At 46.4% G+C, this 57,671-nt stretch carries 40 protein-coding genes (1 of these 40 only partly in view); 5 read left to right on the plus strand and 35 right to left on the minus strand.

From position 1 onward, the window contains the following. The 18 genes from ABIE50_RS23825 to ABIE50_RS23910 all read right to left on the minus strand — a co-directional run. A protein-coding gene (locus tag ABIE50_RS23825; protein ID WP_209858956.1) for a glycosyltransferase family 4 protein crosses the window boundary here: on the minus strand, window positions 1–923 show its 5' portion. The gene continues 250 nt to the left of window position 1, outside the view; the window shows 923 of its 1,173 coding nt (coding positions 1–923); its start codon is at window positions 921–923; its stop codon lies beyond the left edge, outside the window. An 11-nt stretch (window positions 924–934) separates the two neighbouring features. After that, window positions 935–2,080: a right-handed parallel beta-helix repeat-containing protein gene (locus ABIE50_RS23830; RefSeq protein ID WP_209858954.1), complete on the minus strand. Its 1,146-nt coding sequence runs from the start codon at window positions 2,078–2,080 to the stop codon at window positions 935–937. 44 nt (window positions 2,081–2,124) lie between these two features. Next, complete coding sequence (locus ABIE50_RS23835; protein ID WP_209858952.1) at window positions 2,125–3,225, minus strand: glycosyltransferase; 1,101 nt, start codon at window positions 3,223–3,225, stop codon at window positions 2,125–2,127. Between the two features lie 4 nt (window positions 3,226–3,229). Then, entirely contained in the window at window positions 3,230–4,294 is a 1,065-nt protein-coding gene (locus ABIE50_RS23840; protein WP_209858950.1) for a glycosyltransferase, read from the minus strand. 17 nt (window positions 4,295–4,311) lie between these two features. After that, complete coding sequence (locus tag ABIE50_RS23845; RefSeq protein ID WP_209858948.1) at window positions 4,312–5,562, minus strand: O-antigen ligase family protein; 1,251 nt, start codon at window positions 5,560–5,562, stop codon at window positions 4,312–4,314. Next, window positions 5,559–6,602, minus strand: a complete 1,044-nt coding sequence (locus ABIE50_RS23850) for an ATP-grasp domain-containing protein (protein ID WP_209858946.1) — start codon at window positions 6,600–6,602, stop codon at window positions 5,559–5,561. The genes ABIE50_RS23845 and ABIE50_RS23850 overlap by 4 nt, the downstream gene beginning before the upstream one ends. After that, a complete protein-coding gene (locus ABIE50_RS23855; protein WP_209858944.1) occupies window positions 6,599–7,819 on the minus strand; it encodes an oligosaccharide flippase family protein in 1,221 nt (406 codons plus the stop codon). The genes ABIE50_RS23850 and ABIE50_RS23855 overlap by 4 nt, the downstream gene beginning before the upstream one ends. A 2-nt stretch (window positions 7,820–7,821) precedes the next feature. After that, the gene (locus ABIE50_RS23860; RefSeq protein WP_209858942.1) at window positions 7,822–8,415 is read right to left on the minus strand and encodes an acyltransferase; all 594 of its coding nucleotides are present in this window, start codon (window positions 8,413–8,415) and stop codon (window positions 7,822–7,824) included. A 27-nt stretch (window positions 8,416–8,442) separates the two neighbouring features. After that, window positions 8,443–8,985: a serine O-acetyltransferase gene (locus tag ABIE50_RS23865; protein ID WP_209858940.1), complete on the minus strand. Its 543-nt coding sequence runs from the start codon at window positions 8,983–8,985 to the stop codon at window positions 8,443–8,445. Next, window positions 8,985–9,983 carry an SDR family oxidoreductase gene (locus ABIE50_RS23870; protein WP_209858938.1) on the minus strand — a complete coding sequence of 333 codons (999 nt, stop codon included), beginning with the start codon at window positions 9,981–9,983 and terminating at the stop codon, window positions 8,985–8,987. Before ABIE50_RS23870 ends, ABIE50_RS23865 begins: the two co-directional genes overlap by 1 nt. Before the next feature lie 16 nt (window positions 9,984–9,999). Next, window positions 10,000–11,286: a nucleotide sugar dehydrogenase gene (locus ABIE50_RS23875; RefSeq protein WP_209858936.1), complete on the minus strand. Its 1,287-nt coding sequence runs from the start codon at window positions 11,284–11,286 to the stop codon at window positions 10,000–10,002. A gap of 40 nt (window positions 11,287–11,326) precedes the next feature. Continuing rightward, window positions 11,327–13,705: a GumC family protein gene (locus tag ABIE50_RS23880; protein WP_209858934.1), complete on the minus strand. Its 2,379-nt coding sequence runs from the start codon at window positions 13,703–13,705 to the stop codon at window positions 11,327–11,329. A 33-nt stretch (window positions 13,706–13,738) separates the two neighbouring features. Continuing rightward, window positions 13,739–14,428 carry a polysaccharide biosynthesis/export family protein gene (locus ABIE50_RS23885; RefSeq protein WP_354028150.1) on the minus strand — a complete coding sequence of 230 codons (690 nt, stop codon included), beginning with the start codon at window positions 14,426–14,428 and terminating at the stop codon, window positions 13,739–13,741. Window positions 14,429–14,627: 199 nt separating this feature from the next. Further along, entirely contained in the window at window positions 14,628–16,355 is a 1,728-nt protein-coding gene (locus ABIE50_RS23890; RefSeq protein ID WP_354028151.1) for a polysaccharide biosynthesis protein, read from the minus strand. A gap of 1,026 nt (window positions 16,356–17,381) precedes the next feature. Continuing rightward, window positions 17,382–17,954 carry a LutC/YkgG family protein gene (locus ABIE50_RS23895; protein ID WP_209858930.1) on the minus strand — a complete coding sequence of 191 codons (573 nt, stop codon included), beginning with the start codon at window positions 17,952–17,954 and terminating at the stop codon, window positions 17,382–17,384. Beyond that, a complete protein-coding gene (locus ABIE50_RS23900; RefSeq protein ID WP_209858927.1) occupies window positions 17,951–19,327 on the minus strand; it encodes a lactate utilization protein B in 1,377 nt (458 codons plus the stop codon). The genes ABIE50_RS23895 and ABIE50_RS23900 overlap by 4 nt, the downstream gene beginning before the upstream one ends. Then, a complete protein-coding gene (locus tag ABIE50_RS23905; RefSeq protein ID WP_209858925.1) occupies window positions 19,308–20,063 on the minus strand; it encodes a (Fe-S)-binding protein in 756 nt (251 codons plus the stop codon). Before ABIE50_RS23905 ends, ABIE50_RS23900 begins: the two co-directional genes overlap by 20 nt. 595 nt (window positions 20,064–20,658) lie before the next feature. Next, window positions 20,659–22,998 carry a helix-turn-helix domain-containing protein gene (locus tag ABIE50_RS23910; protein WP_354028152.1) on the minus strand — a complete coding sequence of 780 codons (2,340 nt, stop codon included), beginning with the start codon at window positions 22,996–22,998 and terminating at the stop codon, window positions 20,659–20,661. A 26-nt stretch (window positions 22,999–23,024) separates the two neighbouring features. Here ABIE50_RS23910 and ABIE50_RS23915 point away from each other — a divergent pair, with 26 nt between their 5' ends. After that, complete coding sequence (locus ABIE50_RS23915; protein ID WP_209858923.1) at window positions 23,025–23,978, plus strand: nitrilase family protein; 954 nt, start codon at window positions 23,025–23,027, stop codon at window positions 23,976–23,978. A 287-nt stretch (window positions 23,979–24,265) separates the two neighbouring features. Further along, the gene (locus tag ABIE50_RS23920) at window positions 24,266–24,727 is read left to right on the plus strand and encodes a hypothetical protein (RefSeq protein ID WP_209858921.1); all 462 of its coding nucleotides are present in this window, start codon (window positions 24,266–24,268) and stop codon (window positions 24,725–24,727) included. A 118-nt stretch (window positions 24,728–24,845) separates the two neighbouring features. On the opposite strand, the gene ABIE50_RS23925 is transcribed toward ABIE50_RS23920, so the two are convergent. Continuing rightward, window positions 24,846–25,037 carry a cold-shock protein gene (locus ABIE50_RS23925; RefSeq protein WP_079472790.1) on the minus strand — a complete coding sequence of 64 codons (192 nt, stop codon included), beginning with the start codon at window positions 25,035–25,037 and terminating at the stop codon, window positions 24,846–24,848. A 260-nt stretch (window positions 25,038–25,297) separates the two neighbouring features. Between ABIE50_RS23925 and ABIE50_RS23930 the strand changes: the two genes are divergently transcribed. After that, a complete protein-coding gene (locus ABIE50_RS23930) occupies window positions 25,298–26,581 on the plus strand; it encodes an MFS transporter (protein ID WP_209858919.1) in 1,284 nt (427 codons plus the stop codon). Here the strand turns inward: ABIE50_RS23930 and rpiA are convergent. From rpiA to ABIE50_RS23955, 5 genes are read right to left on the minus strand one after another with little or no spacing between them, the layout of a single operon-like run. After that, complete coding sequence (gene rpiA / locus ABIE50_RS23935) at window positions 26,547–27,248, minus strand: ribose-5-phosphate isomerase RpiA (RefSeq protein ID WP_209858917.1); 702 nt, start codon at window positions 27,246–27,248, stop codon at window positions 26,547–26,549. The genes ABIE50_RS23930 and rpiA overlap by 35 nt on opposite strands. Window positions 27,249–27,275: 27 nt before the next feature. Beyond that, window positions 27,276–28,520: an NAD(P)/FAD-dependent oxidoreductase gene (locus tag ABIE50_RS23940; RefSeq protein WP_209858915.1), complete on the minus strand. Its 1,245-nt coding sequence runs from the start codon at window positions 28,518–28,520 to the stop codon at window positions 27,276–27,278. A gap of 11 nt (window positions 28,521–28,531) precedes the next feature. After that, entirely contained in the window at window positions 28,532–29,533 is a 1,002-nt protein-coding gene (locus ABIE50_RS23945; protein ID WP_209858907.1) for a 4-hydroxyproline epimerase, read from the minus strand. Window positions 29,534–29,543: 10 nt separating this feature from the next. Continuing rightward, the gene (locus ABIE50_RS23950; protein WP_209858905.1) at window positions 29,544–31,133 is read right to left on the minus strand and encodes an aldehyde dehydrogenase (NADP(+)); all 1,590 of its coding nucleotides are present in this window, start codon (window positions 31,131–31,133) and stop codon (window positions 29,544–29,546) included. Beyond that, a complete protein-coding gene (locus ABIE50_RS23955) occupies window positions 31,130–32,053 on the minus strand; it encodes a dihydrodipicolinate synthase family protein (RefSeq protein WP_209858903.1) in 924 nt (307 codons plus the stop codon). Before ABIE50_RS23955 ends, ABIE50_RS23950 begins: the two co-directional genes overlap by 4 nt. Window positions 32,054–32,257: 204 nt before the next feature. On the opposite strand from ABIE50_RS23955, the gene ABIE50_RS23960 reads away from it, so the two are divergent. Continuing rightward, window positions 32,258–33,877 carry a M28 family metallopeptidase gene (locus tag ABIE50_RS23960; RefSeq protein WP_354028153.1) on the plus strand — a complete coding sequence of 540 codons (1,620 nt, stop codon included), beginning with the start codon at window positions 32,258–32,260 and terminating at the stop codon, window positions 33,875–33,877. 29 nt (window positions 33,878–33,906) lie between these two features. Beyond that, window positions 33,907–34,668, plus strand: a complete 762-nt coding sequence (locus ABIE50_RS23965; protein ID WP_209858902.1) for a M90 family metallopeptidase — start codon at window positions 33,907–33,909, stop codon at window positions 34,666–34,668. Between the two features lie 86 nt (window positions 34,669–34,754). Here the strand turns inward: ABIE50_RS23965 and ABIE50_RS23970 are convergent, their stop codons facing one another. From ABIE50_RS23970 to ABIE50_RS24020, 11 genes are all read right to left on the minus strand, one after another. Further along, window positions 34,755–35,255, minus strand: a complete 501-nt coding sequence (locus ABIE50_RS23970) for a hypothetical protein (RefSeq protein WP_209858900.1) — start codon at window positions 35,253–35,255, stop codon at window positions 34,755–34,757. A 9-nt stretch (window positions 35,256–35,264) separates the two neighbouring features. Beyond that, window positions 35,265–39,713 carry a DUF6443 domain-containing protein gene (locus tag ABIE50_RS23975; RefSeq protein WP_354028154.1) on the minus strand — a complete coding sequence of 1,483 codons (4,449 nt, stop codon included), beginning with the start codon at window positions 39,711–39,713 and terminating at the stop codon, window positions 35,265–35,267. 144 nt (window positions 39,714–39,857) lie between these two features. Continuing rightward, on the minus strand, window positions 39,858–42,914 hold the full coding sequence (locus ABIE50_RS23980; RefSeq protein ID WP_209858896.1) for an RHS repeat domain-containing protein: 3,057 nt from the start codon (window positions 42,912–42,914) through the stop codon (window positions 39,858–39,860). 256 nt (window positions 42,915–43,170) lie between these two features. Next, entirely contained in the window at window positions 43,171–44,589 is a 1,419-nt protein-coding gene (locus tag ABIE50_RS23985; RefSeq protein WP_354028155.1) for a hypothetical protein, read from the minus strand. A 15-nt stretch (window positions 44,590–44,604) separates the two neighbouring features. Beyond that, complete coding sequence (locus ABIE50_RS23990; protein ID WP_209858888.1) at window positions 44,605–45,663, minus strand: hypothetical protein; 1,059 nt, start codon at window positions 45,661–45,663, stop codon at window positions 44,605–44,607. A 194-nt stretch (window positions 45,664–45,857) separates the two neighbouring features. Continuing rightward, window positions 45,858–49,214, minus strand: coding sequence for a 3-keto-alpha-glucoside-1,2-lyase-like domain-containing protein (locus ABIE50_RS23995; protein ID WP_209858886.1), 3,357 nt, complete (start codon window positions 49,212–49,214; stop codon window positions 45,858–45,860). A 19-nt stretch (window positions 49,215–49,233) separates the two neighbouring features. Continuing rightward, window positions 49,234–50,511: a Gfo/Idh/MocA family oxidoreductase gene (locus ABIE50_RS24000; protein WP_142688091.1), complete on the minus strand. Its 1,278-nt coding sequence runs from the start codon at window positions 50,509–50,511 to the stop codon at window positions 49,234–49,236. A 164-nt stretch (window positions 50,512–50,675) separates the two neighbouring features. Beyond that, window positions 50,676–52,274: a RagB/SusD family nutrient uptake outer membrane protein gene (locus ABIE50_RS24005; protein WP_209858885.1), complete on the minus strand. Its 1,599-nt coding sequence runs from the start codon at window positions 52,272–52,274 to the stop codon at window positions 50,676–50,678. A 17-nt stretch (window positions 52,275–52,291) separates the two neighbouring features. After that, window positions 52,292–55,564, minus strand: a complete 3,273-nt coding sequence (locus tag ABIE50_RS24010) for a TonB-dependent receptor (RefSeq protein ID WP_209858883.1) — start codon at window positions 55,562–55,564, stop codon at window positions 52,292–52,294. Between the two features lie 121 nt (window positions 55,565–55,685). Then, the gene (locus tag ABIE50_RS24015) at window positions 55,686–56,807 is read right to left on the minus strand and encodes a FecR domain-containing protein (protein ID WP_209858881.1); all 1,122 of its coding nucleotides are present in this window, start codon (window positions 56,805–56,807) and stop codon (window positions 55,686–55,688) included. A gap of 66 nt (window positions 56,808–56,873) precedes the next feature. Then, the gene (locus tag ABIE50_RS24020; protein WP_209858879.1) at window positions 56,874–57,497 is read right to left on the minus strand and encodes an RNA polymerase sigma factor; all 624 of its coding nucleotides are present in this window, start codon (window positions 57,495–57,497) and stop codon (window positions 56,874–56,876) included. Window positions 57,498–57,671: the final 174 nt, after the last annotated feature.

Below are 57,671 nucleotides of genomic sequence, written 5' to 3' on the forward strand. Positions count from 1 at the left end.
CCAAACGCGCAGGCCTGCATCAGTGACTGCGGAAATCCTTCCCGGTAACTGGGAAAAACAAAAATATCTGCGGCGGCAAGGTACGGACGTATATCATCCTGATGCCCGGTAGCAATGATGCCGGGTAAAGTGCTGATTAATGCCGTCGTTCTTTCTTCGAGTGGATTCAGAGATTCAGTTGGTCCCACCAGTACGAGCTTCAGGTTTACATATCTTTCACTGAGTATTTTGAAGGCAGCGACCAGTTCATTAATTCCTTTATAAAAAGCAAGCCGACCTACAAAACAAAGCAGGAGATCGCTTTTCTCCACATGATGCTTTTCCCTGAACAGGCCCGCTGCTTCCATTACGGCGGGCGTTCTGCTGAAGTAGCTAAGGTCGATGCCGTTACTGCTCCCTTTTCCGAGTACTTTTACTTTACGTTTGTCAGTTAACAAGTTATTCTCAATAATATACTCCTGAAGGCCTATGGAGTTAGGCAATACCCAGTCGGCGAAGCGGTAAGTCCATTTTTCCACCAGTATAAGTAACTTTTTCTTAATCCCCTGGCTTTCCATCAACGGTAAACCAGCTACTGTATGTATTTTCAATGGTACCCGGCAAATAAAGGCAGCCAGCATTCCTATGGTACCTGCTTTAGGTGAATGTGAATGAACAATATCAGGTCTGATTTTTCTGATAAGCTTCACCATATGATAAAGAGCCTTCAGGTCATGCAGGGGGTTCAAAGATCTTGACAGAGGAACATGATAATGGGAGGCACCTTCATTTTTCTCCAGTACTTCCACTTCCGGCCCCGTTGCACTGGCCATATAAACCTCCATTCCTTTTTCCTTCATATACCTGATCTGCCCGCGTAACAGCAGGTGCAAAGAATGCGGAATAGTAGATACGCGCAGCAATTTCAGCTTTCTGTTCTCCATTGTTATTATGATTAGTCTATTTCCAGGTTTTTCTTGTTCCCATGTTGCAACTTGATCTTCTGGACTTCATTTCTGCTCCCTTTCTTTTCCACCGTAATATTTGTGAACTTGCTCACCGGAGCAAAATCATATGTTTTGTAACCTTTGAAGGGGGTAGCATTATTCTTCCAGACAGGATCCGTTACCTGGATACTGCCGCGAAGCGGCAAGGTTCCCTTTTTATATACATCTTTTGATCCTCCCAGCCAGAAAGCTGTTGCAGAGCCATCATCCAGATGATTATTAATAGAAATATTCACGCCTCTGGCACTGGTGCTAGGCAGTCTGTCGAGCCCTATGACAATACCGTACTTGCCGTTATTGAAAGTTACCGGATGGTCCATCAATATGTTATCGACCAACGCGCTGCTATCGTTCGGCTCCACGTCAATACCGGACATAGGCGGAGTTCCATTGGTATTTGACACCACGGGGTGGATCAGCTTTAACCCGTTGACTGCAATAACGCTGATACCATTCCTTCGATTATTATCCAGTACCGCATTATTAATAGTAATATTGAACGGTATCTTCTTCGTGGTGGGAGATTGCCCGATATAGATACCATCCCCCCAACAGGAAGAAATCACCGGGTGAAAAACAGTGATATTGGCCGCCCCCCTGATACTTATTCCCATGCCCCATTCTCCCCCCGCATCCAGATGATTTTTCCTGTCTCCAATCAGAACTGGACAATAGACCTTTACATTTTCCACATCATGAATAGCCATCATGAAAAAATTTCTCTTGGCGGTGGGCTTCAGTATCAGCGCAGAATGCGTTCTGAAAACCACAAAGCTGTTACTCTTTAGTGTTAATCCATTATCGTTGATCATAACAGGAAAGTCGGGAAACACCACATTGGTATGTCTATTTATTCCTTCTTGTAATTGTGCGGTGTAATCTATTTTGCCCTCTTTGCTGTAGCCGCGCGGCAATACAGTAGTCAGATCAAACGCCTTAGCAGCAATAGCATCCACCTCTTTCTCCAATGATGCCAGTTGCATATTGGATACATAAGACGCAGGCAGTTGCTGGTATGAGAATCTCTGCTGGGCATCACAACCCAAAAAAGCGATGCAAAGTAAAAATGATATGGTAACTAAAAGGTCTTTCATTGGCTCTTTTTTAAACCTTCTTCTGCAAGAGGAAGGACAACCGGCTACACGACGGCATAGCTATTCTCGTATATTGCTTCCCATGTTTTCAGGATGGTAGATTTCTCAAAGTGACGACGAACAAAATCTGTATTCCGCTTACCCATTGCAGTTAGCTCCGCAGGAGTCATATCCATCATCTGTCGCATTGCAGCAGCCAGGGCAGCAGGATCCTGTGCGGGCACTATATTTCCTCCTCCTGATTTTTCTACGATATACCTGATTTCGCCCACATCTGTACCCGTGACAGGTAGTCCTGCAGACATAGCTTCCAGCATTGCCATTGGCAACCCCTCACTCTGTGAAGAAATAACATAGCCATGGTAGTTCGTAAGTAAGGCTGGAATGTTTTTAATAATACCGAGGAAGTTGACATGTTTGGACAGACCGGCCAATTCAACCTGAGATATTAACATATCTTTCAGATCGCCATCTCCGGCAATATCTACTACAAAATCCCGTACGTGGGGTTTCATTAATTGCAGAGCATCAAAAAGGTTTTTGTAATCCTTCACCGCAATCAGACGCCCAACAGCAATCCAGCGGAACACAGTAGTGTCGGTCCTTTCCGGTGTCTGACCAAATGTGCTGATATCAATCGCATTATGCACAATCGCGGAGCGATCAGAGCCTATACAGTGCCGCTTACTTAAATTCTCAAGGGCCGGTACAGACACGGCGGTATGAAAATCCACCCACCTTGATGTTAGCCGGTAGATGAAATATGGATTATAAACAGAAGCCGCCAGATCATAGTTACTATGAGTAGTATTAATCACACGAACGGCCGGAAACCGGAGCTTTATCATACGGCTCATGATGTTCGACTTAAACAGATGACTATGCACCACATCCGGGGATATTTCTTTCACTATTCTAAATAAGCGGCGGAATACTTTCACCACAGAACCAATTCCGCCAGCGCCCAGGTTATAATGCTTAATGCGGCTGTCTAATCTGTTCAGCAGGCTCAAATCCTGTACTACTGTAATCAGTGACACTTCATACCCTGCTTCTACGAAAGCCGGCATAATACCCAGCAACTGACTTTCAGCCCCACCATAACCAAGTCCATTGATAATAAATAAAATCTTACGGTTTTTCATATCCTTAGATTGACATAAAAAATGAGGAATAGTCAAAATTCTGCGGGACAAATTTTTTGCCAGGCAAATCTTTTGTCTTCACAATTGCGGCAGCCAGCCCTTCTTCATCTTCCACCGGCACAATAAATCCATTTACACCCGGTTCAATGATTCCGGAAAAGTCCACACAATTCGTGGCTACTACCGGTGTTCCCAACAGCAGTGACTCTAATACAACATTTGGGAATCCCTCCTTCCTCGATGGCAGCACAAAGAGCTCGGCTTCCCTGAAATACGGATAAGGGTTGGATTTAAAGCCATGAAACAATACATAATCTTTCAGTCCATATCCGTCCACTAGTGCATGCAGTTTTTTACTGTATCCGGGTTCGGTATTCTCCTTACCCAGAATATGCAGGCGGGCTTTAGGGATGTCTGTAACGACCCTTTTCATGGCTGTTATCAGTACATCGAAACCTTTCATCGAATAAAGCGATCCGGCAGCTACCAGATTGAAGTGGTCATGATCAAAAACATTGATCAGTTCCCTGCTAAGCTTTTCCACCTGTTGATGGTTCACTACATTGGGAATATGCCTGATCTTATTAACCGGTATTTTATAATGTGACACCGCTTCCATTTTCATTTGTGCGGTTTGCGCAATCACATAATGTGCATGACGCAGTATACGGTGGTTCATAAAACGTTCTATCCTTGCCTTCCAGCCCGTACCCAATTTATTGCTGGGTAGAGTGGGCAAACGCACAACGCTTACAAACCGGCCGCCACTTAGTTTACGTATCAGGATAGTGATAATACTGATATGATTCAGGCTGGTAAAAACAATATCTGGTTTCATGCTTTTCAGCACTTTATAGATATCTGTTGTCCCTGCACGGGTATTCGGTTTATCCAATTTCACCAGCTTCACCTGCTGCGTAATTAGATCGAAGTAATCTCCTGCAGAGCAGATAACAAGCAAGACAATATCGAATCGCTCCTCGTCGAGCGAATTAACGATATTCATGACCACCTTCTCTGCACCGCCACCTCTTAAACTCGGCAGAATAAAAACGATCTTTCTTTTCATAATCCTCATACTTTCATTTAAGATAAATGCGGGTATGATCCTCTGAAAGACAGCGGTTCCCATTGGTTACCGCTGTCTTTGGGCAATTCCTTCGCCGCTTTTTTCTCTGCTATTTTCCTATCCGCCAATACTATAATGAATAACAACATCAGCATGATTCGCTTATCATAGTAAGCAACCAGGCCCATATCCATCAACATCAGGATCAATACAAAAGCCGCCAGAAATGCGCCTGTACGATATTTCCATAATCTCCTGAAAATTGAAAAATGAATACTGTAATAAATCAAAGGTCCTAAGAAACCTAAGCCGAACAATAACTCTATATAGTTATTATGAGCATACAGATGATAATAATATTTAAAACTGGCCGCGCCATAGCCAATGAGCGGATTGGCGGTAAACTTTTCCCATCCTTCCCGAATAAACATCACCCGTTCTTCTGTACTACCCTCGCTACTTTTCCCTCCTACTGTGGATAGCATCCGACCAAAACGTTCAAAAGCCGGCCCGATGCTGTTTGTTATAAAATCTATCTTTACAAAAAGCAATAACAGGAAAACGCCCGCTCCTGCCAGCAGGATTACCTTAAATGACCCTACAACTCTTTTGAAATTCACAAGGAAATAAAAGAACAATAACAGAAAACTAAACATGATACCCTTTCTTGATGCTGTAACAAAAATGGTATACAACGCGAGCAGGATATTTACCACGTGCAGCGCCTGCAAGGGTTTTGAAGAAGATGTTCTTTCCTGGAAAAACAACAGGCTAAGGAACATCGAAAACAGCAGCATGATTGCGAGGTAGTTTGGATTCAATTCTGTTCCGACGAAGCGCGATAGTTCCTCATCATGATTCTGCAAAAAGCTAAAATAGGGCAACCCCAGTGCCAGTGAATAATTTACGAAAGCATACCCCAGAATGATATAAACAACGAGATTAAAAAGATTATACCGGACAACAAAATAGTAGAGTACGAAGCTGTTTACTACGGTTACAAACAGCATGAATACATGCAGCAATGTTGCTTGTGCATCTGGCGCCCAGATCACAGACAGTAATGCCAGCATAGCCAGCGGAAACATCCGGTATCCATGGATATTACGGCTAAAATCGAAATATTTTATCCGGTTCAGGTCCAGGAAAAAAAACAGGTACATTAACATACTGATACCCCAACCATAAATTACCAGCCACTCCTTGTTCAGAAACAAAAGACTGATAATAAATAAAGAGATTAGAATTTTTACATACAAGGGCTTCATGTTGCAATCATTTTATCTGCAGTTATTTCCGCCATTAAATCATCTATCATGAAGTGCTGCGGCACAAACGGACCAGCATGCCAATTCAGATCCTGATCCCAGTACCCGGTGCAGTTGTCGTACACCTGAATGGAAAAACCGTAGCTCATTTCAACAATCAGCGGATCATTTTTCTCATCAAAAATAAAATCTAATGCTAATGACTGTGACGGGAGCTGCGCCGCCAGGTCAAATGTGATGCGCACACAACGTTCATCAAACAGTTCCTTCTCATAACCAATCACACCGCTTCCAGACGCACGAAAATCACCTTTCCGGTTATAGCGCCGGATAGCAAAGGCTTTCCTGCCAATAGCAATGATTCGTGTATCATAATTATTAGCTTTAATAAACTCCTGGAAATAAACATATCCTTTCTCACGACCATGCATTTTTTCAAAGCTGGTTGGAATAAATATTCGGGCCAATCCTTTAAAGATGCCTGTTACGGCGGCGAAGTTCTTGTCGCGCTTAAACCGCCATATGCCATCATTAAAACGACTAAAACGGTCCCTGGCAGCAAATCCGCGGCCAAAGGCCCTGTTAACCAACCGCCTGGCGGCGCCGGCATCTTTTACCAGCTTCACATTTGAAGACCCGGCTCCTCCTCGCAGTTTAAATACTTTAGGAAAGGTGGTGGTATCGAGCCACTCCAACGCTTCCTTTTTATCGTAAAAAACATACGAAGGCACCATCGGTGCTCCGAGCGCTTCCATCAGGTACTTCTGCCCTACCTTATCATCAAAATGCCATCCGGTTGCACTATCCGGAAATACCTTTTTCCCCTGTGCCTCCAAAGAATAGGTGAGTTGTCTGGCAAACAGCACTGCTTTTTCATCTGCATGATGCCAATGCCAGCACAGCGCGTCACAATCTTCCAGTTGCTTAATAATATCTGTGGCGTAACAGTCCACGATCTTGAAAGTAATACCATTGGCCTGACAGTAGGCAATCCATCTGTCACTGAAAGTACCGGGTGTATGATGTATTCCAAGTTTCATTTCTTATATGTTTTATATTTCCACCATAATCCAATGCCCATCATGCCTCTCGCTATAACCAGGTTTAATGCAGCACCTATTCCCGAAAAGCCCATGATCAGTGGGAAAGCCATTATAAACCCGGCAATAGAAGCATATACTGTGTTTTTCATTACAAGGCGGTCTTCCCGTTTTACAATAAAATAATTAGTGCCATAGCAATAATACATAGCCATAAAAGGAACGCTCAGCGCCAATATGCAAAGCGTCCATACTGCGTTGGCTCCTTTAAGATGAAAGAGGATGGTGATAGGTTTGGATAATGTGCAAATGCCTACAAATAATACAAAGCCAGTGAGCAGCATCAATTTTCTGAACTTATTGAAAGCACCGCTATTCCTGTTAAGGAATGGGAAAAATACGCGGGAGAGAATGCTGACAAAAGTATTTGCTGCTTCAATCAGGCTCTTTGCCGCCCCGTATACGCCCACTGCAGCATTTCCTGCGATGAGGCCCAATAAAAAAGTAGTGGAATTATTGTAAAGATTTGGAAGAAATTGGTTGATAAAAATATTAAAGTTTGTTTTCAGCACTCCTCCAATCTTTGAAAGTCCGATAAACCTGAAATGCAATTTATATCGGGTAATCAGCAGATACTGCGCAAATAGCCCTGCTCCTATATACCCGAATGCATTAAAAAGCGGATAGAGGAAGAAATCGGATTCCCGGCGGATAAAGATAAAAATGCAGATAGTAAAGAATATTTTTATACAAGCAGAGAGAATGGTGATATACTTCATTTCTTCCATTCCCTGAAAGAACCATTCAGGAAACAGCGCATAACCTGCCAGCGCAGGAAAAGTAAGCAGGAACACGACTTTATTTGCAGCAAACTGAGGCACCAGCAATACAACAGGTAAAAAGAGTAAAAAGGATATTAATACAAGTATTGTTTTAGTGGACAATACCCTGCTATAAATATGGCTGAGCATTCTGCTACTGTGACGATGTACAGCTACATCACGGGTAGCTGTGATGTTGAAGCTAAAATCAGTAAAGCTTTGAAAATACGCCAGTAGAGAATTGGCGATTACGATCACCCCATATTTCTCAGTTCCCAACACACGGAGCACATATGGGAGTGTTACCAGTGGCAGTACCATATTCAGCCCTTGCAACACTGACAAGGCGCCGAAGTTTTTAATTAATGTTTTATGATCCTTTGAAAACTGTCTCACTGTTAATATTGTTTTATTACTACTGCCGGATTACCGCCCGCGATGCTCATGGGCGGGATGTCTTTGTGTACTACACTGTTGGCAGAAATAACGCTTCCTTCACCAATCGTGACACCGGGGAGGATGACTACATTTGTTCCTATCCAGACATTGTCTGCAATGATCACTGGTTTTACTTTACCGATTGTATGGATGCGGTTACTTACATCTGAAAAGGAGAGGTCATGTCCATTCCCGTCCATGATTTGTGTATTGGCAGCGATCAGACAATTTTTACCGATGGTTACTTTGCTGTAGGCATGTATACAGGTGCCATGAATACGGCTGTTATCGCCAATAGAAATTTCACCACCTGGTCTGTCCAGCAATAGTTTGCAAGGGGCATGCATATTAAGATGATATCCGATTCTATCTGAGTTGATGAGGACATTCCTACCGATATGGAGGCTGGTACCACTTACCAGCTTGATGATAGGCTTTTCAATGAAGCGTGTTGCTTCACCCAGGGTCACGGAAACGTCTTTTCTCGCTCCCAGTTTATACCGTACGGTCGCATTAATCAGCTTCCGTCTGATCATGGATATGGTTATACTCATAAAAGATTTTTCAACTACAGCCTCCGGCTATCCTACTTTTCTGTTGATGTAGGCTGCTGTGGCAGCTTCGCTACTACGTATGGTTCCCGGATTTCCGATCACTATGGAATGATCCGGCACATCAAAATTTACATATGCGTTTGGTGCAATTAGTACGTCATTTCCAATTTTCACATTTCCTACGATAACAGCATTGGCACCTATCCACACTTCATTACCCAATACAGGTACTCCCTGTCCTTTTCCTCTATTGGCCTGTCCGATGGTAACCCCCTGAGAAATGTTACAATTTTTTCCAATAACAGCCTGGCTATTTACCACAATAGTGCCAAAATGCCCGATATAGAATCCTTCTCCTATAAGTGTGTTATAAGGGATCTGTATACCATAGCGAATACTGTATCTTTTCAGCAGCAGGCGAGCTACGATTTTAAGTAGCCCGTTGCTGGACGCCGCAAGGCGAAAAAAAAATATATAGCGGAAGCCTGGCGTCCTCCATCCTCTGGCAAAGGATTTCCACCCGGTACTTCCGTAATACCTGTATAAGTCTGATTTGCTATATTTCAACATTATCTACTGGCTTGTAAGTTCTTCTCGTACCACTCCACTGCTATCTTTAAACCATCCAGCACTGAATAGTGAGGCTTATAACCTAAGAGTGTGCCGGCTTTACTGATATCTGCCAAACTATGCTTTACATCACCGGCGCGTTCTGCGCGGTATTCCGGTACAATTTGTTTACCCGTGAGTTCTGTTATCCTAGACCATAGCTGATTCAGGGTAGTTCTTTCGCCGAAGGCGATATTCACAACGGTATGTGTCTGAATATCTTCTGCCAGCATCGCTCTGATATTGGCTTGCACGGCATTTTCAACGAAGGTAAAATCACGGCTGGTCTCGCCATCTCCGTTGATATAAGGGACGTCCCCTTTCAACGCAGATTCAATAAACAATGGGATCACCGCTGCATAGGGGCCACGTGGGTTTTGCCGGGGTCCAAACACATTAAAGTAGCGGAGACCGATTGTATGAAACTGATAGGTTCTTGAAAAAACGCTGCCGTATAATTCGTTTACATATTTAGTGATCGCGTAGGGCGATAATGGATTACCAATTTTATCCTCTTCCTTTGGCAGACCGGGATGATCTCCATAAGTGCTGGAACTGGCTGCATAGATTAAACGCTTTACACCTGCATCTCTTGCTGCTACCAGCATATTCAGATGGCCGGCCACATTTACTTCGTTAGTGGTAATGGGATCGTTGATAGACCTTGGTACTGAGCCCAATGCGGCCTGGTGTGTTACATAATCGATCCCTTCCACTGCCTTCTGACAATCTTCCAGATTACGGACATCTCCTGTAATCAGCTCAAATGCCGGATTAGCTTTAAATGGCGCCAGATTTTCGTGACTGCCTGTAGAAAAATTATCCAGCACACGGACTTTCTTTGCTTTATATTTAAGCAAATATTCAACAATGTTGGAACCAATAAAGCCAGCACCGCCTGTCACCAGGAAAGCCGACTGCTCTATTGTACTTCCTGTATGATAAGTTCTTTCGTACATGATTTCTTTTTTAAGATTATAAACGGGCGTCTGCAATTTCTTTTGGTAGAATGCCTTTCACATCATACACCACTGCACGATTCTTGCAGAGTTTGTTTATATCCAGTTCCCTGAATTTGTTATGGGATACGGCAAGAATAACTGCATCGTAGTCGCAGGCGCTGTTGAGTTCCTGCTGGGATTTCCAACCGTATTCATGTTCTACTTCGTCTGGTGCTGCCCATGGATCGTATACGGTAATAGCAGTACCATAATCAGCCAGTGTGTTCAGGATATCCACCACCTTGGTATTACGTACATCCGGGCAGTTCTCTTTGAAGGTAATTCCAAGTACCAGTATTTTAGCGCCTTTCACAGGAATGTCCTTTTTCACCATCAGTTTAATTACTTCCTGTGCTACATAAGCTCCCATACTATCATTCAGTCTCCTTCCAGCCAGAATAATTTCAGGATGGTAACCTGCTTCCTGTGCTTTTTGCGCCAGGTAGTAGGGATCAACACCAATACAGTGACCGCCTACCAGTCCTGGTTTAAAGTTCAGGAAGTTCCATTTGGTACCGGCAGCTTTCAGTACCTCATCCGTATCAATTCCGAGGCGGTTGAATATTTTGGCCAGCTCATTTACAAAAGCAATATTGATATCGCGTTGGGCGTTTTCGATTACCTTCGCAGCTTCCGCTACACGAATGGTGGTTGCTTTATGCGTACCCGCAGTGATCACGGCGCGGTACAGCTGATCCACTTTTTCGGCTATTTCAGGTGTAGAACCCGAAGTTACTTTGAGTATTTTGGCTACTGTATGTTCCTTATCACCCGGGTTAATACGTTCCGGTGAATATCCAGCAAAAAAGTCTTTATTAAACTGCAGCCCCGATACTTTTTCCAACACTGGTACGCATTCTTCTTCTGTTACACCCGGATAAACAGTTGATTCGTAGATCACGATATCTCCTTTCTTCAGCACCTTACCCACGGTTTCACTGGCTTTGAATAAAGGGGTGAGATCAGGACGATTGTTTTTGTCGACTGGCGTTGGTACAGTCACGATATAGTAATTACAGGATGCTATTTTTGTAAGTTCATTGGTGCAATACAAGCCGGTAGGGGTGGTACAATCAGTGAGTACTTCTTTCAGTAATTCAGTAGACACCTCCAGTGTATGATCATTACCTGCATTCAGGTCCTGTACTCTTGACCCATTGATATCGAAGCCTATTACCTTGAATTTTTTAGCAAATTCCACTGCCAGTGGCAAGCCTACATATCCCAATCCTATTACTCCGATTTTGATATCCTGATTCATATTATTTCGTTTATAATTTTTTTCTATGTTTTAAGATGAGTTACTTACTGAATACTTTTTTTATCTTTTTAATGACTGTTCTATTTGTTTCATCCTCTGTATACCCATACCCATACCCATATCCATATCCATATCCGTATCCACTGGAGGTTTTTACATCATTGAGGATAAGATTAAGGCGGGGCATTTTCCTATTATTATATAGATCCTTGGACAATTTAATCTGTTCTTTGAAAGTAAAGCCCTGACGCATCAGATAAAGGGTGGTATCGGCAAACCGGCCCAACAGCTGAGCGTCCGTTACTAATCCTACCGGGGCTGTATCCACTACAATATAGTCAAATTGCTTACGTAGTTCAGCAAATAACCGGCTCGTCTGATCCAGGAGCATTAGTTCGGCCGGGTTTGGCGGTATAGGCCCGGAGGAAATGATCCAGCAGTTTTCATTGATACCTGAGGGGCGAAGGATGTTTTCCAGTGATGCTTTTCCAATGGCGTAGGTACTAAAACCGGTATGGTTGCTCAAACCCAACTGCTCTGAAATTTTAGGCTTCCGCAGGTCCATCTCCATCAACACTACTTTTTTCCCGGATAAACCTAATACGGCAGCCAGATTTGTAGCCACAAATGATTTTCCTTCACCACTCATACTAGATGTCAGCAAAATTACTTTATCGTCTTTGCTGGTCATGATAAACTGAAGATTAGTACGCAGGGCACGAAATTGTTCTACCAGGGGCGACCGGACATCTTTTGATACCACTACCGGATAACCATCCGTATTATGACCTATTTCAGCCAGAATTGGAGCCGGCGTTAATCTGCTCACATCATCCCTTCCTGAAATCCGGCGGTTTAATATATCCCGGAGGTATAAGACACCCGCTGGCAAAGTCAAACCAAAGATAAAAGATATCAAATATATAAACAACCCTTTAGGCTTAAATGGCTTGGGGTCACTTTTAGCAGGATCTATGATCCTGGCTGTAGCCAGGTTAGAGGATTTCGTGATGGCAGATTCTTCACGTTTTTTCAGAAGGAACAGGTATAGTTCCTGTTTGATCGCCTGTTGACGGGAATAATCAAGGAACACACGCTCGGTGGAAGGTACCTGCTTTATTTTTTGGTTCAGCATGCCTGCGTTCCGTTCCAACTCGGTGATACTTACCTGGATTCCACTCTTGAAAGAGCCGAGGTTCCTCAACAGGTCCGACCTGAGTCCGGCCAGCTGCGTATCCATACTTTTGATCATGGGGTTTGACTCAGTGTTCGATACCAGAAGTTTCTCCCTTTCCAGCTGCAGGGTATTGTATTTCTCTACAATGCTCACGAAGGAAGGATCCTGAACCACGATGGAGGAAGGTACTACCCTTTTATTATTTTTATCGTCTTTGACATATTGTTCTAATGACTGTACTACATTGAGTTTCACCTGCTGGTCGATCAGTTGTTTCCTAAAATCTCCATCGCCGGCCACCAGTTGTTTTGATTGTTCGCTGATATCGGCCAGTTCATGCGCTTCTTTAAAGTGCTGAATGTTCTTTTCAACACCGGAGAGTTCACTGGTTACGATAACAAGACGGTTATCTATAAACGCGATGGTGCTGTCTGCTATCCGGTTTTTATCCTCTACGCTAGCCCGCATGTAAATATCTATCAGCTTGTTCAGCACCTGTTCCCCTTTCCGGGGGGTGGTGGCAGTAAGAGTAAGGTCTATAGTACTTACCTCCTTATTGGGGATATTTACATCCAGTGCCTGCTGGTATTCTGCTACAGTGCGGTCTATAGAGTTCAGTTTTACAGTATACACGCTTCTATCGAGTGCAACTTCCGGATTCCTGTGTAATTGCATGATACCTTCCGGCAGCTGAAGGGTATCATTCCATTTGGCTTTGCGAGTAAAACCATTTTCACGGGTGATCACATATTCATCTGCACCGGATGGATTTATATCGTAGCTCATTAGTTTGAGGCTGTCTTTCAATATAATCCACTTCATAGTGAAGGGTAACTGACCGTATAATTCTGATTTCTTTATCCGTCCGTCTATCAGGTAGGTAATGTATAGTTGTTGGTCTCTTACTACCTTTTCCATCAGAGAACGGGAATTTACTATTTCCACCTCGTTGTCTACACTGCTTTTGCTGGTAAACATTTCCATTTGTTGAAGAATCTCTGCCCCGGGAATATCAGAACCTTTCTGCTGATCTTCCACCAGTATTTTTGCGTTGATCTTATAGGCCGGCGTGGCATACCGGAGATAGGTATAACCCAGTGAGCAGGTAAGTATAATACTCAATGCAAACCAGTACCAGTGAGCGATCAGGCTATCCAGCATTTTCCTGAGATCCAATGTAGATTCAGGTTCCGGCTCCGGTGTAAAATGCGAACGACCATTTACCGGTTTATTACCATTCATATGTTGATATAAATTATCCTGCATACCAGTACATTAAAAGCTTATCCTTGAAGCAATAACAATCAGTAACGATAATACCGAAGCCATAATCGAAATCCTCTTCACCTGTTGCATATCTGTAGCTGCCACTTTATTTTTGTTGGGCTCTACATAGATCACATCCCCCTGATGTAAATAATAATAGGGAGATGAAAACAGGTTGCTGTTATTGAGGTTAAACCTTATCATCTCTTTTCTTCCATCTCCTTCCCGGATGAGTAATACATTTTCACGTTTACCATATATGGTAAGATCTCCGGCAGCACCGAGCGCATCGAGCAATGTCACTTTCTCGTTGGGCATCACGTAAGTAGACGGCCTGGTAACTTCACCCAGCACAGTGATCTTAAAGTTGGCAAAACGTACGTTTACCACCGGATCTTTGTACAAAGTAGCTACCTTTACCTGGATGTCGTCTCTTACGGCATCAGTAGACTTTCCTTTTACATTTACCTTTCCTATTAAGGGAAGGGAGATGTTACCGTCTTTATCCACGAGGTACCCGCTTATCACTGTGGTAGGTCCCTGCTGCGGTGTTGGCGCCATTACCTGCTGCTGATTCAGCAGTAAGGTTGCATTGGGATCCAGTGTTTGGATAGATACCTGCAAAATGTCATCTGTCTGGATAGCCGGCGTTTTGTAAATAGCTTGGGCAATAGCCGTATTGAGTACTGTGTCCGGCACATCCTTGAAATATGTAATGTTCTTTGGGCTGGCACACGAAAACAAGCCCAAAAGGAACATGCCCGCAATAAAACACTTTACTAACCATCCGTTACTGCAAAAAAAACCTGGCAATAACTGTTTCTTTCTGTTACTACAATTCATTACTTCTCTTTATCAATTAATATAGAGCCTTCCCATTATAAGGAATGCGTACTTTTTACATTGTTATTTTTCCTTTATCCAATTCTTCGTAAGCAGAATTTTTGCTGATGAACTCCGGTACCAATACCTTCATCCTTGCCACAGTTGGTGTTAGGTAATGTTCTTTGGCGGTAGCGATTAACTGGTTTATCTGCTCGTTTACCTCAGTAAAATCAGATGCTCTTACTTTAGCGATCATGATTTTTTCGTGATAAGTAGGGAGTGTATTCTCTGCATTATTCAGCAGCTCTTCGTATAGCTTTTCTCCGGGACGTAAACCAGTGTAAACGATCTGTATATCTTTGCCTGGCTCTTTGCCGGTCATACTAATCATTTTCCGGGCCAATTCTGCAATTTTCATCGGTTTACCCATGTCAAACACGAATATTTCCCCTCCCTGTCCCATTGCCCCTGCTTCCAGTACAAGCTGGCAGGCTTCCGGTATGGTCATGAAATAACGGGTAATATCCGGATGTGTAACTGTTAACGGACCACCCTTCTCCAGCTGTTGTTTGAAGCGTGGAATAACAGATCCATTGGAACCGAGCACATTGCCGAAGCGGGTTGTAATAAAACGAGTTGGCGGTGTGCCATATACTGGTCCCAGTTTCTGGTACTTTTCGTTCAGATAATTATTATATGATTGGGAAAAGATTTCGGCAATTCTTTTGGATGCCCCCATTACATTAGTGGGATTTACGGCCTTATCTGTAGATACCATTACAAATTTCTCTGCATTATACTCTACGGAAAGTTCAGCTACCACTTTTGTTCCCAGCACATTATTCATCACCGCCACAGATGGGTTTTTCTCCATCATAGGCACATGCTTATAAGCTGCTGCATGATATACAATGGAAGGCTCATAAATCTCAAACAGCTGCTGCATTCGTACCTTATCACATACGTCGCCGATAAATGGAATAATGGGTACATTTACAGACTTCTCAGACATTTCCAGCTCCAGCTCATGTAAAGGAGATTCTGCTTTGTCGCATAATACAATTACCGACGGCTCATAATTGACCAGTTGCCTCACAATCTCACTACCTATAGAACCAGCTGCTCCTGTTACCAGAATACTTTTTCCTTTTAGCTCTTTACTGAGCTGTTGGTTTTTAATGCTGATAACAGATCTTTCGAGCAGATCTTCAATGTTGATGTCCTTCAACTGAACGCTGTTGTTGATAGAACCTTCTGTCCATTGACTCACGGGAATTATTTTTTGGACTTTAATATTCAATGCGATGCATTCCTCTACCAACTCGTTAAGGTGCGCTGCATCCAGATGGTCGTTGGGAATAAGCAATAAAGAGATCTTCCCTTCCTTTACCATTTTAAAGAGCTGTCCTTTACGGGATGCATAAACCGGTAAACCCTCAATAGATTTACCTGCATGTGCATTCGTGTCAGCCAGGAATGCGGTTATCCTTACATCTGATTGCGGATCGTCACTAATTGCTTTACGAAGCATCAGGCTGGTGTGCCCGGTATAATAAATTGCTGCACGCGTTCGGCTCTGGCTACGGAAATTATTATAATATTTGAATGTCCATTTTACCAGCAGGCGGTAAGACAACAAACAAAAAGAGGCGATAAAAAAGTTGATAAGGATCACTGAGATGGGAAAGATATTGAGCTGTTGGTCCAATACGCCGCTATAGCCAATGGTAAAAAGAATAAGACAGCTGATAATATTCAGTCCGGCAATGCGGCCAATATCTACCAGGCTTGTAAACCTCACTATGCCACGGTAAGTACGTAGTACTAACGATAGCAGGAGATTAACAGCTAATACCGTTATTCCTATTGTTCTCAGTGGAAACGCCGCATATAATTCGGCATCAAAATTCAGTCTCAGGAGAAAGGCTAAATTGATTGCGATGACAGAGCACCCCAGGTCTAATAGCAAAATCAGCCACGACGGGGTAATCCATGATGAATTACGCACCATAGGTTCAATTAATAAGATATGGTTATTAATAAATATAAACTCGCCTGTTCAACTCAGTCGCGCAAGTTTCAAGGTTTTCATAGAGGCGCTTTGTCAAATACAGGACGGAAAAATTAAATGACTACAATCTCTCTTTCGGTTTTCAAAGTTAGCGCAAGATAACTACTAAAAGTGAAAACTTCTGTTATGAAAAGGTAAACTGTTGAAAAAAAATTTACCTTTTAATGCTACCGAAAAATCAATAGTACAAAACATTTCCGCACCACTTTAACAAAAGCGATAATGAAAACTGTTCCCCGGTTTGTCGTCTTAAACACTGATCAGTTGGCACATACGACAAATAACTTCTCCGGATAAACGAAATTGCGGATCAGCCAATCATGCTGTCCATTTTATCTGCTAATAAAGAAATTTTCCCTGTGATGCGACATTGGTGGTGATGCACCTGGAACTTTTGCTGCAACGACGCGCTACGACGCCGCTCTAGAGTGTTAAATAGATGATACATGGTCTTTCAATTTTTCTGGTTAACGCAGCTGCTAAATATGGCTATATAATAATATGGTTAAAAAATCACTGCGCTATCGGTTCTTTGCAACGCACGCAATTGAACAAACACCATACCAATCTCGGGGCTTCATTTAATTTCCCGGTCTAAAGTTAATGAAGTATTTATTATACTGCATCAATTGTTAAAAAATAACGAAAATATACTTTAATAAATGCCCAGTCAGGATACCTTACAATAAACGGCCTCACCAGTAAGTGGTGAGGCCGTTTATTGTAACTAACGTAACCGTGTATACGTAAAAGATATTATGCTTCTGTAATGAATACCACCAGGCTCTTTGCCCCGTGCGCGCCCAATACCAGCGACTGTTCTATATCTGCTGTTTTGGAAGGACCGGCAATGAATACCCCGAAGCCGTTTTGCGGGGCCCCTATCTTTTCATACGCCTCATGCATAGTAGGCAGTATCCTGCTTTTAGGCAACACAATGGCCAGGTGCTGACAGATGAAGGGTAACACCCTTACCTGCACCTCCTGTTCAGTAAGCCAGACAGCGCCGTTCTCGGCTACCCCCCACTGACCGGGCACAACCGCCATATCCACATTTTCCAGCAGGTGCGGATCTTCGTTTATCCATGCACGTTCATTGCTTCCTATTGCAATGATACGCTGCACATGCGGGTAATGCTCTGCCAGTAAAGCGGGTATCTCCTTTTCGTCCTTTACTTCGAATAAGCTGCCGCCCAATCCTTCCAGCACCTTGCGGTAAGCCTCCAGGGTACCCGGCATGGAACCGGATAATCCTTCCAGGGATGGCAATACGGATGCCTCCGGTTGATGCTGCTTGACAGCGGCTAAGATCTGTTCCCTGCTACTCATGATTTCTTATTTTTTTCATACCACTGGGAAAACGACTGCGCCGGGGGAGCCGGCATTTCCCGTTGTTTATACCAGGGATTTAAACGGTTATTTACCATACCCGGAAAAGCACGCATTACCCAGCGGCCCATTTTCCCTGCGGCGCGATAAGTGCGTGGAGCAGATAATACCCCGCTCATCATCTTCATCCCCGCCGTTTTTGAGGCCGTGGTATGCCCTTCCTTTACCAGCACTTGCCTCCACTTATACAATTGCTGGTGAATATCAATTTTCACCGGGCATACGTTAGAACAGGAGCCGCATAGCGTAGACGCAAAGGGTAGATCCGCATAATCCTTCATATCCAGGTTGGGGGCCAGAATAGCGCCAATAGGCCCTGCTACGGCGGTATGATAGCTATGCCCCCCGCTGCGGCGGTATACCGGGCAGGTGTTCATGCAGGCCCCGCAACGGATACACTTCAGTGAATTCCGGAAATCCTCCCGGCCCAGTTGCCTCGACCGGCCATTATCTACCAGTACTATATGCAGTTCCTGCCCGGCACGGGGCTGCCTGAAATGGCTGGAATAGGTAGTAATAGGCTGACCGGTAGCGCTGCGCGCCAGCAGGCGCAGGAATACCCCCAGGTGTTTCCGCTGGGGGATTATTTTCTCAATGCCCATACAGGCAATATGTATATCTGCCAGGTGTGCGCCCATATCAGCGTTTCCTTCATTGGTGCATACCACCATTTCACCGGTTTCCGCTACGGCGAAATTCACGCCTGTAATGGCGGCTTTGGCCTGTAGGAACTCTTTCCTGAGGTGCTGCCTCGCGGCAGCGGTGAGGAACTGGGGATCTGCATTACCGGCGGGAGTGCCCAGGTGCTCATGGAACAACTCCCCTATTTCCTCTTTCTTCTTATGGATACAGGGCAGTACGATATGACTGGGCGGCTCTTTAGCGAGCTGTACAATCCGTTCTCCCAGGTCCGTATCAATTACTTCTATACCATTGGCCTCCAGGTGCGGGTTGAGATGACACTCTTCCGTGAGCATGGATTTACTTTTCACGAGGTGGCGTACACCATGCTGCTGCAATATACCCGTCACTATCCGGTTATGCTCTGCTGCATCCGCTGCCCAATGTACAATGGCGCCGTTCTGCGTGGCCTGTTGTTCAAACTGTATAAGATACTCATACAGGTTGCCCAGGGCGTTCCGTTTGATGGCGGAAGCGGTGTCCCGCAACTGTTCCCATTCAGGGATGCTCCGGGCCATTTTATCACGCTTGGCGCGTACCCACCAGAGGGTTTGGTCGTGCCAGTCGACCCGGGGCTCATTTTCGTTGAACCTGTCTGCCAGCGTGGCGTGATCAGCTGTTTGCCTGTTCATGGATATTCTGATTGAGGATTTCTGCAATATGCATCACTTTCACCCCGGCATGCTGCCGGCGTAAAATGCCTTCCATGTGCATGAGGCAACTCACATCCGTTCCGGTGATCACCTCAGCACCATGTTTAACGTGATCGGCTACACGATCTTTACCCATTTTTACGGATACCGCTTCTTCCGTAACACAGAAAGTGCCGCCAAAGCCGCAGCATTCATCCTGCCTGTCGAGCGGCACCAGCTCCACTCCTTCCACCATACGCAGCAGCTTTTCCGGTTTGGAGAAAGGCGCCGCCACCAGTTCGCTCATCTGGGCCAGGCCAAGGCCCCGCTGCCCATGACAGCTCTGGTGCAGCCCTACTTTACAAGGGAAGCGGGCCGGCAGGTTTTGTACCCTGAGCACATCCGTAAGGAATTCAGTAAGTTCGTATATCCGTTCCCGGATATGCGTGGCAGCTGTTTCTGCCGCAGGATCGTGCAAATGATCTTTGATATGCAGCACGCAACTGCCGGAGGGACCTACAATATAATCGTAGTCAGCAAAATTCTTAATGAACAGGCTATTACACTGGTGCGTAAGATGCTCGTACCCTGAATTGGCCATTGGCTGGCCGCAGCAGGTTTGTCCCTGGGGGTATTCCACTTCACAGCCCAGTTTTTCCAATAACTGCAGCGTGGCAATGCCTACCTGCGGGTAGAACTGGTCGATATAACATGGTATAAATAATCCTACTTTCACGGGCAAAGTATTTAAATGATCATTGCTGACCTGCAAATTTAGCGGGCAACACAACAGTAATCCTCCCTCTTTTTTACCGGTTACTGGCTTAATTTTCACTGCTACAAATTAATACAGCGGTTGGAGGTTGGCAACCCGGTCTGTCCTGCTAAGCGTTATGTGGATTTTGCCCCACTGATTACCCCGGTTTTGTTTTTGGGGGCCTGGGCTGGGCATATACAAAAACTAATACCGGTGTAAAGGCATTCTGCGGGAGTCTTGCTGTTATATTTATGCATCACCTGAAAGTAAGATAAACTTACCCTTTTGATACGCCGTATCTATCAGGAAGCAATTATATACGGCTTAAGTACGGGTAATATCCGGCGCAACTATGGGTTAAACTGGGAGTATCCATACTGTAGCTATGCTTTTCCCATGCTTTAAGCTGTTCTTTCTGTACAGCATACATTCCATTGTTTTTTCCCGGTATAGGTTATCTCTTACAGTTAACGTCCCGTATGTATAATCCAGGAAATAATCCTCTCTTTCCCAAATCCTGTAAGCTCCGACACGGTCCAATCAGACAAATCAACTTAATCATCCTAATCCCGGGTCAGACAATCTTCGCATCGTTCATAATTTGCTCTTCCTGTTTCTTTTTGAGATACCATTGTACCACGCGGATCTCTGCGAAGGTGGCGGCATCGCCTACTCTTTCCTTGATGGGGCCTGCGGCGGTAGCGCCTAGCTCACCGATGTGTTTAAGAATAAGGCGCATGGTGCTTTCCTTCACAAAACGGTTGATATCCATTTCGCCGGCTTCCACACATTGGGCCAGGTGGCTTTCAATGGTGCTGATAGCCAGCTGCCGCGCAGTGGCGATATCGGCAATAGATTTGCCTGCAAGGTACAATTCCAGGGTACCACGACGGCTGCTTCCTTTCTCCACCTTCCCTTTTGCGGCTTTCTCCTTGCCGGCAGGAACCTGGGCGCTGGCAGCATCTGCCTCTCTTAGTTTGGTGTAGTCTTTCAGACCAGTGGTGAAATCAAGATCGGCATAAGCTACTTCCCACACATGGCGCAGCTTATTCCAGCAATCGGCTTCGAGGGCCATAAGCTGAAGGAGATATTTTTTCGACTTCGCTTTTTTGACATCGGCAATATGCGCCTGTAAAGGCTGTATAAGATCTTCGTATATGCTTTGGGTAAAGTAGCCAATGGCTTTGTTCACCCTTTGCTGCAGCTGTTCCATTTCGCCGGTTTGTACGGCCGTGTCCAGCAGCTGGTGCAGCTGAGTGACGAACCTGGCCGCCACTTCGTGCTGCTGCTCTGCTTTGGCCGATAAGCTACGGCTTAACTTAATGGCGGCGTCGAAGTCGGGCAGTTTCTTATCCTGGATCCATACAGCATGACTGCGGATAGCAGCCTGCATACGGTACCAGTCGAACTGCTGCAACAGCGATGTGGCCTGGAATTTCTTCTTCTCCATTTCCAGGAGCACCACCAGTTCATTGGCTTCATTCTCTTTTTCTGCGAATTCAATCACCTGCCGGTCTGTTTTGATGCTGCCATGCCCGATGCGGGAATGCAGAACCAGTCCGTCGAGCGATGTACAGCGACTGAGCGCTACGTATACCTGTCCGGGTGCGAAGGCGTACCCTGCGTCTATAATGGCGCGCTCGAAGGTAAGCCCCTGGCTTTTGTGGATAGTAATGGCCCAGGCGAGGCGTATGGGAAATTGCGTGAAGCTGCCTATTTCTTCTTCTTCAATACTGTTTTCATCCTGGTTGTAGGAGTAGCGGATGTTTCGCCAGGTTTCCTTGCCCAGTTTCAGCTCTTCATGGGAACCTGCCAGCACCAGCATGATTTCCTCATCATTGATCTCCTTTACAGTGGCTATTTTGCCATTATAATAGCGGCGGGGCTGCGCCAGGTCATTTTTGAGGAACATTACCTGGGCTCCTACCTTTAACTGCAGCAGTAATTCAGTTGGCAATGCCTTGTCACTGAAATCGCCTTCAATTTTTCCTTCGAAGCGATATACTTTCCCCGGCATGTCTGCCAGGCGCCGGGCATTGATCTCATCTGCCTTCCGGTTATGGGTGGTGAGCACGATGTATTCTTCATCTTCTCCCGTAAAGTTCGGGCGGTAATGTTCATTCAGCAACTGCAGGTCATCATGCAGCACTTCGTTGTTGCGGATCCTGTTCAGCACCTCTATAAAGTGCTGTTCATTCTGCCGGTAAATTTTCTTTAGTTCAATATACAGCGGCGGCGCCTGTTCTATTACTTTGGCTGCAAAGAAAAAGGTACTGTTGTAGTACTCGGAGAGCATGCGCCATTCCGCATCGGGCACTACGGGCGGGAGCTGGTAAAGATCCCCGATGAACAATACCTGCACACCACCAAAAGGCAGCAGTGGTTTATTACGGAAGTGACGCAGGATCACGTCAATGGCATCCAGCATATCGCATCGCACCATACTCACCTCGTCAATGATCAGTAATTCCATTTCCTGTAGCAATACTTTTTTATCGTTGGTAAAACGAATATTGCGGAACAGGCCATGTTTATCCGTACTGCTGATTTCATCTGATCCAAACCCTCTTTTTGTGCCCGGGATAAAAGGTCCGAAAGGCAGCTGGAAAAAAGAGTGCATGGTAACACCACCGGCGTTGATGGCGGCCACTCCGGTGGGCGCTACTACTACCGTGTTTTTACGCGTATGTTCTTTGATATATTTCAGGAACGTAGTTTTCCCGGTACCGGCCTTGCCGGTAAGGAAGATATGGCGGTGTGTATGGTTTATGAAATCTGCCGCCAGGTGAAAGATAGTATTTGTATTATCCGGTTGGGGCATCTGTTGTTGAATTGAAAGGGCGAATATACAGAAAAAGTGGCGAAAAGCGCGGGGATATTGCGTGTAATGAAATACAGTATCTTCGTTTTTCATTCTGCCTGCAAAAAAATTTTATTCATATGAACGATCTTAAAATTGCTACTGCACAATTTGAAAACAGGAGCAACGACAAGGCATACAACCTGGGTGTGATCCGGGAATTATCCAGGCAGGCTGCTGCAGATGGCGCAGATGCCGTAGCATTCCATGAGTGCTCCGTGACCGGTTATACTTTTGCCAGGAATTTATCGCGGGAACAGATGCTGGAGCTGGCTGAGATCATCCCCGAAGGACCGTCTGTCAGGGCCCTGCAGGAAATCGCCGCCGAAAATGATATTGCCGTACTGGCGGGATTATTTGAGAAAGACGCCAATGATAATTTATTCAAAGCCTATGTATGTGTAGATAAAAACGGGCTGGTGGCAAAATACAGGAAGCTGCACCCGTTCATCAACCCGCATCTGCAACCGGGGAATGAATATGTGATCTTTGATCTGAAGGGATGGAAATGCAGCATGCTGATCTGTTATGATAACAATATTACGGAGAATGTACGTGCCACGGCCCTGCTGGGCGCAGAGGTCATTTTCATGCCGCATGTAACCATGTGTACGCCATCTACCCGGCCCGGTGCGGGTTTTGTAGACCCTGCGCTCTGGGAAAAGCGGCGGGAAGACCCTACTTCGCTACGACTGGAATTTGATGGTATGAAAGGGCGTGCCTGGCTCATGAAATGGCTGCCGGCCCGTGCATACGACAATGCCGTGTACGCCGTTTTCTCCAATCCTATAGGTATGGATGACGACCAGCTGAAAAACGGCTGTTCCATGATCATCGATCCTTTTGGCGATATAATAGCAGAGTGCAGAAAGCTGGATAACGACGTAGTAACGGCAACGCTTACACGAAATAAGCTTACCGAGGCCGGCGGGTACCGGTACCGGCTGGCGCGGCGGCCCGATTTATACGGGGAAGTGATTGCTGCAGCGCATACACCTGTACAAAAGGTGGTATGGTTGCAGGAGAAGGCTTAAGACGATGTGACGGAGCCGGAACATATGGCAGGCCCGTAACCAGTGGTATAAACACTTGATAATTTAAACAAAATCATCATACAAATAAAAAAGCGGGGATGGCTGCGGATTTTATCGGTTTGACCGGAAATAAAAACACTAATTCCGGCTAACTGGTTATCTTTGTGGCCCTGACACCGTTTACAAAGCTTTAAAATAACCCGTTTTTTAGCTTCTTGTATAAAGGAACCGTTCCCTCGTGGAGCGGTTTTTTGTTATAGGGAGATGATGAGCTGGAGTATATACCCTTGGCGATAGCAAATCGTTTCAGGGATGGTGAGCTGGAGTATATGCCTTGGGGCGATAGTAACCTGTTTAGGGGAGATGATGAGCTGGAGTATATACCCTGGGGCGATAGTAACCTGTTTAGGGGAGATGATGAGCTGGAGTATATACCCTGGGGCGATAGCAACCTGTTTGGGGAGACGATGCAGAGGGGCGATAGCCTGCCGGATCAGCTTTGCATTGCGGCAATGCCGAACTCCCGGGCCGACTGCCGCGTAGCAGGCGTTTGCTGCACCTTCTGCGGCATAGCGCGGATAAAGTATTTCCCGTTCCTCCGGTATCCTACCAGGTTTTCCAGCTTGCCGGTAAAAAGAACGATCCCTGTTTGTTTTGCCATATGGTATTACATCTGTTTCTATGAAATTACGAAAACAGGCAGGGTGGGAAAACAGGCAAAAGCAATTGAACAACTGTTCGTTTTGTGAGTAGTTCATGGAAATGGTCTGCCGCCTTCGCAGACACACTATTCCAACAGGGAGCATATGCATAAAAAAACCGCCCTGGCAAAGCCAGCGCGGTCATAACGAACTATTATAAAATAAATTATGCCAGTCTTACGTTAACAGCATTCGGGCCTTTTCTACCTTCTTCCACGTCGAATACTACGCGGTCATTTTCGCCGATGCTTTCTTTGATACCAGATACGTGAACAAAAATTTCTTGTCCTGAACCTTCGATTTTAATGAATCCAAAACCTTTAGCTTCATTAAAAAATTTTACTACACCTGTTTGCATTATATTTAATATTTAATTGTGAACGTGTTCTCGCCATTATTACATCAGGCGGCTACCTGGGCAACTAGAAGAAAAACTGTAAGAAAAAGCTGAGTGTGAGAGGTGATCTACCAACAGAATTGAACTACATTATCTTTAAGAAGCGATACGAAGATAGGTGATTTATTGTATACAACCCTAATTTATTTTAAACTTTTTCTTGGCTATAGTGGGCCTGCTGGCTCATAATTCCACTATTAAAATATATTTTCGCGTCATATATGAAACATCCTGACGCATGGCGGATAAAAGCCATATTAACTGGCTCTGCCGGAAACCTTGTTGAATGGTACGATTGGTACATTTACGCCACGTTCTCGCTTTACTTCGCGCCGGTCTTTTTCCCAAAGGGCAGTTATACCGCCCAGTTGCTCAATACGGCGGCCATATTTGCAGTGGGTTTCCTCATGAGGCCCATTGGTGGCTGGATGTTTGGCCGTATTGCCGATAAACAGGGACGTAAGGCCTCCATGACACTGTCTGTTTTGCTGATGTCGCTGGGATCGCTGCTCATTGCCTTTACTCCTTCCTATAACAGTATTGGCCTGGCGGCGCCGGCTTTGCTGCTGATTGCCCGTTTATTACAGGGGCTCAGTGTGGGTGGCGAATACGGTACCTCCGCTACCTATCTCAGCGAAGTGGCCACCAGGGACCTAAGGGGCTTTTACTCCAGTTTCCAGTATGTAACGCTGATCGGCGGGCAGCTGGTAGCCCTGGGTGTACAGATGCTGTTACAAAAGGTATTTCTCAGCCCTGAACAGCTGCATGAATGGGGATGGCGGATACCCTTTGTGATCGGGGCCGCGCTGGCTTTTTTTGCATTGTACCTGCGCCGGCATATGCAGGAATCCACTTCTTTCGAAAAAATAAAAGCAACAAAAGATAAAGGCTCCCTGAAGCTGCTGTTCCGGAAGCATCCCAGGGCGGCGCTCACGGTAGTGGGATTAACCATGGGAGGTACGCTGGCGTTTTATACCTACACCACGTATATGCAGAAGTTCCTGGTAAACACTGTACACCTGACCATAGAACACGCCACTACCCTCACCTTCTTCCTCATGCTCATCTTTGCCATTCTGCAACCGCTTTTCGGCTGGATATCAGACATCTATGGCCGGAAGCCTCTACTGATAGGGTTTGGCGTGGCGGGCACCCTGCTCACCGTTCCCATACTCACCGGCATCAGCCACGCTACGTCGGAATGGACCGCTTTCTGGCTTATTTTGCTGGCGCTCGTGATCGTGAGCGGCTATACGTCTATTAATGCTGTGGTAAAAGCGGAATTGTTTCCTGCAGAAGTGCGGGCGCTGGGCGTTGGATTTCCTTATGCTATCACCGTGGCCCTTTTTGGAGGAACAGCCGAACCTATCGCATTGTACTTTAAAAAAGCCGGTTACGAACCATTGTATTACTGGTACGTAACCGGGTGTATCTTTATTTCCCTGCTGGTATATGCTACTTCACGGGATACTAAAAAGACGTCTTTGCTTGATAAGGATGCGTGATCTCCCGGATGGAGCCATCGGCGTTGCCGATGATGAGCCGGGTGGCATAATGAAGAAACAACCCGTTTTCCACTACACCGGGAATGTTGTTCAGCTGTGTATGCAGCGCCGCCGCGTTATGGATCTTTTCGTAGTGGCAATCGAGGATATAGTTGCCATTGTCTGTTACAAAGCGGTTGTTATCCTTTAAGCGCAAAACAGGATGGGCGCCCTGTGCTGCCAGCAGCTTAAAGGTTAGTTCCCATCCAAAAGTGGTTACTTCCACCGGTAAAGGGAATTTGCCCAGGTGCTTCACCAGTTTCTTATCGTCTATTACCACCAGCATTTCTTTGGAGGCTGCGGCAATGATCTTTTCGCGCAGTAAAGCACCGCCACCGCCTTTAATCAGCTGCAGCTGTGCGTCTGCTTCATCTGCTCCATCTATATCAATATCTATCTGCTCTATTTTATCGAAATCCACCAGGGGGATCTGCTGTTCTATGGCCAGCTGCTCCGACTGTGCGGAGGTGGCTACGGCCTTTATTTCAAGGCCTGCCCTAACTAACTCGCCTATACGTAAAATGGTATAATACGCTGTGCTGCCGGTACCCAAACCAACGGTCATACCCGGCTTAATATATTCAGCGGCTTTTTCGCCTGCTGCTTTTTTACCGATATCTGTTTGCATGGAACAAATATAGCTATTCACTGTCAGCTAACGATATCTTGCCGGAGAAAATGCATTGATATCAATACTTGTTTTACCGTTATTGGCCAGTTCCGCCAACAGCTTGCCGGTTGCAGGTCCCAGGCTGAGGCCCATCATAGCATGACCGGCGCCCATCAGCAGGTTGGTGTAGGCGGGCGCATGGCCTATATAGGGTAAGCCATCGGGCGAACAGGGGCGGCAGCCGCTCCATACCTGTTTTTTGTCGGGCATTTGTACCGGGAGATTGGGGAAATAACGGTTCACCGAATCTACGATCCCTGCCACGCGGTTCATATTTACCTGTTCGTTTACCGGCGCCACTTCCATGGTACCGCCGTAGCGCAGGCGTTTACCCATGGGCGTTAGTGCCACCCGCGCTTCGCAGAGGATAGCAGGGATATTGAGATTTACGGCCGGGGCATCCAGTGTAACCGAATAGCCTTTACCCGGCATCATGGGCAGCTGCATACCCGCCAAACGGGCCACAGCCGGGCTCCAGGAGCCGGCGGCCAACACAAATACATCGGCTGTATGCGTTTCCTGACCGGTGATCACTGCCGTTACTTTATTACCGTTGGTTTTTATTTTTGTTACTTCCCGTTCCGGCAGGAACTGCACCTGCTTTTGCTGCAGGTATTGTTTCAGCTGCTGCATGAGGTCATTCGGATAAAGGTGCCCGTCGCAGCGGTAATGCACGCCTCCCAGCACATCCAGCTGCAGCTGCGGTTCCAGCGCCTGTAATGCAGCTTTATCCAGCACTGCTGCATCGAGGCCCATGGTATTGGCCTGTGCAGCAAGATGGGCTTCTTCTTCCGCAACAGCCTCCGTTTTATAGTACATGATGATGCCTTTGCGCTCCAGTCCGAAGTTGAACCCGGGTTGTTGCGCCAGCGATGTATATAACGAGCGACTGAAAATATTAATATCCAGCAGCGGCTTTGCTGAGGCTTCCACATGCTTTGCCGTGGCGCTTTTCATAAATTTCAGCCCCCAGCCGATAAGTTGTTTGTTAAGCGATGGCTTTACATAGAACGGGCTTTTGCTGCTGAACATCCACCTGATGCCCTGTGATATAATACCCGGCGCCGCCAGTGGTACAAAGTGACTGGGCACAATCATGCCCAGGTTACCATAGGAGCAGTTGTTATTAAAATCTCCTTTATCGAGCACGGTTACTTCCCACCCGCTTTCGTTCAAATAATAAGCGGTACAAAGGCCGATAATCCCACCACCGATGACGATTGCTTTCATGTTTAAATAAATTAGATCACCTGGAATCCGTGTACGTACGGGTCTTCATCGTCCAGTATAATAGTGTTGTAGCCGGTTACCATTGCCCAGCCTTCTATGCCCGGTACAATAGCGGGTTTTCCGCCGATGGTGGTTTCTTCTTCGATGGTGCCGATGAATTGGGAGCCGATGATGCTTTCATGGATAAAGCGGTCGCCCTTCTTCAATTTTCCTTTGGCATGCCATTGCGCCATTCTTGCGGAGGTGCCTGTACCACAGGGAGAGCGGTCGATGGCTTTATCGCCGTAGAACACCGCGTTACGCGCAGTGGCTTCCGGGCTGATCGTAGCGCCGGTCCACAGGATATGGCTTAATCCTTTGATATGCTCATTTTCAGGATGCACGAACGAATACTTTTCGTTTAGTCTTTTCCGTAGTTCGCGGCTCCACGACACCAGCTGGTCTGCCGTATGGTGCTCCAGTCCTTTGAAATGCTCCTGCGGGTCTACAATTGCGTAGAAGTTACCGCCGTAGGCCACATCTACCTTCAGCAATCCGAGATCAGGACATTCTACTTCCAGGTTTTCGGAATCGAGAAAAGATTTCACATTGGTGAGCTTTACCGACTTCACCTTCTTCCCTTCCCGGACGTAACTCACCAGTACCAGTCCTGCAGGTGTTTCCAGCCGCAGCTGTCCCGGTACCTTGGGATTGATCAGGCCTTGTTCAATGGCGATGGTCACCGTACCAATGGTACCATGACCGCACATAGGTAAACAGCCGCTGGTTTCAATATATAATACGCCTGTATCGTTTGCTTCATCGGAAGGCGGGTACAGGATACTGCCGCTCATCATATCATGGCCGCGGGGCTCAAACATAAGCCCTTTACGGATCCAGTCGAATTCCCGGAGAAAATGCAGGCGTTTCTCCATCATGTTGTTGCCCTTCAGCGGCGGGCCGCCTCCGGCAACCAGTCGGACCGGGTTGCCGCAGGTATGCGCATCTATGCAAAAAAAAGTATTGGTCGACATATTCAATATTTTAACTACTAACGGCGTCTCTTGTCAACTGACCGTTTATTTTTCTCCAGATACCCAACGGGTTGCCATCTTTCAGTGCATCCGGAAGCAGCTGCTGTGGCCAGTCCTGGAAGCATAACGGCCTTGCGAAACGTACGATTGCCGAAGCGCCTACAGATGTGCTCCGTATATCCGTGGTAGCGGGGAACGGGCCGCCGTGATGCATGGCATAACCTGGTTCCACTCCGGTGGGCACATTGTTGAGGATCACCCTTCCGGCTTTCTGGCAAAGGGTTTCCACTGCTGCTGCGTATGTTTGCAGGTCCGCATCCGTGGCCATTACCGTGCCTGTTAACTGACCATGTAAATGTAGCAACAAGTTTAATAGTTCCGTATCGTCTTCACACACTACCAAAAGTGAAGAAGGCCCGAATACTTCCTGCTGCAGTTCATCGCTGGCTATAAAATCCTGTGCCGCCACCCGATAAAGGGCCGGAGATCCTTTGACAGCGCTTTTCTCCGGCGGACCGGCAAACAGTGTTTGCACACCTTTCCTGCGCGCCAGTTGTTCCCTGTTCTCATAATAGTGATAGCAGATACCGGGATTGAGCATGGCAGCGGGTTGGATAGCCGCCATTTCCTTTTGCAGCGCAGCAGCAAACTGTTCTGTAGCCTCACCCGCCAAAGCAATGAGCAGGCCGGGGTTGGTGCAGAACTGTCCTGTGCCCAGTGTAATGGATTGGGCGTATTGTTGTGCCGTTTGTTGCGCAGCTGCCTCCAGTTTGCCTGGCAGTAACAATACCGGGTTAATACTGCCCATTTCCGCGTATACAGGAATGGGCTCGGCCCGTTGGTTCACTGCATCGAAAATAGCAGTACCTGCTTTGAAGGAGCCGGTGAAGCCGATGGCTTTGATACCTGCATGTTTTACCAGTTGCTGACCCAGCAATGCGCCGGCGCCGTTCAGGCTGGAAAACACGCCATCCGGCATACCGCAGGCCTGTGCTGCTTTTTGTATAGCGACGGCCACCAGTTCATTTGTGCCCAGGTGTGATTCATGGGCTTTCACGATAACCGGGTTTCCGGCCGCCAGTGCTGAAGCAGTATCGCCACCGGCAGTAGAAAATGCCAGCGGGAAATTGCTGGCAGGGAATACGAGAACCGGGCCGAGCGGTACCAGCATTTTTCGTATATCCGCCCGCGGTAGCGGTGTACGTTCCGGTTGCGCAGGATCTATGACTGCTTCCACCCAGGACCCTTCCCGAAGTATTGCTGCAAACAGGCGAAGCTGGTTTGCTGTGCGCATACGCTCGCCGGTGATGCGGGCCAGCGGCAGGCCGGATTCAGCTACCGCCCTTTCCAGCAGCGGATCACCGACAGCAACAATTTCCGTAGCGATGGCTTCCAGGAACTGTGCGCGTTGTTCAGGGGAAGTATGACGGTATATTTTGAAGGCCACCGTAGCCTTTTCCACTGCCTGGTTTACTTCTTCCGTTGTAGCAGTTAAAAACGTTTCCGGCAGTACCGTATTGCTAACGGGATCGAATGCACGAAGTGTATCCGTTCCCGTAGCAACTGTTGCGAAACCTATGATATTTTTGCCTGTTATCATGCAGGAAGTTTTAAATAATCCGGCAATTGGGGGCGATTAGCCAATGCCGTTGTAATTACATTTTCCGCGTAGGCCAGGTTGGCTCCTACCGGGATTAAACGGGGTGCGCGCACATATGTGCTGCCGATGCCTGTTGCAGCAGCTGCAAGCTTGATATACTGCACCAGTTTGGGATCGATGTCCAGTTCCAGTAGCGGCATGAACCAGCGGTAAATAGCCAGTGCTTCCGCAATACGGCCTGCTTTTACAAGGCGGTAAATGGCTACTGTTTCCCGTGGGAAAGCATCAACCAGTCCGGCTACCCAGCCATTGGCGCCCAGTACCAGGCATTCCAGCGCCAGTGTGTCTACACCGCAGAGAATACTGAAACGGTTGCCAAAGCGGTTGATCATGCGGGTTACATTAGTGGTATCCCGTGTAGATTCTTTTACTGCCTGGATATTAGGCGCTTTGGCCAGTTCCTCAAACATATCCAGGGTAACCAGGATCTTATAGTCCACCGGGTTGTTATAGATCATAATTGGTAAAGACGTGCTGCCTGCAACTGCGAGGAAGTAGGCAACCGTTTCGCGGTCGTCTGCCTTATAACGCATGGGAGGCAGCAGCATAAGCCCTGCTGCACCGGCTTCCTCCGCGGCTTTTGCGCAGGCAATAGCAGCAGATGTGGTTTGTTCAGCGATGTTCATCACTACCGGTACTTTACCGGCCAGGAAAGCTACCGCATGCCGCACGAGCGCATACTTTTCTTCATTCAGTAAACTACTGGCTTCTCCCAGCGAGCCGCCAAGGATAATACCATTAACACCTGCATCGATCTGTGCCTGCAGGTTTTTGTCGAACATCTCATAATCAATATGATCATCCGCAGTAAAAGGGGTAAGCAGTGCGGGAAATACGCCTTGCCAGTTAATTGCTGCCATTTTCCTATCTTTTTTATGTCAACAAAAATAGCCGTGGAGGCCCGATAGCACGCTGCTGTAATTAATCAATAGTGTGCAGATTTTAACCGAAAAAATCCTTTTTCCCACGCTATTTAAAAAATATCCGCGTACTATCATCTATGCTTATTTTTGGAAATCTAGCTTAAGTCCGCTAATTTTTGCCCTGAATAAACCATAAAAACATTGAAAGCATCCATTATACTGGCTATAACGGCGCTGTTACCGCTTACCCGGCTCACGGCGCAGGATTCAACAGCCATCAAAGCCATTAACCCGGCTGATTTTGCCCGGCATATCAGCGTACTTGCCTCCGATGCCTTTGAGGGCCGCAAACCTTTTACACGCGGGGAAGACAGCTCCATTCAATACCTTGCTGCACAATTTAAGCAGATGGGACTAAAGCCTGGCAACGGCAACAGTTATTTCCAGGAGGTACCGATGGTATCCATCAGTTCCAAACCCTCCGGCAACCTGGTGATAAAAGGCCCTAATGGTGAATTGTCGTTACAATACCTGGAAGATTTTGTAGCAGCCACCCGCCGGGTACAGGAACAGGTAACCATTCCCACGAGTGAACTGGTATTTGCCGGTTACGGTATTGTAGCACCCGAATACAACTGGAACGATTATAAAGGACTGGATGTAAAAGGGAAAACAGTGATAGTGATGATCAACGATCCCGGCTTTGCAGACAGCACCCTGTTCAAAGGCCGCGTGATGACCTACTACGGGCGCTGGACCTATAAATTTGAAGAGGCATCGCGACAGGGCGCTACCGGCGTGATCATCATTCATGAAACGGCTGCAGCCAGTTATCCATGGAAAGTGGTACGCAGCGGCTGGTCCAACTCAAAGCTGCATTTACAAACCGCCAATAACAACATGCATCGTACCGCACTGGAAGGCTGGATCACGCTGGATGCGGCAAAGAAGATATTCCAGCTGGCCGGCGTATCGCCCGGTATTATGCAGCAGGCCAGGACCAAAGGTTTCAAGCCGGTGGATCTTCATTTAAATACATCTCTCGTTATAAATAATACCATCAAAAAATCCACCTCGCATAATGTGCTGGCTGTATTACCCGGCGCCAAACGCCCGCAGGAATGTGTAGTATATTCCGCTCATTGGGATCATTTTGGGATAGGCGAGCCCGTTAAAGGCGACTCCATTTACAATGGCGCCGTAGACAACGCCACCGGCACCGCGGGACTGCTGGAACTGGCCACAGCCTTTACCAGGCTGCCGCAGGCGCCAGCCCGTTCCATCCTGTTCCTTTCCGTTACCGGGGAAGAACAGGGACTGCTGGGCTCGGAATATTATGCCGGGCACCCCGTATTCCCGATGGAGAAAACCGTTGCCGACATTAACCTTGATGTACTCAATACGTTTGGCCGTACCCGTGACATCACGGTAATAGGATATGGACAATCGGAGCTCGATGAATATGCCCTGCGCGCTGCCCAAAAACAAGGGCGGATCACTGTTCCGGAAGCCAATCCTGAAGGCGGATGGTTTTTCCGTTCCGACCATTTCAACTTTGCCAAGAAAGGCGTACCGGGGTTATATATCGGCCCTGGCAACGATGCATTAGGACACGAACCCGGCTGGGGGAAAGAGCAAACCGCAGCGTATAACCGTTTGCGTTACCACTCCCCTGCCGATGAATTTGACGCCAATACCTGGAACATGGACGGTATGGTAGAAGACATCCGCCTCCTGTTCGACGTTGGCTACCAGCTTAGCAATGAAAGCAGTTTCCCTGCATGGAAGAAAGGATCAGAGTTTAAAGCATACAGAAAATAACTACAGACATGGTTTTATTTGGATTGATAATGATAGGACTTATCCTGTTCCTGTACTTTCAGAATATGTACAGTCGCCGGAAAGGGAAGAAAACGGCCGTACCCGATGGGTACCAGTCGTTGTTAGAAGAACATGTACGCTATTACCAGCAACTGCAACCTGCCGACAAAACGCGTTTTGAAGCCATGGTGCAACGCTTCCTCAAACGCACCAGCATAGAAGGCGTAGGCACCGAAGTAGAACCGCTGGATCGCGTGCTGGTAGCCGCCAGCGGCATCATACCTATTTTTGGGTTCAAAGACTGGGAATATTTTAATCTCACCAACGTGATCCTTTACCCTGATACCTTCGACGAAAGCTACCAGTATGAGGGCAATCGACGTAACATTCTCGGCATGGTAGGTTCCGGCGCCCTGAACGGTCAAATGATCCTTTCCCGCTCCGCCCTGCGGGAAGGCTTCTCCAATGTAACCGATAAAAACAATACCGCCATACATGAATTTGTTCATCTGCTGGATAAAACCGATGGCTCCATAGATGGCTTTCCCAGTAAATTGCTGGATCATAGCTATAGCATTCCGTGGATGAAGCTGGTGCATCAAACCATTCAGCAGATATCGGAAGGGCATACGGATATTAATCCTTATGGAGCGATGAATGAAGCAGAGTTTTTTGCCGTGATATCCGAGTACTTTTTTGAGCGGCCGGATTTGCTGGCGGAGAAGCATCCGGAGTTGTATGGGATGTTAGCGAAGATGTTCAGGCAGGACCCGGCGGGGAAAAATAATTAAGAAAATATTTAAATATTATAACAACAAGTGCTCTGCAGATTGCAGGGCACTTGTTTGTTATATCTTAAACAGTCCATGCCCTCCCACTATTGATCGTAATAGTGTGACGCCTCATTAATATCCTGGGATAAGAGAGGAGATACGGACCATACCGCTTCATTGTTAGTATTATAGTATTCTAAGTTTAATAATTTATCTACATACTTAATAGTCAATACTCCCTTCCCCCTTTTTCCTTTCAACTTATAAGGCAATGAGCCTATTATAACTGGAAGAACTTTAATTGTATCTCTAATAAGGACAGAGGAGTCTTCCCCGTTATAATTATAATCTACGACATACTTTTCAGCTACATGATAAAGAACATCTTCTTCTTTATCAAAGGATATGATGTAGCCAGGTCTTTTTTTCCTGTCTGAAAAAAAATTATTCCCTTCGATATTCTTTGAGGGAAAGAAAAATTTCTGCCTATTCAAGAAAAGTAAATACCCGCTCCTTGAATTATATACTCTATCCTTATTAACTACAAATTTATAGTTACAGGAACTGATAACCAGCAAAAGCAGTATAGATATAAACTTGTTCATACTTGATAGTTATTGACCTTTTAGTTTTCCATTTTGATCCAAATCAACAACCACATTCGAAATAAAATTATCGCTTTTCTTTACTTTACTTAACTCCAGGATTTGGCTTCCAATATTATTGTAATGTGTTTGACTAAATCCAGCGTCTTTTAAACCATAAGCCTCTCCCATTATGTCATTTTTATAATTCGCCGGTGTTTCTTTCAATCCATTCTTGCCTTTATACCTATCGCTTAAGCCGTATTGATGAAGTGTTTCATGAATAGCTGTCAGGGCTGATGAGTAATAAACAGAAGTACTTTGCAGTTCTGATTTACGTGAAGTAAGAAACGTTTTATTCACCGGAACATGTATTCCATTCCTAAATTCAGTTTCTTGCTTTACATTATTCTCAGGCCTTCCATCCGGCCCAACAACTGAAACATTGCTCGCACCTTCTCTCCCTGGATCTAAAAAAAGCATATTCTCCGCTGCCACTCCACTTCCAGCTTCCTCTATTCTTTTCTGATCCTCGGGTGTACCTTCCACAAAATCCATATTAATACTAATACTCCAAGTATTTCCCTCATCATCTTTATATTCTCCACCAAGTCCGGCATATTTTTTTGCAGCTTCTGAATAAGACGCAGCTTTATCTTTTGCACCATTGCCAAAGACATAAATAGTGGAAGACAGAACTATTCGATGATTTTCGCGATCAATACTTACTCCAACATCTTTACCATCCGGATCAACAAATAATATCGGATTATTTAATGCATAATTGTATGGAGTTACCAAAGAATAAGTCTCAGATTTAGGATCTATAACATGCCACCTTCCTATCTGCGCATCATACATTCTTGCTCCATAGTCATGCCAGTTCAATCCTGAACCATCTCCGAACTCCTTACTTTGCAACTCCTTGCCATTATATTTCAATCTGTTCTCCGCGTAATTCGCACCTTTGAGCGCATTCGAACTTATCCCACTCATCGCGAGTCCAAACGGATAATAATGCGTCTCTTCCAACAGCGGTCCACTCGCCTGGGTCACCACTACATTATCAAAGAATACTTCTTGTGGGCTTTCATTGCTTGTATAAACGTACAGAAACCCACTCTTCTCCATCACCATTTTATCCTGCGCCAGGGTTTGCAGCTGGTCCGGTTCTGCTTTTACCTGCTTTACACCACTGTTCCCATCCACTAATTTAAACTGATCATCAAACAAAACAAAATTAAGATATGCTTTGGGTCTGTTGGCATTCCGCTGATCAGGCTCCTTTTCTTTCAGGCGCTGGTAGTCGTTATTATAGAAACTGCTGTTAAATGGCGTTACCGGCTCAGAAGATGCAATACCGTGGGTGGCATCGGTTGAAGCTCCGTGGCTAAACACTTGTACCAGGTCCGCCAGCATGCTTTCTGCCGGCGCTGATGGGGTATTTTTATTCTGAGGCCCGGTGGATTTATAGAAGGCCTTTGCTCCTATTTGAATAGTATCGCCAGCCATCACTCTAAGCACAAGAGAAGGACCTATCTTTTTACCACCACTAACAGCGGTTAGTTTCGACACGGAGGCATTGGGACCTGCGCTCTCATCTGATGGATATCCGGCAGGTTTGGCAGAACGGGTGTTATCAATGTTACTGAATAAAGCGGTTTCTGTTGCAGCGGCTGATGTTTCCATGGTGGCTGCGTACATGGAGAAATCTGTTTGTTCTGTTAATACCATCCGCACATTGCCAAGATGATCTTTTACAAAGTAGTCATATTTAAACGCCAATGGCTGGCCCGGTTGAAAAACGGCTCGCACCCGCCCTTCCTCATGGCCTAAGAACTGCAGCGTATCATTCTGGTAAACAAAACCATTGAGGTAGTCTGTTGTGGTAACTTTAGCCGGGGTAGCCGTATTATCAGTAACAATCTTCCTCAGCTTGCTACCAGCAGCATCATACAGGTATTTAATAACGCCTTTCCCGGTGATGGCTATACTATCCGGCAGATTGAGATGGTTGTAACGGATAGCAGCTATGTTCTTATTGAGATCTTTAGTAAGGTTACCATTGACATCGTACGTATAATCTGCTGTTTCATTGTTGTTGATCTCCTTAAAATCACCCAACTGGCTTAGCGTGTTGTTCGCCCTGTCTGTTACGAAGGAGAGTTTATTACTACCTGTAAGATAACCATACTTTAAGCTGTCAATGGTTTGTACAACTGCACCATTCAGTCCTTTCTGGTTCATGGACAAAATATTACCATTGGCATCATATGACAAGCCGCTTACGGAGAAATTGGCCAGATTATCTGTCCAGTTGGTGCTACCTGTATTCTGTTGGGTAAACTGTGCCCCCGTCAGGCGACTGGCTTTATCATAATTATATCCATAGGCACGTGCAATACCATTACTGCGGCTTTTCCATTTAGTACCGGAAATATTACCATTGAATTGGGCTGATGTAAAGCCATAGTCATAACTCAAATCCTGTCCAAACCAGTTTGTTGTACTTCCTGCTGTTGGAATAAAGTCCTTATTAATTGACCTTAACCAGCCACGGATATTATATTCATAATTTAATGTTTCCAGTTGTGTGGTACCGGTCACGCCCAAACGTTTCCTTTTTAGCTGGCCAAGTTCATCATACTCATTTACAGCTATCGTTCTTTCCATGTTTACATCATTATTTAACCGCTTTTTGATATTAAGCAACCGCCCACCGGCATCATATGCCAACATAGTTAACACATCGGTTTGCGGAATGCTACCACTGCGTTGGTTCCGATGACGGAGATAAGAGCTTAATAACTTCCCGTTAAAATCATAGAGGTTGGTGGTCACATCCTGTCCTCCGCTAAGATTATCTGCCAATACCTGGATCAACCGCCCCTTGTCATTGTAATAGTTGGTGGTTGTAAGCCACTGATCTGTACCTAGTACCCTTACTTTGGTGCCTGTAACCAAGCCCTTTATCATAGTGCTGGCAACAGCGGGCAATGCTTCCTTATATAAGTTATTGCCCGCTTGAGGCTTACCTGTGTCCGCACTGGCGTAGCTCTGCTTACCAGAAAATCCATAACTCTCATAAAAGGTGTAAGTCAGCGGTGTTAATGCACTGATAGGGATATTAGGCAGTGGATTGGTGACAGTAACATTTGCATTACCATTAATAGCAGAAGTATTAATCTCTGCAACTACTTCTGCACCGGTTCCGGTATCGAAGCCATCTGTAAGTGTAATGCTGTTGGTGGCCTGGTAGGAAACGCTTCCATTATGGTTAGCCAATACCAGGTCTGCTGTTCCAGGGAAATTATAAGATAGGCTTTGCGTATTGCTGGTTGCGGTATTCATGGTTGCCTGCAAGGTAGCGCGGTCTGTGGCAACATTGTACAGAGCGGTCATGGTGGGGCGGTTCAGTCCATCATAAAAAGTAACGAGCCAGCTTTTGCCTTTCAAATTACCGTCACGTGAAAAAGCAAGTCTGTCACGTACATCATACACCATTTCTGTGGAGTCTGCACCAGGTACCTTTTTAACGATCATGCGGTTACGGCCGTCATAGCGGTATATAAAACAGAGCTCTGCTGCGACGGCAGTACTGATCGTCCAGTTACTGATGATGACTTCCACTGCTTTTGGAGGTATTACAAACCGCAAATTGCCCAGGTCATCGTAAACGTAATAGGTACATAGCCACCCCATGTGCGCAGAGCCAGGGGTTGAACTTAACTGTACTTTCTTCAATATCACCCGGCCCTCCTTATCCTTATATTCCACCACCTGGTTAGCGGCTTCATCGACGGTTACATTCTTAAACAACTGACCAGCAGCATATATGCGTCCGGATACGCTGGTGGGAATAACAGCCCCGGCTGTAAATTCCCAGATCCGCACCGAATCTGCAACGGTATTTATAAGGTACTTATTTTCTATAGGATGATTCCCTCCCCTTTCTACTGTAGAAGGATCATTCTTTGCCCAGCTGTTACCAGGGGCATAAGTTTTCAATACCCTGTTCAATGGAGATGCTTCATAATCAGTCCGGGAGTAGTAAACGCTTTCCCCTGCCGCTCCGGGTGCAAGAGTTGTATTCTGGTAAAAAGCTCTCTGTGCATTAAACGGATCAGTTTTAAACTTTCCATCTTTTACGTTTTGAGGAACATAGGGGAGATACTTAGTTTGCTCCCGTCCAAACTGATCATATACAACAGGAGATACGATATCATTACCTCCAAAGCTCATCGCTTTGGCAACGGTTTGTAGTGGTCTTCCGAGGCCATCTACATAAGCGGTTGTTTGCCTGACTTCCGCTACCGTCCGGCTGGCTGAGGCTACATAAGCGGTATCGGTAGTTGGTAATGCCGGTTCCCAGGTGCGGACATAGTTGATTAACGGATTGGTATAGGCGGAGGGAACAGCAACAGGGATGGCTGTTGGTAATTGTGTTCCGCCGGGCGTTTGTGCCTGAACGTTAATCACAATTAATAACAGGGATATATAAAAAAATATTCTCAACGTACGGGGGGATAAATGAAACATAAAATTATTTTACTTGTAACTATTGAAACCAATAACAAAAATCAATCGGATTGAACCAAAAAGTTCTTGTCATCATTCCTTCATTTACTGAACCGGTTTTTGATATTGATAGTCGTACTGTTTTAATATCTTGCCATTCTGATCCAGTATTACTTTCAATCTGTTTAAATCATCATACTGATAATAGGATGTTTTCCCGGCAGGATCGGTGACACTGGTAATACCTATCATAGGCGCATAGGTGTAAGTGGTAACCATTACAGATTCTGCCAACAATTTGCTGCGAATCAAATTTAACTCGTCACGTAATTGTTGTTCTACCGGATCTTTAAGTAAGGCAGGTCTTATATATGACAAGGCTTTGGCATAATCACAACCCGTGATTTCCGCCACCGGATAATTGTTATTGTACCCCCAAATAAAAGAATGTGGCACCCCGTCTTTAGCGTAGTATTCAAGTAGATTACCCTTTTCATCATATTTTGCATACACGATTTCCGTATCAAGGCTATTAGTATACAATGCCTGTTGAACACTTGATGGAACTAAAATATCTGCTGAGGTTCGCGTATAATTCGTCTGCTTTCGAAGCAGGACCTTATTACCAGTGTTATTAAATTGAGTTTGCTGAATGACTGGCGTAATGATATTACGAGCTACCATAGTATCGTATACTGCAGTGCCTTTATAATCATTCGGATAAGTATTGAGGATACTTACCTGCTCGTTTTTACTATTAACCGTTTTCACCTCGGTTGGTTGTAAACTTAATCCATTTGTGTATTTATAAGAAGTAGCTGTTCTTAACTGGTCGACAGAAGTTGGCGAAAATTGTGTAACAATGGAGGAATCCAGATGAAGCCAGGCAGAGATATAATGATAGTCATTAAAATCAAAACGCGGTGGCTTTACAGTTAACCCAGTTGACATTTCAGGTACAATTTCACGTACAGTAACACCAATACCCTTCAAATGTGCTGGTGGTTCGGGGGCGTTATACATCAAACGCCAGTATACCGAATCAGGCCCTACGCCATATTTATTCTCTGTAGTTTGAAGTAACTTATAAGTGCCATCAGTTCTTTTAATAAAATCGTCCTGTTTCAGGAGCGAGCCACATAGCCAGTCGAAATTGCTGGAGGGAACAAATGGGTATCCATAGTATCCACCCATATTCGCTGCATAGGAAAAATTATACACTGTTTTCCCATTCGCGCCATTATCTCCATTATATACAGTTACCGATGGGTAGAAAATATGTCCATGGTCATTCCAGAGCGGCAGTAAACTATTGGCCGATTGTACTGCTACCATGCAGGACTGTTCTATAATCTCCGGCCCTGAAAACTCCCCTGTTCCCTGAATTATTTTGCGCAAAGTGAGATTACGAAAATATTCGTATTGCGGCTTTGATGCAGGTAATGTACCACTTGAATGTGACGGAACTACATCAGGTAGTGTATAGGAATAATTATATACCTTATCCCCTGCAGAAGTAAACGGATCTTTATATGCCAGCTTTTTTATTCTCCAGCCACCTACTATTTTGTTACCTGTGTAATATGAAGTATCGTACTTCTCATATTTCAGTTCAAAAAAAGATCTCGAATTATCACCATAAGTATCTACAATAACCGTATATTGACCAGGCCCCCAATTAACAGCTTCCCCATTTGGATTTGAATTACTGCCTAAATAGTCTAAAGGTGGTAATCCATTAGGTCTTATTACAGTTATATTACAGGTACCTTCGTCTTCTCCGGGGGGATCTTCGATTCCACCGCCCCCACCTCCTGTTGAAGGAGGTGATACATAAGTATTATAAAATATTCTCTTAGACTGCGCACCAGAAGGAATTGTAAAGGTCCGCTCCCTACGTGTGAAAGGCGTACCGTATACCCCTTCCGTTACAGCGCTATATGTAATCGTTTGCTCATTCTCTACCCAGATGTCATTGGGTTCATATGTAAAATCGGTACTTCCTCCTGTGGGATATTGCAACCTTGTCATAATACCAGCCTTTGATTTACTGGTATCCTGCTCCCTGTTTGCCCATATAGGATCTAATGGCCAATAAATATCATTTTTCGGCAAACGAGTGTTTCCTCCGCCACTGTTTGCGTAACCCCAATGATCCTGTCCGTTACTAAGCCTTGGGGGTAACGCGGTAGGATCGTAAAAAAACTTGTATGGTGCTACCTTCATCCCGTTTTTCCCTTCTTCATACACCTCTGACAGCCACAATCTGCACAAGTCGGGTTTTGTTGAATCCCCCCGATATTCCTGTTTCAGTACAAACTTCTTGATGAAGCCGGTTTTATAATACAAGGAAATATCTTTTAAGGCGTTTGTTCCCGGTAAATCCTTACGGCCAGTTGAGAGGTAAGAAAAATTCACATTTGTACCATTGGTGCAATTGATCGCCTTAATCCGCCATCCTGTTACCCGTATACTATCATAGCTATTTAGGTGCGCAATTACATCTCCCGCCTGTGCAAGCAATTCCGGACTATTTACGCCGGATATAAATTTCACACGGGATTCACCAAAATAACTTTTATAAGTATAATTGCTGGCCTCATAAACATAGTCAACTGTGTCTTTTGAGGGTGTAATGATGCGGGTCAGATAATAATTATCATTTGCTGATCCGGCCATGGTGGCATAGCTGATCTCACGCTTATTGAAATAATAAACAACCCCTTTTTCACTTACTATTTTAATTCCATCTCCATCATAAAGTTTCACTTTCACCGGTTGTACAGGAACTATATGCGCAGCCCCTTCTAATCCAAGGAAAAATTTACCATTGATACCTGGTGCACTAAAATTAAACATATCTGGTTCGGGATCCGAAAGCCCGGCAGCAACATCTCTACACCACAGAAATGAAACACCACCCTCAGGTTGGTTTATATCGTACTGTCCATGTCCTGCATAAATCTGATCAGTAATAGGCAAATACCCCGGATAGCCATTACTCAAATCATCGTGTCCACGTACCATTGCGTTTATGCTTCCCCCTGCAGATAAATTCCAGTTCATTCCGACATTGGACGCCACTTCATCTACCTTTACCCCTCCGGTGTGATATTGCAATGTAACTGGAATCGTCAGGTCCTTTAACTTTATCTCAAACATAGGGATACTCACATTGGGTAGTCCAGTATATAGTGTTACCGGCAATTCACTGAATTTAAATAGTGACGCTACTTCCGGGGAAGGCGGTACTGGCCTGGGGGGCGTTATCTTAGAATCAACCGATTGGGCTAACAATTGCATTGCGCAAATACAGTACATGGCAATCTGTAAACAAATGTGGCGAATGATACTACGCCTGAACAATGAACACTTCATTCTTAATAAAAGTATAGGTCTTTAAATACTAATTCTCTCTCTAAAAATTATACCCCAGTCTCACCTTCACCGGGTCCGTCCGCGGCACATGCTGGTTATACAAAAAGTCAAACAACACCATCATATTCCCCTTCAGCTTACTGTTGATCTTATACTTCTTACTGATCCCGATCAACCCGCTTTGGGTCCACTTCTGCCCTACCCCTTCAGGTACCCCGGCATATTCAGGTTGATAGTTTTGTTCATAACCACCATTCAGGAAAAAGGTGCCTTTTAGTTTCCAGTCGATGAAAGAGCGGATACCCATACCCTGGCTGGAGAAACGGATGTTATCGAAACCGGTACCCATACCCAGTTTGTAGGAAAGACCAACACCGGCGCTTCCGTTTTTGTGAAACTTATAGGCAGCTTGTCCTGCAAGGTCGCCGGTGGAGGGAAAGAATTTATTGCTGCGCTGGAACTGGATATTGCTGCCAAACTCCAGTCGTTGCAGGAAGCTCTTTGTTTTCATTTCCTTTGGCTTGAAGTCCGGCATTTCTGCAGCGTTATCAAGATCAGGGAACTTGCTTTTCAGTTCATCGAATTTGCTGCGGGCTTCGGCCATTTGCTGACTTACTGCGGCGCTGGCATTGGGGCCGCTGCCTAAGCGCTGCTGGATCAGCTGTTCCACCTGGTTGCGGGTTTGCAAGCCTTCTAGGTTGGGCGCAGATGCGGTGCCGGCTTGTATATTTAAAAGGCTGGCGAGCTGGGAATGCTTCTGCATAAAGTCATTGAAAGCGGGGATCTTCTTAATCACTTCCATTGCTTTCTGTTCTGCTTTCTTTCTATCTTTAAAGACTTCCTTATACTCTTTCAATTGCTGCGCATAGTAATAGGCTTCCTTATTCATTTTTTGAAGATCCTTCGTAAAGCCGGTATATTGACTTAACTGCTCCTTCAGCAATTGCTTACGTTCACGGATATACGCTTTGATCTGTTCTGCCTGGGCGAGTTTATCTTTCAGATTATCTACAGATTTCAGGGAGCCGTTCAGCTTATCGGTAATGCCTTTGGATTGTTCCAGTAATCCTTTGGAATCTTTCAGAAAAGACAGGGAGTTACTGAGACTATCAAGATAGGGCCCTCCCTGGGTTAATGCGCCGGAGTATTTCCCCAACTTGCCTTTCATACGGGATTTCAGGCTGCCGAGGGAATCGATGGAGTGGGCAAAAAGATTATTTGCCTTGAGGGAATCAATTTTGCCCAGCCTGCGTTTGAGCTTTTCCTCCTGCTTCATAAAGCGGCTCAGGGCTTTTTCACTGCGCGCCGTGATCTGCCGCTCCATTTTATCGGACTTTTGTTTTACCTGCGACAGGTACTTCCCGGGAATAGCATTCGCTTTCTGCAGCAGACTGTCCTGCCCCTGGGCCGTATACAGACAGGCAAAGAGTAATAAGGTCAGTTGATAAATAGTTTTCATAGCAAATAAAGGGGGTTATTTTGCGGCGATCTTCTGCTTCAGTACTTCCACTTCTTTAGAAAGGGCCTCCAATTGTTTATTCATCTCTATAATATACAACATTTGCTCTTCAACTTTCTGCAAAAGTTGTTTGTTCATCTCTCCTACATCTACTCCTTCTTTTTCTACTTCGCTGGCAGATGGAATACCGGGGAGATGCTGATTTTTTGTAACAAACTGTTCTACTTCAGATAAAGCAGGCAATTTGTAATTGGGGTGAAAAACGAAATCCGGCCAGTTAGCATAGGACTTCACCACTACTTTTGTAAAGATGCCGCTGCCATTTACGGCCAGTTTATAGCCTTTTGTGTCTGTAGTTCCAATAGCAACACTACCATTGGCTTTTACCAGCATAAGGTTTACGCCGGCGCTGTTAACCGACAAGACATTGGCAGTTGCAAGTCTTGCACCTGTTTTATTTCTGCTATCGAGTATAATCCCTCCGTAAGGAATATCAGAAGCGGGAAGTACGTCTTCTACCTCCGATATAAAATAAAGGCCAATTGAGCGGCCTGGCACATAACTTCGACCGGTGATATTAGGAATAAAGTTGCCCACGGCACCGGTAGCGTTCATAAAACTAAGTGCACCATCAGTCGCAGCAACATCTGTTTGTGTAAATCTGGCAAATACAGTTCCGGGCATGCTTGTTACATGAAGTCTGGCTGCCGGTGACGTTTCTCCAATTCCCAAAAATCCATTATTTACAATCCTCATTGCTTCAAACTCGCCTCCACTGCCTCGTACAAAAAATTTCATCGCTGACATCCTTCCAGAAGCAATAGTCCTTTCTACTTCCAGCTTTCCGAGGTCAGAGCCGGCCATATTAAACTTAACGGCGCCAACAACATCCAGTACATCCGATGTATGCGTCAACTTAATATTCGACAAACCAGCCGAAGATATCTCCAGCTTCTCAGTCGGTGCAGTAGTGCCAATACCGGCATTGCCAGTGGCTTCCAATTTATTCTGGGCATTAATGTTAAGGCTAATCCCTGTCAGGACGCAAAAGGCTACAAGAAAACAATACTTCATAAGTAAAGGAAAATGAACGGGTTGAACACCACAGTTAATAATAAGGCTAACAAATATCTACACACAAAGAAAATGACTATTCACAAATTAATGGTTAACACGTTCGTTGTATTTAAATACTCATACTTATCAAGTCGACATAAAAAAACCGTCCCCACCTGCGCGGGAACGGTTCTGTATCTCAAAACAAAAAACTACAGTGTTTTTACCCTGATATTCCTGAATCTTACAATAGACCCATGGCCAAGAAAACCGATATGACCGGTTTCCCTGTTCAGACCCGGATGGTTTTTATGATCCAGGGTTCCGTTTTTACGGGCATCGGCAATATCACCATCAAGGATAACAGTGCCATTAAGTATTACTTTGATATGGGTACCGTTTACGATGGCCTCCTCTGTATTCCATTCACCAACTGGTTTCAGGAAACCGCGTTTAGCAGGAATCACACCATATACAGAGCCATGGTACTGGTATACATGCAGGTCTTTATAGATATCTGCCTCGTTATCCAGTATCTGTAATTCCATACCTTCATAAGCGGCATCACCTTCCAGTGGTGCGCGGATACCCAGGCCGTTGTTAGCGCCTGGTGTTAGCTGGAACTCGAAACGGAAGGAGAAGTTTTTGTATTCGTCTTTCGTATACAGGTTACCGTGACCTCCATTGGTAGGATAGATCACCAGGTTACCGTTATCGATCACATAGTCTTTGGTATTACCTGTCCATTCGTGCATGTTGGTGCCATCGAACAACATTTTGTAGCCGGCTTTCTTTTCCTCCTCGCTCAGCACATAAGGCTTCGGACGCGGAATTTCGCGGATGTAAAGATCACGGTATGCGACATAGGTGCCATGTGCCTGCAGCTCGATCTGTTCTTCCGGGAAGATGGGCAGTTTGCGGTCCCAGTAGTTTTCCAGGATGGTGTTATCGGTTACCAGCTCTCCATTGAGATATACTGTTACGCGATCCCCCTGCATAAGGATACGGAAATGATTCCATTCGCCGATAGCATTGTCTGCCAGTTTCAGTGGTTTGCTTTCATGCTGCTGGTTGTTGTATAAACCACCAGAGCCTACCTGCGCGCCCACATCGGTGCGGGAGGTATCCCAGATTTGCACCTGGGGCGAACCACGAAGGTAAATACCGGCGTCGCCCTGTGAGGTGATCTTCCAGTCGACCAGCATTTCAAAGTCGCCATATTTCTTTTCGGTACAGAGGTTATCACCGCTGCCACCGAATACCAGCAAGCCGTCTTTCACCGACCAGCCTTTACGCATGTTATCGTTTGCTTTATCCTGTGCCTTGCTGAGTGCTTTAGCGTCCATTTTACCACGGACCACCGGGTTTTCTACCAATCCTTTCCACCCGGTAAGATCTTTACCGTTGAAGAGAGGAACGAATCCTTCGCCGGCAGGCATTTCAGCCAGGTATTTACGGATCGACTGCCGCTGGTAATCGGCATCGGGCCCATTCAGTACCTTAGCTGTTTTCTCCAGCAGGGAGCGTACAATGGCGCCATTATAACTCTTATCCGCCAGGGCGATGTTCATCACAGCATTGGCTGCGGCCTGCTGTACAGCTGGGTTATCGAGATAGTTGCCGGCAAACAGTAAAGCAGGTAATGTTTTACAACGCTCTATGCCTTCCAGGGCCTTTTGCTGCACCATTGCTGAAGGCGACAGCTCCATTATATTGCGGAACATCAGCAGCTGCTGATCTGCAGGCAAACCCGAGCGGCGGGTGAGCCCTGCATAGCCGGCCAGGGCTTCATCACGGTAAGCGGCATCGTCGCGGGCAATTTTTAAGAGTGCCGGTGCGGCAGCTGTAGTTTTCCAGGAAGACAATGCCCTTACTGCGGCTTTTTTCGTAGCAGCATCACCGTTAGTAAAGGCAGTGGTCACCGGTAACAGGGCATTTTTTTCCCCAATGCCCGCCAGTACAGGAAGATAGCGGGATTGATTAGCGGCGGGCGCCTGCTTCATTTGTGTAAGCACATCATTGCTGGTAGCGCCTGCGCTGATAAGCGCCGCCTGGATGCTGGCAATATCTGCCTCGCTGCCGGTGTTATTAAGTAAAGTAAACAGTTCGGGGAGATTTGCTTTTGTAGCCACGTCTTTCAGTGCGGCAATGGCTGCGCTGCGGGTAGTGGCATCTGTACTGGCGGTGAGTGGCAATACATCCATTACCCGGTTGTCTGCTTTACGTGCAGCCAATACCGTTAGTAAGGCCGTTTGTGCTGCAGCCGGCATTGTTGCCAGTGAAGCGCCTGTCTGCGCAGCCACCTCTTCACCCGGCATAATGAGCAGCGCCTGTTTCACAGTTTCCACGGTAGCGGCATCGCCTGTTTTCATGGTTTGCAGCAGGGAAGGCAATGCAGCTGCACCACCGGTGTTGCCGGCAGCTTTGATGGCAGCCAGTTTCACGCCTTCATTCTTACTGCCCAGTAACTTCAGGAGAGCAGGTAAAGCAGCGGCCACTTTATTATCTCCCAACATACCAATTACAGCGGCTTTATTGGCATTATCAGCACCCGACAGTTTCTTCAGCCACAATGCGTTGCCGGCTAAGTTATACTGGCCTGCAAATTTCAGGGCAGCATCACGGTATTCTACATTTTTATCATCAGCAGCAGCTAACAGCAGCGGCATACTCTTTTCCCCGTTAATAGCGGTAAGCAGTTTTAACGCGGCAGTACGCGTGTGTACCTGTGCATCTGTTTTTGTTTGCTTAAGCAGGTTCTCTGCTATTTTTGTTGCGGCTGCCTTATCAGTGATATTGGCAGCATAGTACAGATAGGAAGCAGTAGCATCAGTTACATCATAAGAGTAACCGCTTTTGGCAGCAGCAGTGGCCAGTACCGGCGCAGAAGCCGGTGCGCCGATCTGTGCCAATGCATACAACGCCACTTTAGCGAGTTTTTTATCTGCATTAGCGGCTAATGGTGCAATAGCGGTAGCAGCAGCAGTATAACGGCTATCCCCCAACGCTTCTGTGAGCGTAATGCGGTTGTTGCCGGAAGCTGTGCTGAGCGCCTGTAACAAGGCCTGCTGTGCTGCAGGTGTATTTATTTTTACCAGTGCGCGGGCGGCAGGGTCACAAAGACGGTTATCTGTGAGGTACGACTGTAACGTGCTGGTAGCATTATCCTCCGCCAGTGTTTCCAGCTGGGTGATGAGGAAGAATTTATTTTCCGGTTCCGTTGTTTTTGCCAGTGCCTTGGAAAGCGCAGCAGAGGCCTGTTTACGGGCAGCCTCCTTACCGGGCTGGGTAACATAATAAGCGTAACCTGCCAATGCGTACTCCAGTTGGGTATTATTCCCTTTTCCGGGGGCTGCCAGCATACCGGCAATAGTAGTAAGCCCTTCCTCTCCCAGTGCCGCAATAGATTCCATATTGGTGTTAAACTGCGTTTTATTGGGAGCAGGCATCAATGCCAGTACATCGGCTATTTTGGTATGAAACGCACGCTGGTCTGACGGCCCCTGTGCGGAAACCAGGCTACTCCAGCCAACCAGTAATGCAACGAGTAAGTATAATATCTTTTTCATAATTCGTTTACTTGATTGTTTAGATAGTCCACGGTCCGCGCATTGGCTGATAGATCAGCGCATTGGCGCCGGCATCATCTATAAACTCCTGTTTCACCGGGTCAAATTTGAGCGAGCGGTTCAGGCGCAGGGCGATCTTGCCCATGTTCACCAGGGTAGCAGAGCGATGCCCGTTTTCTTCGTTCAATGCAAACTTCCGGCGGTTCTTTACAGCATCCACGAAGTCTGTTTGCTGAGGTGCAGGATCGGGAAATGCCGCCAGCTTTTTCTCCAGGTCCTGTATATCCGAACGGAAACCGGGATAGAGTTTTCCTTTGGGGCCTTCTATGTAAGCGGCCTTTTCATCTGCGCCATCACCATCAAGGATGATCTGGCAGCCATCTGCATAGGTGTAGGTAATTCTTCTCCAGGTACCTACTGCATCAGGATGTTGTTGCGGTGCATCTACTTCCACACTTACAGGACTGGTATCATCTTTCCCCAAAAAATACTGGATAGGATCCAGGTAATGCTGCCCCATATCTCCCAAACCTCCACCATCATAATCCCAGTAGCCACGGAAGGTTTGGTGAACACGGTGCGGGTTATACGGGCGATACGGCGCAGGCCCCAGCCACATATCATAATCCAGTTCTTTTGGTACCGGCATTGCTTCCAGGTTGGTTTTACCTACCCAGTAAAATTTCCAGTCGAACCCGGTATGCTTACTCACTGTTACTTTCAGCGGCCAGCCAAGCAGGCCGCTGTCTACCAGTTTCTTGATCGGTTTCACGGTGGTGCCCATTCCATAAAAACGGTCTTCAAAGCGGAACCAGGTATTCAGGCGGAAGATCCTTCCATGCTGCTGCACAGCTTCCACGAGGCGCTTGCCTTCACCAATGGTGGCTGTCATGGGCTTTTCACACCAGATGTCCTTACCCGCGCGTGCGGCATCTGCTGCAATGATCCCATGCCAGTGTGGCGGAGTAGCCACATGCACAATATCCACTTCAGGTAAAGTGATCACCTCACGGTAATCCGCAAAAGTTTTTACGCCTTTGCTTTTATCACCCAGCTGGTCCATTGCCAGTTTCAGGTGACTGCTGTCTACATCGCAAAGGGCCACTACCCGTGTGCCTGCATAGCCAAAGTGACCGCGGCCCATGCCACCGGTGCCTATAACGGCTTTGGTCAGCTGGTCGCTGGGCGCCAGGTAACCGCGGCCCAGCACATGCCTGGGCACAATTGTAAATGCAGCAAGCGCTCCCAGGGAATTTTTGAGGAATGCCCGCCTTGAATCGCTGTTTTGTTTCGCCATAATTCAGTTTAATTGAATGCCTGGATTTGTTTTGATTGATAGTATTAGTTCACTGTATAATGCTATTTTCACTGTTTTCTCATATCGTGGTTCACTGATTGGTAAGATATAATCTAAAGAGATGATATGCAAATACAGCAAAGGAAATTTTATAAACGGTAAAATCAGTAGCCTGTGTTTTGTGTCATTTCCGGGTTGGATACTATTTCCTTTTCAGGTATTGGCCAAAGATAATCCCTGTCGGTATAGGAACGTTCCTGCACTTTTACCGCAACACCTGTTGCGGGATTGGTAGCGCCATATACAGGTCCGTTCATTACCTGCTTTACCAGTCCCCATCTCCTGATATCAAAATACCGCTGTCCTTCAAAGGCCAGCTCCGACTGCCTTTCGCGGCGTACCAGCTGCCGCAGCATGGCTGCGCTGTTGTAACGTTGTTTATCTACCGCAGGCATGCCTGCCCGGGTACGCACCTCATCCAGGTATTGCATCACCAACGGATCCTGCCAGTTGCCCAGTTCAATAGCGGCTTCTGCATAGGACAACAACACTTCGCTGTAACGGATGTACATGAAATCGAGTGACCCACCCCTCGCCTGCCTGTCGCGCGCATCCAGGTACTTGCGGATCCAGTAGCCGGTGGCGGTAGATTTCTGTACGCCTATTTTATCGGTGTTGCTGGTGGCATTATCAAACGGGGAAAGGATATAGTTAGCATCTAAAAAAGATTGACCGGGGTACAGGATAGAAGCTGTCAAACGGGGATCGCGGTTGTTGTTATAGTTGGGATTCTTCCGGTATATGGCCACAGAATCCGGTCCCAGTTCTGCTGGTGTTTTGCCTTGTCTTGTCTCAAAATTATCAACTACCTGCATCGTAGGCGATACATATGTTTCACCGCCGATACCAGAAGGTGCAAAGGTAGTCCACGCGTTACCACATCCACCATCCTTGAAAAAGATACGTTCCTGGTTCAGCTCACCACTATAACTGAATAATTCCGCATAGCTGTTCACACCGGCTTTTTCGCTGCGGTATAATTTATAAACGCCGGAACTGATGATCTTCGCGGCAGCATCCTTTGCCACATCGTAATGGTGAAAAAATAAAGCAAGTCGCACAATCAGCGCATTACAGGCGCCTGCAGAAATACGCCAGGTTTCATCACTGTCATATTCCTTGGGCAGGTTCTCCGCACATTCCTTTAATTCAGCCAGGATAAATTCATACACTTTTTCCTGCGGATCTCTTTTGAGATGATTCTCCAAAGGAGTAAGCGATTTTGTAACAATGGGAATATCGCCAAAAAACAACATGATCTCCATGTGATAAAAAGCGCGCAATGCCCTTGCTTCATATTTCATACGGGTGCGCAGCTGATCATCCATAAAACATTTATCCACGTTCTCAAGAAAGCGGCAGGCACGGCGTACATCTATATAATCATCCCGCCAGATCCATTCTGCCACATCCCAGGTAGGGTTCTGCAACCCGCGGGTATAAATATCGTAGTTACCGCGGAAGTCGCCCCGGCATACCGCTTCATCGCTAAGCCCCGACCAGAACATGACGTTCCTTCCGCTGGATCCGGCCGGTACCCCTGCATAAATAGAAGCCAGCGCATTATAGGCATGTGTTTCAGTTTTCCACCATTCTTCATCGGTTACCCCGGATGGATTATCATGAACGAGGAATTTTTTGCAGCCTGGTGAGCACAAAAATACCAGGCCCAGTATCATTGTTATGCTGAATTTTATTTTCATTGTTAAAAGTTGAATGGTTATAGTTGAATGCTTACTCCTGCGGTATACATTTTCATTATGCCATAAGTCCATTGATTTCCCCGGCTTTCCGGGTCTACCAGTTTCATGGGCGTGAACACAAACGGGTTCTGTGCATTTACATACACCCTGGCACCGTTAACGCCTATACGTTTTAAGGTGGTGCCATTGAAATTATAACCCAGTTGGATATATTTCATGCGTACATAGGCGCCGTTCTGTATCCAGAAATCGGATGATAGTTTGTTGATGTCGGGCGTAGTAGTTAAGCGGGGAAAGCGTGCATTGGTGCGTTGCGGCGTCCAGTAGTTATCAGCGTAATATTTTGTGGGGATACCGCCATCAGACGACATATCCAGCGGGTAAGCCAGCATACCGCTCAATACCGCATCATTTTTACTGACACCCTGGAGCAGCATTTCCAGTTCCCATTTTTTATACGTGATCCTGAAGTTGGCGAAGAAATCAGCTCGGGGTGTGGGATTGCCAATCACTCCCTGGTCATTTCCATCAATGATATTATCCCCGTTCTGATCAAGGTAGCGGATGTCTCCCGGTTTTGCGTTGGCCATAACAGGTACCAGTGGCGTACCGTCCGGTTTAAAATCAGCAGCCTGCAACAGCCCGTTTGTTTTATATCCGTACAAACTGTTCAGTGCATATCCTTCTTTGTTAATACTTCTGCCACTAATATAAGGGCCACCCAGCACCGTGAGGAAGGTGTTGTTGTTATAGGAAATACCCGGGCGTACGGAAATAGTAACATCTTTACCAATATTACTGTTGTAATTCAGCGACAGCTCCACTCCTTTGTTCCGGAGCTTGCCTGCATTGATGGGAGTAGTTCCCATACCGCCTACATAAGATACCGGTGGTTGAAGGATAATGCCGTTAGTAGTTTTATTGTAGAAATCGAAGGTAAATTCCAGTTTACTTTGGAACAAAGCCAGGTCCAGCCCCAGATCCAGCATGTCTACCGTTTCCCAGGTGATATCGGGGTTACCGAATATTGACTCTACACCATCTGTGGCGCTGATCATATTCTGGTACAGGTAAAGATTTATATTCTCATTTCCCAGCCGGCCATAGGAAGCACGAAGCTTCATATTATTAATGACAGATACCGGCTTCATAAAGTTCTCTTTATGAATGTTCCATCCTAATGCTACGGAGGGGAAAGTTCCATACTTATGGCCCGGCCCGAAGCGTGATGAACCGTCTGTACGGATGGCTCCTTCCAGCAGGTATTTATCTTTATAGGAATAATTTACTTTCCCGTAAAATGACAACAGGGAATATACATCCCAGTATCCGCTGTTATTTTCCTCCTGTGAATAACCGCCCATCAGATAAAAATGATGATCTTTCAGATCATAGGTATAATCTGCTGTTACGCCTGCATAGTAGTAGGTGGTTCTTGCCATACTGGCCGAGCGTTGTACGCCCCACGTCTGCACCAGTTTGCCGGTATAGTAGTCAAAGAAATAATAGTTATCGCGGGTAGTGCGGGTTACATCACTGTTCAGCCGGAAGCTGAACTGGCCGCGGAGATTCAGGCCAGGCAATACTTCCCATTTAGGTTGCAGGTTAATGCTCGACTGCCCGTATTCGTTGGCGGCCTTACCTCCATGTTCTGCATAAGCCACCGGGTTTACAATATCCACATAGCGCCCGTATATTACCGGCGCCCCGTCTTTTGCAGGATATTTCGGAAGAATGGTAGGCGGTACCCGGAAGATGTCTTCCAGTATCCTGTTGCCGTCATTACCATTGGGCCGGTTAGGATAGAAAGTATTCCGTTTGATGGCCAGCATATCCATATACACCAGGAATTTTTTGTTGATAGTGATAGAGGTATTGGCGCGGATATTATATTTATTGGAATGATTGAGCGGGATCATTCCCTGCTGGTTCTGGTAATTGGCGGTTAACGCAAAGCGGGCCAGGCTGTTACCTCCGCTCACTCCCACAGAGTGACTGGTAATGGGCGCTGCCCGGTTAAGGATCTCTTTCTGCCAATCGGTATTTGGATATTTTATGGGGTCGTCTCCTGCTTCCGTGTGTTGAATATCTTCTTCCGAATAGAGCGGGGCGTTGCCTGCATTTACCTGCGCTTCATTAAACATGCGCATATATTGGGGGGCTTCCACCAGGGCCGGCATAGAGGAGGGCGATTGCACGCCATAATATCCGTCGTAGGTAACGGCTATCCTTCCGGCCACGCCGCGCTTGGTGGTTACCAGTATTACGCCATTGGCGGCACGGGCGCCATATACTGCCGCTGCAGCAGCGTCTTTCAGGATAGTAACGCTTTCTACAGTAACAGGATCTATGTAATTCATGTCCATAGGCACGCCATCTACCATCACCAGGGGATTGGAGGCGTTTACGGTGCTGATGCCACGGATCTTTATCACGGCAGCATCGCCGCCGGGCAGGCCGGAATTCTGCGTTACCTGTAAGCCGGTAACTCCTCCCTGCAGCGCCTGCGATAAAGCAGTAATGGGCTTACCATTGGTTTGCTGCGCGATATTTACCGAACTGATAGAACTGGCAATGTGTTTCCGTTGTTGTTCGGAAAGACCTACCACCACTACTTCGTCGAGTGCGGCTACATTTTCTTTCAGGGAAATAGTGAGCGCGTTATGGCTGCGGATAATGGTGAACTCCTGGGGCAGGTAACCCATTTGGGTAAAAACGAGCACCGCATTCTTTTTAGCCCGGAAAGTGAAGTAGCCGTCGGCGTCTGTAGTGGTTCCAAGCGCGTTATTGTCCTTTACGCGGATGGTTACTCCCGGCAACGCCTGCGGCGGTTCATGTGTATCGTATACCCGTCCCCGTATGAGATAGGTGCTGTCTTCCGCAAGGGCGGCGGTAGACAGGCGCTGATCGGGCTTCGTTTTTTCCTTGGGGATAATAGCCACCTGGTTCCGCATGATGCGGTAGCTAAGACCTGTATTTATCAGGGCTTTGTCCAGTACCTCATTGATCTTTTTATCCTGCAGTTCAAGGGTGAGCGGTTGTTCCCTGTTTACCAGTTCATCCTTATAAAAAATACGCCAGCGGCTTTGTGACTGGATCTGGTTAAATAGCTGTGGCAGGGTACCCTGGTGCAGTTTGATGTTGAGGTGCTCATCCTGCGATTTGCCGGTGGCAGACACCCCAAAAATAGCGGCGAACAGTAAAATTACAGTCAGTTTCATTGTTCTCACAAGTTTAGTGGCAAAAAGATTGCCCGGCGGTATACGCCATTGTGCATAGATTTTTTTCATAACTTCATTACAGTTTTTTTAGTTAAACAAAAAGACAAGCCCTACCCCGCTTCGCGGCGGGGCTGTGCAACCGGAAGATGTCCCACCATCTTCCGGTTTTTTTTGGTGATATGTATGGTATTTAGTTTTTCTCTCTCAGTATGATACGCTGCCCCTGGCGCTCATAGCGCAGCGAGTTGGTAGCGCAGATCACATCAAGTACGTTTTCAAGATTTTCTTCCAGGTCAAGGTCACCGGAACAGGTTTCCAATCCGGGTTGCGTAGATGCAAGGTCCAGCTGTATATTATAGTAACGCGTTAATTTTTTCAGGATGTCTTTCAATGGTACGCTGTAAAACAGGAGCCGCCCGTCTTTCCAGGCGGTATAGGTAGTGATGTTCACGGTGCTTACCTGCAGGTTCTCATTTTCCATGTTAACGGTAGCCATTTCACCCGGCTTCAGCTGCCGGGAATGCTTACCGAATATGCGTTGTGAGGCCAGCTGCGTGCGCACGCTTCCTGAGGCCAGTACCAGGCTTTGCTGCTTGTCGTCTGGATAAGCGCTGATATTAAAAGAGGTGCCCAGTACTTCCGTTTCTATACCAGACGCATATACGAAAAAGGGTGATGCTGCATTGGGAGCCACCTCAAAAAAGGCTTCCCCTTCCAGGTATACTTCCCTCCTTTTATCGCGAAAAACGGCGGGGTATACCAGCCGGGATCCAGCATTCAACTGTACAATGGTGCCGTCTTCCAGCTGCAGGCGGGCGCGGCGGCCGTAGGGCACCAGCAGGGTATTGTAGGGCGCTGCAGATGCCAGGGTGCTATCGGCATTAATGGTAACACCATTACCTCCGTAAACCAGCGAGGCATTTTTTCCTTTCAGCGTTACGGCAGATTGCTGCCCCAGGATCAGGCGGGTATCCGTAACGCTGTCTATATGCTGCCCCAGGGCAAACTGTACCAGCGGATGCGCCGGTCTGGGCCAGAAGAGCCATGCCGCCACGGTGAGCAATACCACCGCAGCTGCAGCGATCTTAGGGAACAGGTACCTGTACATGGATGGTTTAGGTACCAACTCTGTGACAATGTTTTCCCAGAGGAGGGCTTTATCGGCCGCGTCCCAGGTTTCCGTACCGGCGCCGGTGATCATACGTTGTACTGCCGCTGCCATTTCCTGCTGCAGGGGATCGTCGCTCTGTGCAGGCGGTTCATGGTCGTTACCAAGCAGGTCTTCCAGTTTCAGGTGTTTCTTATCAGGCATCTTTCGGCATCTTTGCTATATAGAGCAACAAACAAACAGGATATAGACTCCGGAATGAAACTTTTTTTAAAATTTGTAGTGTTGCCTTGAAAGCCATGCCATTAAGAGGAACATTAACGGCAGCAGCGGCGCTTTTTCCATATTGCTGCGCAATTGCCGGAACGCCCTGTAGGCAAGGGTCCGGCAGGTAGGTACGCTGATTTTCATGATACCTGCCACCTCTTCGTACGACAAGCTGCAGTTGAATTTCAGGAAGAGAACTTCTTTTTGGCGGGCAGGCAGTTCATTCAGTTCACGGGCCAGCAGCCGCAGCATTTCCTGTTGTTGTTCAGCTGCGATCTGCAGCTGTTCTGCATCCGGTTCATAAACAATGGAAAAATACTCCTCCGGGCTGGCGGTATGGAGTACGGCGGCATTCTTTTTTACTACCTGGTGAATTTTCCTGCGGAATGAGCGAAGCAGGTAAAACCGGATGTTCACATTCCGGGCCAGGTTATGCCTGTGGTGATAAAGACTGGTAAAGAGATCCTGGATACAGTCTTTTATAGTGCTGGTATCTTTCACATATCTCAGGCCATACCGGAAAAGCATATCCGCATATATATCATACAACTCCCTGTAGGCTTGCTGATCCCCCAGGATGACATTGTTCCACAAAATACTATCCTCTGCAGTCAGGCGGTCTTTCAAACAGTAAATATTTAGAAGTGGTTGATGCCCCTAATATAAAGGAAAAAGCAGAAAGGTTAAAGTTAACAAACAAAAAGAAGCTACCGGGCAAATACCCGGGCGGTTATTTTCCGGGAGATAGATAGGTCCCGGTCATTACCCGCCTGGATTGTTGCGCCGATAGCTTCCGCTAAA

This window comes from Chitinophaga sp. OAE865 (assembly GCF_040546735.1).
Taxonomy (GTDB): Bacteria; Bacteroidota; Bacteroidia; order Chitinophagales; family Chitinophagaceae; genus Chitinophaga; species Chitinophaga polysaccharea_A.

What these genes read in the sequence shown, in the direction of transcription:
- ABIE50_RS23970 (WP_209858900.1), bottom strand. Translation starts at nt 35,255, where the DNA reads ATGAACAAGTTTATATCTATACTGCTTTTGCTGGTTATCAGTTCCTGT.
- ABIE50_RS24010 (WP_209858883.1), bottom strand. Translation starts at nt 55,564, where the DNA reads ATGAAAAAAATCTATGCACAATGGCGTATACCGCCGGGCAATCTTTTT.
- ABIE50_RS23875 (WP_209858936.1), bottom strand. Translation starts at nt 11,286, where the DNA reads ATGAATCAGGATATCAAAATCGGAGTAATAGGATTGGGATATGTAGGC.
- ABIE50_RS23860 (WP_209858942.1), bottom strand. Translation starts at nt 8,415, where the DNA reads ATGAGTATAACCATATCCATGATCAGACGGAAGCTGATTAATGCGACC.
- ABIE50_RS23835 (WP_209858952.1), bottom strand. Translation starts at nt 3,225, where the DNA reads ATGAAAAACCGTAAGATTTTATTTATTATCAATGGACTTGGTTATGGT.
- ABIE50_RS23985 (WP_354028155.1), bottom strand. Translation starts at nt 44,589, where the DNA reads ATGAAAACTATTTATCAACTGACCTTATTACTCTTTGCCTGTCTGTAT.
- ABIE50_RS23895 (WP_209858930.1), bottom strand. Translation starts at nt 17,954, where the DNA reads ATGAGTAGCAGGGAACAGATCTTAGCCGCTGTCAAGCAGCATCAACCG.
- ABIE50_RS23945 (WP_209858907.1), bottom strand. Translation starts at nt 29,533, where the DNA reads ATGTCGACCAATACTTTTTTTTGCATAGATGCGCATACCTGCGGCAAC.
- ABIE50_RS23990 (WP_209858888.1), bottom strand. Translation starts at nt 45,663, where the DNA reads ATGAAGTATTGTTTTCTTGTAGCCTTTTGCGTCCTGACAGGGATTAGC.
- rpiA (WP_209858917.1), bottom strand. Translation starts at nt 27,248, where the DNA reads ATGCAAACAGATATCGGTAAAAAAGCAGCAGGCGAAAAAGCCGCTGAA.
- ABIE50_RS23940 (WP_209858915.1), bottom strand. Translation starts at nt 28,520, where the DNA reads ATGAAAGCAATCGTCATCGGTGGTGGGATTATCGGCCTTTGTACCGCT.
- ABIE50_RS23915 (WP_209858923.1), top strand. Translation starts at nt 23,025, where the DNA reads ATGAACGATCTTAAAATTGCTACTGCACAATTTGAAAACAGGAGCAAC.
- ABIE50_RS24000 (WP_142688091.1), bottom strand. Translation starts at nt 50,511, where the DNA reads ATGGCGAAACAAAACAGCGATTCAAGGCGGGCATTCCTCAAAAATTCC.
- ABIE50_RS23830 (WP_209858954.1), bottom strand. Translation starts at nt 2,080, where the DNA reads ATGAAAGACCTTTTAGTTACCATATCATTTTTACTTTGCATCGCTTTT.
- ABIE50_RS23925 (WP_079472790.1), bottom strand. Translation starts at nt 25,037, where the DNA reads ATGCAAACAGGTGTAGTAAAATTTTTTAATGAAGCTAAAGGTTTTGGA.
- ABIE50_RS23995 (WP_209858886.1), bottom strand. Translation starts at nt 49,214, where the DNA reads ATGAAAAAGATATTATACTTACTCGTTGCATTACTGGTTGGCTGGAGT.
- ABIE50_RS23910 (WP_354028152.1), bottom strand. Translation starts at nt 22,998, where the DNA reads ATGAAAAACGAAGATACTGTATTTCATTACACGCAATATCCCCGCGCT.
- ABIE50_RS24015 (WP_209858881.1), bottom strand. Translation starts at nt 56,807, where the DNA reads ATGCCTGATAAGAAACACCTGAAACTGGAAGACCTGCTTGGTAACGAC.
- ABIE50_RS23930 (WP_209858919.1), top strand. Translation starts at nt 25,298, where the DNA reads ATGAAACATCCTGACGCATGGCGGATAAAAGCCATATTAACTGGCTCT.
- ABIE50_RS23955 (WP_209858903.1), bottom strand. Translation starts at nt 32,053, where the DNA reads ATGGCAGCAATTAACTGGCAAGGCGTATTTCCCGCACTGCTTACCCCT.
- ABIE50_RS23980 (WP_209858896.1), bottom strand. Translation starts at nt 42,914, where the DNA reads ATGTTTGAGATAAAGTTAAAGGACCTGACGATTCCAGTTACATTGCAA.
- ABIE50_RS23845 (WP_209858948.1), bottom strand. Translation starts at nt 5,562, where the DNA reads ATGAAGCCCTTGTATGTAAAAATTCTAATCTCTTTATTTATTATCAGT.
- ABIE50_RS23965 (WP_209858902.1), top strand. Translation starts at nt 33,907, where the DNA reads ATGATAGGACTTATCCTGTTCCTGTACTTTCAGAATATGTACAGTCGC.
- ABIE50_RS23950 (WP_209858905.1), bottom strand. Translation starts at nt 31,133, where the DNA reads ATGATAACAGGCAAAAATATCATAGGTTTCGCAACAGTTGCTACGGGA.
- ABIE50_RS23840 (WP_209858950.1), bottom strand. Translation starts at nt 4,294, where the DNA reads ATGAAAAGAAAGATCGTTTTTATTCTGCCGAGTTTAAGAGGTGGCGGT.
- ABIE50_RS23880 (WP_209858934.1), bottom strand. Translation starts at nt 13,705, where the DNA reads ATGAATGGTAATAAACCGGTAAATGGTCGTTCGCATTTTACACCGGAG.
- ABIE50_RS23900 (WP_209858927.1), bottom strand. Translation starts at nt 19,327, where the DNA reads ATGAACAGGCAAACAGCTGATCACGCCACGCTGGCAGACAGGTTCAAC.
- ABIE50_RS23850 (WP_209858946.1), bottom strand. Translation starts at nt 6,602, where the DNA reads ATGAAACTTGGAATACATCATACACCCGGTACTTTCAGTGACAGATGG.
- ABIE50_RS23870 (WP_209858938.1), bottom strand. Translation starts at nt 9,983, where the DNA reads ATGTACGAAAGAACTTATCATACAGGAAGTACAATAGAGCAGTCGGCT.
- ABIE50_RS23865 (WP_209858940.1), bottom strand. Translation starts at nt 8,985, where the DNA reads ATGTTGAAATATAGCAAATCAGACTTATACAGGTATTACGGAAGTACC.
- ABIE50_RS24005 (WP_209858885.1), bottom strand. Translation starts at nt 52,274, where the DNA reads ATGAAAATAAAATTCAGCATAACAATGATACTGGGCCTGGTATTTTTG.